Here is a 53,387-nt window from a genome sequence, read left to right on the forward strand (position 1 = left end):
TCGCTTTTTACAAACTATTGATATTTAGAATTTATATATTTAATTAATATATTTTTTTCTTAAAAGATAAAATTTCTCATATAAAGTTATATCCTATAAAAATATTATATAATCAGGCAAAAATTTAAATAATACAAAAAATAATAAGGAGTAATCTTGGCTAAAGAAGCTGGAGTAGTAAAATTTATTAGTGGCAAGGCGGTCGCTATCGATCAAAACGGAAATGAGAGAGAGCTAAAAGTAGGTGACATCCTTTATATGGGAGAGAGTATCAAGACAAGTGATGCCGCTGATAAAATAACAATTGTTTCAAATAATGGAAAAGAGATTACGATCGTAGGCAATGATACACTTGCTTTAAATCAAAGTACTATAGGCGCGGAAGGCTTGGCAGATGTTAGTGATTTGCAAAATGCTATTTTAAATGGCGGAGATCTAACAAAACTTGAAGAGACTGCTGCTGGTGGAAACACTGCTGCTGGTGGTGGAGATGGTGTTAGCCTAAGTGACGCTAAATTTGCTGAGGGTGGCCACTATTCAAACATTAATGCAACATATAGAAATTTAAGTGATACAAACAGAGCTTTTGCATCATACGATAGCCCAATAAGCGGATACAATGGTGGAGATGATACTATAATCCCAAGCAATCCTCTTGTAACTTTTATAAGCGATCTTAATAACGATGGTACTTTAAGCAGGGTTGAGCATGCACGCGATACAAATTTAAATACATCAAAAGTTCTTATTACGATTCCAAATGATGGCACAGTAAGGGTCGGAGATATACTAAATATCACTATAACTAAGCCAGATGGTAATACTGAAAATAAAACAATTCCTATCACTCCAACTATCATAAGCAATGGTTATCAGTTTGATGCTCCAATACAGACTGGTAAAATTTCAAAAGTTGATGCAACTATTACAAATTTTCAAGGAAATGTTAGTGGCAAAAGTGAAGATAGCGTAACTTCAAGTGGCTTTAGTGCTCCAGAGGTTAAATTTACAGAAGATAACAGCCCTGATAATAGTCTATTAACATATACTGAAAATGCTAAAGATGGTAAATTAAATGAAACTCCAGTACTTGTAACTGTAAAAGATGTGATTGTTGGAGATGTGCTTCACATGACTTTAACAAAGCCTGATGGTACAACCGAGGTTAAAAGTGTACCTATAGATCAAAACATAATAGACAATGGATATAAGATAGATAATATGCCAGTTGAACACGGTAAGCCTTCAAAAGTAGAAGCTTACGTAGCAGATAGCACAAACACGATGAGAAGTGCAACTGCAAGCGACTCTACTACTCTTGATGTAAAACCGACTTTGAAATTTACTGAAGATACAGACGATAATATCTATCTATATGATAATGAAAATAAGCAAGATAACGACTTTAGAAGCACGACAGTAGAAATAACTCTACCAAAAGATGTAGTTATTGGCGATAAGATCGTTATAACTTATACCGATCCACTAACTAAGCAAGATACAACAAAAGAAATTTCTCTTACACAAGAGATGATTGATAATCAAAAAGTAAATACCTCTCTTCCGATATTTCCAGATGTAAGAACATCAGCTAGTGTTCATGTGGTAGATAAAAACAATGTTCGAAAAAGTGAAGAGTCAGATCAAGATAGTGTAATGCCTATTGGTAGAAATTTAGAAATGACATTACCAGAAGAAAAGACTCTTCATGAAATTTCAAGACAAGAAAGTACTGATGACAATGAAGTAAATAAAACCACAGCAAGGATTACTCTGCCAAATAAAATTGATAATGGCGATAAGCTTACGCTAACTATTACTGGACCTGATCCTGATGATCCTGTAAATAATCCATCTAAAACTTATACAAGAGAATTTACTATACATATGGATAGTAAAGGTGCTGTGACTAGTGTAACAGAAAACGGAACTTCTAATGTTTTAACACCGATAAAATCAGGTGACAATCAATATACCATTGATGTTTCTGGTATACAGCTAAAGCATGGAGAAGATACGACTATTAAGGCCAAAGTTACAAATTTAAATCCAAATAGGCATACATCCATAAATGAGTCAGAAGTATCGGCTAGTTTAGAATATGTAAAAAAACCTGAAGTTATCTTTGGAGAGGCTAATGGCACTAGGAGTATGAGCAGAGAGCAAGCTATGAGTGATGGTGATCTTGATAGCACAACAGTCACTATAAAGCTTCCTAAAAATGCAGTAAGTGGAGATAAACTAACTGTAACTATAAAAGAGCCAAATGAAGCTACTGCTAGAGAAATAAAATACACTATTGGAAAAGATAATAATGGTAAGTTCTTTGTAAAAGATAGCGATGGCAATAAAATAGATACAGAAATAGATGGTAGAAGCTTTAAAATTTCTGGCATTAAAACAGCGACTGGTCTAGAAACTAAAGTAACAGCTGAGATAAAAGATAAAGATGGTATTCAACATGCAGAAGATACAAGCACGGTTACTATCTCAAATATAAACGATATGGCGGTATATTTCAAAGAGGATACTGACCGTAACGTATCCTTAACGAGAGCGGAGAGCAAGGACGCGGATGGCGACCTACATAAAACGACAGTAGTAGTAAAAGTGCCAAATAACGTTATAGCTGGCGATGTGGTAACTGTAAAAATAGATAATGGCACTTCACCTAAAACTTATAAGGTTACAGGTAGAGACCCAAGCGGTAAAATCATGCTAGAAGATACTTCTACTCATGCTTCTATAACTGCAAGTGATAAAAATGAGATAGAAATTCCTGGCGTAGAGATCATTGCTGGCAAGACCATCAATGTAACTACTGAGACCACCGATGCAAGTGGCGGCAAGAAAGCCGAAGCTCAAAATCATAATACTCTTGAAAAGCTTCATGAAGACATGGAGATAACTTTTGAAAAAGATATCAATAATGATGGTATTTTGGGTAGTTCAGAGGCAACTGGAGCGACTACTATAGCAACTATCAAGCTTCCTTCAAATTTTGTTTTAGGTGATAAATTAATAGTAGAGTCACACAACGAAGACACGCCAAACAATAAAACGACCAAGACATATGAGATAGTAAAAGACAATAACGGCAAATTGATAGCCAAAAATGGCAGTGAAGAGCTTGATATTACCGATGATGCTGATAGCAATAAAGTGGTCAAATATACACTTGGCTTAACAGAAGATCATAAGACTATCATTAATGCCAAGGTTACTGATAATACTGGTGCTGATAAGGTTGAGACAAATAGCGATATCACACTTGATGCTCAAGGTAGCGGTTCTGGAACAGGCTTTAGGCTATTTATTGATGAAGATAAAGATAGAAATGGTGTTCTAAGTAGAGATGAGGCTATGAAGGATGGAAATTTAAATACCACTTCGGCAATACTTCAAATCCCAACCACTGTAAATAGCGGTGATATTATAAAAGTTAAGGTAAATGGTGGGGCAGAGAAAACTTATACCGTTGCTTCAAATGATGGTACAAACGTTACTATAAAAGATGCGGATGGCAGCATTGTTGCACTTGAGCCAGGAAATAAACTAAAAATTTCTGATGTTCATATAGATAAAGATCATCCAGCAGTGGTTGAAGCTACTATAAATGGAGTAACAAAGACAGCTAAAGCTACATTAGAATCAGTAGATACTAAAAATTTAAAGATTGAATTTGTTGAAGATAATGCAAGTAGAGACAATATAATAGACAGAGATGAAGCTATTTTGGACAATGATATAAAAAAGACAATTATAAGCGTTCAGGTGCCGCATAATGTCACAAATGGTGATAAGGTAGCAGTAACAATAAAAGAACCTCAAGCTAATGGTACAACAGGGTCTAGAACTATAACTTATACAGTTTCAAAAACTGCTAATGGTAAAATTTCATTAACAGATGATAGTGATACTACTCATACTCCACATGAACTAGAAAATAACACTATAAAAATTCCTGATGTTGCTATGCTCCCAGGTCGCGAAACTAGTGCAGTAGCTACTATAACAAATGGTGCTGAGACTACAACTAGTAGCGAAGCAAAAGCTAAACTTGCACCTTTAAGCGAAGCGGGATTAAGTGTAAGCATAGTTGCTGACAAAAATGACAATGGCATTATCTCAAGAGATGAGTCAGGTAGTAAAATTTCAAAGGTTTATGTTTCTATCCCAGGAAGTGTTGTAGCTGGTGATAAGATAGATGTTAAGATAACAAATCCTGATGGATCTACTGCGACTAATCATTACGAAGTTATAGGAAAAGACGTTAATGGTAAAACTACTTTAAAAAATATAGCAGATCCTATGCATCCGATTACACTAGGTAGGGATAATCCACTTGAACTTGATGCTACTATCGCAGTTGATAAAGAAACAAAAGCCGAGGTTACTCTAACTGACACATTTGGTGAGAGCAAAACAGTAAGCGATACAGCACATGCTGAAATAGATGCTATAAGAGGTATCATGTTTAATAAAGATATAAAAACCTCAGAAAGTGGCGAGAGATCTACTACGGTAAAAGTTTATCTTAATGAAGATGCTAGAGATGGAGATACAGTAGAGTTTAAATACACTGATCCAGACAACCACCATGCACTAACCAAGACTACAACATATACTCTATCGGCTGCAGATATAGCAAAAGGTACATTTGACCAAGAGCTTGATATCAATGCAAGATCAGCCTACGATCTAAATGTTAAAGCCTCACTTAAAACTTCAGATGGCTTAGAGTCTAAATCTTATGAGCCTTATAAACCACTTCATATAGGCGTTGAAAACTATACGGTTAAATTTGACGCAAGTAAAGATATGAAAGGTGGCGAAGGTCATGATACTTTGGTGTTTGATAAGCAAATAGTTGATCTTAGAGGCATTACTAATCTTAATTCAAAAGTAGAAAGCTTTGAAAATCTTGAGCTCAAAGGAGAAACAAAGATCAAATTTAATGCACAAAATATCCTTGATATCACTGATAATCCTGACACGGTGCTTAAGATAAAAGGTGGTGATGTTGATGCTAATGGCAATAAAATCACAAAAGTTGATCTAGTTCATAAATGGACCGAAGATCATTCATATGATACTGCTGGATTTAAAGGCTACTCAAGCATTGATCAAATAAATGGAAAAACTATCCATATCCAAATAGACGATAAAATCCACACCGATCTTTAATCCCCAAAATGAGTGCGTAAATTCGCACTCATTCCAAACTCAAACTCACATTATTTTTTAAGTCTTGTTTTACTAATATTTGCTCCTTAAAGGAGAAAATATGAAAAATTTAATAGCCGTTATTATAGTTATTGCTGCACTTGCTTTTGGTGCTTTTAAGTATATAAATTCATTTGTTGCACTTGATGAAAACGTAAATGCAAAGTGGTCACAGGTATTAAATCAATATAAAAGAAGAGCCGAGCTTGTACCAAATTTGGTTGAAACTGTAAAAGGCTACGCAGCTCATGAGCAAAAAATTTTTGAAGATGTGGCAAATGCTAGAAGCAAGAGCATGCAAGTAAGCGTTGATGCAAGTGGTCTTAGTGATGAAGCTAAGATGAAAGAATTTATGACAGCACAAAGCTCATTTGGTTTGGCACTTGGCAGGCTTATGGCAGTTAGTGAGAACTATCCGGAGCTAAAAGCAAATCAAAATTTCTTATCTCTTCAGAGTCAGCTTGAAGGTACGCAAAACCGCATAAGCGTAGCAATGCATGATTATATCGAAGCTGTAAAAGAGTATAACGTAGCCCTTAGAAGCTTTCCAAATAAATTTATAGCAAGTACTTTTTATCCTGAGCTAAAGCCAAAACAAAATTTTGAAATAAGTAACGAAGAGAAGATAAATCCAAAAGTTTCATTTGAGAAATGATGAAGAAAATTTTTGCTCTTTTATTTTTTACATTTTGCTTTTGTTTTGCCATAAATTTTAACGAGCAGATAAATGATGAGGCTCAAATTTTCTCTAAAAATGAGAAAGCTAAGCTTTTAAGTTTGGTGCAAAATTACGAGCAAAATAGTACGACGCAAATTGCTATCGTGACACTTAAATCACTAGAAAATAAAAGCATAGAAGAGATCTCTCTTGAGGTGGCTAGAGGCTACGAGCTGGGACAAAAACAAAGCAGTAATGGAGTGCTTTTAATAATCGCTCCAAACGAGAGAAAAGTACGTATAGAAGTTGGCTATGGGCTTGAAGGTGTGCTAACTGACGCTATATCAAGCCAGATCATAAATGATGTGATAGTGCCTAAATTTAAGCAAGGAGATATGGGCGGTGGCGTGATAGATGGCATAAGAGCCATCATAAAAGTGGCTAGTGGCGAAGAATTTGAAAGTGTGAGTGATGATGAAGAGATACCATTTGGAATAGTTGCCTTTTTTGCTGGCATGATCTCATGTTTTGTCTCTGGCTTTTTAGGTAAATTTTTTATGCGAATTGGCTTTAGTGCGTGTTTTGCAGGGCTTACATCTACGGTATTTGAGCAATTTTTTGGCGTACAAAATTACTTCATTGTCTTTGCTGTTGTGTTTGTAATATTTTTTATTATTTTAAAAAATGTCTTTAAAGAAAATACTCAAAGCAAAAATACACACAGTGACTTTAGGCGCGATAGATCAGACTCAAATAGCAGTGGCAGCGGACATTCAAGCAGTTCAAGAGGTGGTGGCTTTAGTGGCGGCGGAGGCGGTTTTGGCGGAGGTGGAGCAAGTGGCAGTTGGTAAAATTTCATCAAAGATTAGCTTGTAAAGCTCAAATCCTTTAAAATATATAAAAACTTAGGAGCAAAGATGCTAGCTGGCGAGCTGCTTAAAAGCCATTTTGCTAAATTTGATCTAGTGGCGGTGCTTAGTAAATTTTTAGAGCAAAGTCATTTTGATAAAGAAAAATTTGATCTGCTCAAACAAAATAACTTTAAAATTTTAGATAAAAATATAAAGCAAGAGATAGTTGGAACTGCAGGTTTTAAAGAGTTTTTTGATGAGAAATTTCAGAGCTTTTTATGCGAGCTTATGCAAAGTAAAGTTTTAATTGTTTCTGGCAAAGAGTATAAATTTAGCGAGCTTGAAATTTATACTTGTTTCGACGCAAATACCTATAAAAGGCAGTGTGAGGCAGGAGAGATTTACTTTCACAACTTTGGCTTTGACATATCTTTTAAAAGCGAGCCATCGCTTTATGGTGGCGTTTTAGTAAGAAGCCTAAAGCCCTTAAACGGGCAAAATTTTATCTTTGGGCCAAGAAAATGTGCCTTGCATATCTTAAATAGCAAAATGAGCAATTTAAACTTTGATCTAAAAGAGGCTGATTTTAGAAAGGATGAGATTACTCCTGCGCCACGTATTAGATCATTTGGCGATAAAAATCAGCAAAAAAATGATTGCCTTAGAGCATTTGCTGCTGAGTTTGAAAAAGCCTTAGAGTTTGATGAAAATTATAAAAAGAGATTAAATGCCTATAAAAAAGGGTGAGATTCATCTTTTTATCAGCTTTTGCGGTGAGAAATTTAGCCCAAAAATGCTAGATAAAAAAGATCGCAGAAGAGTAAAAAATACCCAAATTTAATAAAACAAAACTCATTTAAAATATCTCGCTACTTAAAATTTAAAGCAAAGATGCGAGGTAAAATCTGTCTTTCTCATAAAGAAAATATCGCAGTTTTAGCCATTTCAAAAGCAAAGATTGGAGTCGAAGATTTAAAAAAGAAATTTTAGCTCTAAAATCAATGAAGGATTTTAATAAATTTATCCTTGATGAAAATACAAGTGTGGCTTACGTGAGCGGCTTTGTAAAAGGGGCGCAAAGTGATGAGGTGCTAGAGCGCTACAACGCTTTTAGCCTAAATTTCGCTAGCTCACTAAATGAGAGCCTAACTCAGGCAAAAGAGCTAGCTCTAAAACTAAAAATAGCAGCGCTTGTGGTCGCGTTTTTACTGCTGTGGTTTTATTTTAGTGCGCTTATCTCGGCACTTGTGATGGGCGTCATCATCTTTGGCGTGCTTCTCACACTCTTTATCTTTGCCATTTTTGGCATAAATTTAAGCATTTTTGGCGTCTTTGGGCTCATCCTTGCAAGCGCTGTTGGGATTGATTACATGATATTTGCGCTAAATGAGAGCCTTGGCGAAAAAGAGCGAATTTATGGTATTTTTTGCGCATTTATCATGAGTTTTATCTCGTTTTTTACGCTATCTTTTAGCCAGACTGCCCCGCTCTTAGCGTATTTGGATTAAGTGTTAGCCTTTGCGTGCTGATATATGGGCTATGTGCTAGCGTTTTATCTTGTAAAAGAATTTATTTTAAAGTTACAAATGCAGTGTAAAATAGTATTTTAAGGCGTAGCTAGATTTTGTACTTGTGTTTCGCAAGTATTGACTAAAATGTTATAGAGAGTTTTATCTATATCAGCAATATTAATACATGGCATTCTATGCGCTTAATGAGTATAAAATTTTAGGCTCTTATTATGTTGGATAAATTAACTACGTTCGATCAATTTGCAAACTTAATAAAAATTAAAACCGTGTTACTTAAAAAGTTGTTATATAACATAACAGCAGGCAAAGCATATATTTCATTTGATATTCCAAAAAAAAGTGGTGGATATAGAACAATCCATGCTCCTAAAAAAGAATTAAAAAAAATCCAAAAATCTATAGTTTTTAAAATTTTAGATCACATAAGAGAAACAGAAAAGGATAAACATATAAAAACAAATATTTCGCATGCATTTGAGAAAGGAAAAAGTATTATTACGAATGCAAAAATTCATAGAAATAAAAAATTTATTCTAAATATTGATCTTAAAGATTTTTTTGACAGTTTTCATTTTGGAAGAGTTGCTGGCTACTTTGAAAAAAACAGAGAATTAAAATTCTCTAGAGAAACTTCTATTTTATTAGCAAAAATATTTTGCTGTGATGGTAAATTACCGCAAGGCGCTCCGAGTTCTCCTATAATTTCAAATTTGATCTGTAATATTTTTGATATGAGGATACTTAAGCTAGCTAAAAAATTTAAGCTTGACTATACAAGATATGCTGATGATTTGAGTTTTTCTACGAATGATAAAAATTTTATAAAATTCTATGATGATTTTATGACTAAACTTAACAATGAAGTAAAAAGAGCGGGTTTTAATATTAATGATAAAAAAACGAGACTTTTATATAAAGACTCTAGACAAGAAGTAACTGGTCTTATTGTAAATAAAAAGATTAGTATAAAAAGGGAATATGTAAAAAGTACGAGAGCCATGGCAAACACACTATATAGCAATGGATCTTTTCATATTAATGAAAAAGAGGCTACTTTAAACCAGCTTGAGGGTAGGTTTAACTTTATAGATCAAATAGATAGATATAATAATAAAATTCAAAAAGTAAATAAAAATAATAAATTAAATTCTAGAGAAAAGGAATATCAAAAATTTCTTTTTTATAAATATTTTTATGCAAATAATAAGCCATTGATTTTAACAGAAGGAAAAACAGATATTCTTTATATTAAAGCAGCTCTTAAAAATTTATATAGTGACTATCCAAAACTTATTGAAAAAGTTAATAATAAATTTAATTTTAAAATATCTTTTTTAGAAAGGAGCTCGCGACTTGAATATTTTTTTGGTATCACAAAAGATGGTGCGGATAGTTTAAAGAATATCTACAATTACTATTCTGGAAAGGATGGTAAATTGAATCTTCTTAATTTTTTTGAAAAAAAAGAAATTAAATCATGCAAGCCAGTGATTTTGTTTTATGATAATGAACTACAGAAAATAGATGGAAAAGAAAAACCGCTATTGAAATTTATTAACAATGCTCCAAAAGAAGATCGAGATAATTTTAAAAAAATAATACAAAAAAATTTATATAACAAGCTTTTGGGTAATCTTTATTTGGCAACTATACCGATTGTAGATACCAATAAACAAGAGGCTGAAATAGAAGATCTTCTAAATAAAGAGGTATTAGAACATAAAATAAATAACAGAAGCTTTTCAAAGGATCCTAAAAACGGGAATGAATATGGAAAAAATGAACTTTCAAAATATGTTTTTAAAAATTATAGTAATATAAATTTCCAAAATTTTAAAAAATTACTCGATACTCTACAAAATATAATTGAAGAATATGAAATAAAAATATAAAAATATATTTTAAGCAAAAAATATCTCGCTTTTTAGGCGAAGTAGGCATAGATAGGCGCTCAGGACGCTCTGCTCTCTAACGTAGTTGCGCTCGCCTTTTAAAAGAAGTCTCTCAACCTCGATATTGCCGTTTCTATCGCCAGCTGCGACATATACCGTGCCAACTGGCTTGCTAGCTGTGCCCCCACCAGGTCCTGCGATACCGCTAATGGCAAGCGCAAAGTCCGCATTTGTCGTGCTTAGAGTGCCTTTTACCATCGCTTTTACGCAAGGCTCGCTCACAGCTCCGTAAGTATCTAAAATTTCATCCTCAACGCCCAGCCACTCATGCTTTATGTGATTTGCATAAGTCACTAGCGAGCCATCAAAGCTAGCCGAGATACCTCCATATCTTGCAAATTTCGCCGCCGCAAGCCCAGCCGTGCAAGACTCGGCAAATGAAATTTTAAGCCCTTTTTGCATAAGTTTGTTTGCCACGAAGGCAATCACATCTTTTTGTGGGATAAATTTTTGTGAAAATAGTGTTTTTACCCCTTGCAAAAAGCTCTCAATCTGGCCAAATTTATTACTTTTTGCTCTTACTAGTATTAAATTTGGTAGGATCTGCGCAAGGGTTATATCGACTTCGTAAGTTTTAGCAAGTGGCAGCATAAGGATCCTCGCGCTATCTGCGTCGATGTCTATTAGATGAAAGTAGCTAAAATCAGGTTCATACTCTATCAAAAACTCGCCTAGTTCTTCATTTGGATTGGCTTTTATGAGATTTATCTGAGCGTTATTTAGCTTGACCAAAAAGCTATTTTTTGAGTAGTCTAAGCTGTCTTTAAGCGCAAGAGTCATGCTATCTTTTAGCTCGAGTGAGCCCCCAGTTAGAGTCGCTATGATCTTTGCCGCGATGGCAAAATTTTCGTCAGAGCCAAAAATGCTTACAAAGTCGTAATCTTTTGATAAATTTTCGATGATAAAAGGTAGCTCTTTGCTATTTTTTGGAGCAAAACTTACCACTCCAAGCTCGCCAAAATGATCCTCGTAACTTTGAAAAATGTAGTTTAGAAATTCTCTATTTATCTCAAGATCTTCGCCTATTATCAAGATACTTTGTCTCATTTTTAAGCTCCTTTTTTTACCTCATTATACTATTTTTCAGTGTGATTTAACCAGCACAGGTGTAAAATTAGCAAATTTTAAAATCAAGGTAAAAAATGGACTACAAAGAGACACTTTTACTCCCAGAGACAAATTTTCCGATGCGCGGAAATCTCCCACAAAATGAACCACAAAGACTAAAATCATGGTACGAAGAGCGCAAGGTTTACGAAAAAATGAAGAAAAACCGCCAAAATGCGGTTAAAAGTTTCAACATCCACGACGGCCCTCCGTATGCAAACGGTCACCTACACATCGGCCACGCGTTAAATAAAATTTTAAAAGATATCATTACAAAAACGCACTATTTTTACGGCGAAAACGTCCGCTACGTGCCAGGCTGGGACTGTCACGGCTTGCCTATCGAGCAGCAAGTCGAAGTAAAGCTTGGCGATAAGAAAAAAGAGCTTAGCAAGGTCGAGATCAGGGAGCTTTGCAGGCAGCACGCGAGAGAATTTATAGACATTCAAAGAAATGAATTTAAAAGCCTTGGCATCATCGGCGACTTTGAAAATCCATACATGACGATGAAATTTGAGTTTGAGGCTGACATCTACAAAGCGCTTTGCGAGATCGCTAAAAAGGGGCTTTTAGTAGAGAGAAGCAAGCCAGTTTATTGGAGCTGGGCGGCTAGATCGGCGCTAGCTGAAGCCGAGGTTGAGTACGAGGAGAAAGAGGACTATTCTATTTACGTAGCATTTGAGCTTGATAGCGACGCACTAGAAAAGCTTAGCGTAAAAGAGGCGAGCGCTGTCATATGGACGACCACACCTTGGACGCTACCAGCAAATCAAGCTATAAGCCTAAATCCAGATGAAATTTACGTGCTAACAGCTGAAAATTTGATCTTTGCAAAGCCACTACTTGAAAGCGTCGTGCAAAGCGGACTAAGCAAGGGCGAGGTCAAAAAAGAGTTTAAATCAAGCCTGCTTGAAAACACTCACGCGGTAAATCCACTAAACGGCAGAAAGTCTCAATTTTTACTAGGCGATCACGTTATGATGGACGGCGGCACTGGACTTGTTCATACAGCTCCAGGTCACGGCGAGGATGACTACTACGTATGTTTGAAATATGGCTTTAGTGAAATTTTAATGCCAGTTGATGATAGTGGTTGCTATGATGAGAGCTTGAAGCACCACGGACTATTTAGAAGCGACGTGGTAGATGAGTTTGTCGGTATGCATATCTTTAAAGCAAATGAGAAAATTTTAGAGCTACTTGGCAAAAAATTACTTAGCGTCTCTAAATTTAGACACTCTTATCCATTTTGCTGGAGAACGCATAAGCCTGTTATTTATAGAGCTACAAAGCAGTGGTTTATAGCTATGGACGAGGCTAAACTAGGTGGCAAAACGCTTAGACAAACAGCACGCGAGGAGCTTGAAAAGGTTAAATTTTACCCAAGCGTGGGCATAAAAAGAATAGGCTCGATGATAGAAAATCGCCCAGACTGGTGTATCTCTCGCCAGCGTGACTGGGGTGTGCCGATCGCGTTTTTCAGAGATAAAGCGACAAAAGAAGTTATATTTGATAGTGAAATTTTAGACCACATCGTGGCTATCTTTAGAGAAAAAGGCGCTGATGCGTGGTGGGCGCTAAGCATAGACGAGCTTTTACCAAAAGGCTCAAAATACAAGGCTGAAAATTTAGAAAAAGTTATGGACATCCTTGACGTTTGGTTTGATAGCGGCTCGACATGGCATGCGGTCTTACAAAGCGACAACTACGACGCTGGCAAATACCCCGCAAGCATGTATCTAGAGGGCTCAGATCAGCATAGAGGCTGGTTTCAAAGCTCGCTTCTAGTAAGCACAGCTATAAATTCTCACGCACCTTATGAGAGCATCCTAACTCACGGCTTTACTGTCGATGCTAAGGGCGAAAAGATGAGCAAGAGCAAGGGCAACGTCATCGCTCCACAAGACGTGGCGAAAACTCACGGCGTGGAAATTTTACGCCTTTGGGTTGGCATGAGTGATTACTCAAGCGATCTAAAAATCAGCGAAGATATATTAAAACAAATAAGCGAGCAATACCGCAAAATCCGCAACACTATACGCTTTTTACTAGCAAACGTAAATGACCTTGAGAGCTTAAATACAGAGTTTAACATCCTTGATAAATGGATATTAGCACGCGCTAAAAAGGTCTTTGACGAGGCGAGTGCTTGCTTTAGAAATTACGACTTTTCAAAGGGCTTTAACATCCTTTTAAATTTCCTATCAGCCGATCTTAGCGGCGTATATCTTGACGTTTGCAAAGATAGACTCTACTGCGACGCAAAAGACGCTCCAAGAAGAAGATCAGCTCAAAGCGCGATGGCGATCATCACAAAGGCACTTTTGCCACTCATCGCTCCAACGCTTACTTACACCGTAGATGAGGTTATGGACTACGCTCCAAAGATCGTCAAAGGCGAGGCAAAAGACGCGTTTGACCTAGTCTATGAGCCAATCAAATTTGACCTTAGTTTTGAGGATGAGCTGCTTTTTGCCAGCAGGGAGAAATTTAACGAGATCGTGGATGTTCTTAAGAAGGATAAAAAGATAAAATCAACTCTAGAGCTAAGCCTAGAGACCACAAACCACAACATCACAAGCTACGACGAGCGCGAAGTGGCCGATCTTTATATGGTAAGCTCAGTTAGAGCTTATGATGATAGCGAGCCACTAGCTGAGTTTGAGCTGGAGGGCGATAAATTTAAGATCATAGCAAGCAACCTTCACAAATGCCCAAGATGCTGGAAATTTAACGCTAGCAAAGAAGATGCGCTATGCCCAAGATGCGAAGAGGTCATAAGTGCTAAGTGAGCCAGTAAGCGCAACTATCATAGTCGCAACGATCGCTGCGGTGGTCGTTGTTAGCTTGTTTGGCATATTTTTGGTTAATAAATTTAAAGGATAAAAATAGTGGTAACTTTAAAAGAAGCTTTAAAATTTTCAGCTGAAGAGATAAAAAATTTAAGAGCCGAGCTTGAGGCAAAGATCATAAAAGAAAAAGAGCTTGGCGCTTATGTTGAGCAGCTAGCAAATTTAGAGATCGCAAAACTAGGCGAGGGCGTGCCTATCGCTATAAAAGACAACATCCAAGTAAAAGGCTGGAACGTCACGTGCGCTTCTAAAATTTTACAAGGCTACGTAGCACCTTATAACGCAACTGTTATCGAGAAGCTACTTGGCAAAAATTTAGCTCCATTTGGCCGCACAAATATGGATGAATTTGCGATGGGAAGCACGACTGAGAGCTCATTTTACGGCAAAACACTAAACCCACTAAATCACGCTCACGTCCCAGGTGGCAGTAGCGGTGGCTCGGCAGCAGCAGTCGCAGCTGGCCTTGCAATAGCCGCACTTGGTAGTGATACTGGTGGCTCGATCCGCCAGCCAGCGGCATTTTGTGGATGTGTAGGTTTTAAGCCAACCTACGGCAGAGTGAGTAGATATGGCCTTGGTGCCTACTCAAGCAGCCTTGATCAGATAGGGCCGATCGCTCAAAACGTAGAAGACGCAGCCATTTTATATGACGCGATCGCTGGACACGACTCAAAAGATAGCACGAGTGCAGATGTACCGTTTATTAGCGTTAGCGATAAGATAGATGGCAACAAAAAACTAAAAATTTGTGTCATCAAAAACTACGTAGAAAACGCAAGCGAGCAGACAAAAGCTGCTTTAAATTTAGCTATAGAGAAGCTAAAATCACACGGCCACAGCGTAGCTTACACAAATTTTGAAGACTCAAAATATGACGTCGCAGCCTACTACATCATTGCAACCGCAGAGGCAAGCGCAAATTTAAGCCGCTACGATGGCGTAAGATATGGCAGACGCGCAGATGCTAGAAATTTAAAAGAGCTATATATAAACTCACGCTCTGAGGGCTTTGGTGAAGAAGTAAAAAGAAGAATTTTGCTTGGTACCTTTGTGCTAAGTAGCGGATACTATGATGCTTACTATATCAAAGCGCAAAAAGCAAGAGCGCATATAAAAGCTCAATACGAGAGAATTTTAGAAGAAAACGACCTTATATTTATGCCAGTAGCTCCGAGTACAGCCTATAAATTTGGAGCACACAGCGATCCACTTCAAGCATATCTAAGCGATATTTACACTATCAGCGTAAATTTAGCAGGCCTACCAGCTATCTCTGTGCCAGTTGGCAAAGATGATCTAAATCTAAATATAAGCGCACAGCTAATCGCAAAAGCATGGGATGAACAGACCTTGATAAATGGTGCCAAGAGCCTAGAAAATTTAATAAAAGGATAAAAATATGAAGATAGTAAAGAGAGCTTTAACATTTGAGGATGTGCTTCTTGTACCGCAATACTCTGAAATTTTGCCAAAGCAAGTTGATGTAAAAACCAGGATCAGCAAAAATGTAACGCTAAATATCCCGATCGTCTCTGCTGCGATGGATACGGTGACTGAGCATAGAACTGCTATTATGATGGCAAGGCTCGGCGGTATCGGCGTCATCCACAAAAATATGGACGTCGAAAGCCAAGCAAAAGAGGTCAAACGCGTCAAAAAAAGCGAAAGTGGCGTCATCATCGATCCTATCTTTATAAATCCAGAAGCAACCGTGGCTGAAGCTCTAAGCCTTATGTCAGATCTTCATATTTCAGGCGTTCCAGTCATCGACAAAGACCGTAAACTAATAGGAATTTTAACAAACCGCGATTTGAGATTTGAGACAAATATGAGCACTTTGGTAAAAGACCGCATGACAAAGGCACCGCTTATCACTGCACCAAAGGGCTGCACGCTTGATGATGCGGAGAAAATTTTCTCTCAAAATAGAGTTGAAAAACTACCTATCGTCGATAAAGACGGCAAGCTTGACGGTCTTATCACTATAAAAGATCTAAAAAAACGTAAAGAGTATCCAAATGCAAACAAAGACAGCTACGGCAGACTTCGTGTAGCAGCGGCTATTGGTGTGGGTCAGATTGACCGCGCTAAAGCACTTGTCGATGCTGGTGTAGATGTCATTGTCATCGACTCAGCTCACGGCCACTCAAAGGGCATTATCGACACTTTAAGAGAGGTAAAAGCAAATTTTAATGTCGATGTCGTAGCTGGCAATATCGCAAATCCAGCGGCCGTAAAAGACCTAGCAGAAGCAGGAGCGGACGGCATAAAAGTGGGCATTGGACCTGGATCAATATGTACCACAAGGATCGTTGCTGGCGTTGGCGTGCCTCAAATTTCAGCTATCGATGACTGCGCAAGCGAGGCAGCAAAATACGGCATCCCAGTTATTGCAGATGGTGGCTTAAAATACTCAGGCGACGTAGCAAAAGCCCTTGCAGCAGGCGCAGCTTGCGTCATGGCTGGTAGCTTGCTTGCAGGTTGCGAGGAGAGCCCAGGCGAGCTTATAACATTCCAAGGTCGCCAGTACAAAGTATATCGTGGCATGGGATCGATCGGCGCTATGACAAAGGGCAGTTCAGACCGCTACTTCCAAGAGGGTACCGCTCAAGACAAGCTTGTACCTGAAGGTATCGAGGGTCGTGTGCCATTTGCTGGAAGCATAAAAGATGTGATACATCAGCTAATAGGCGGCCTAAGAAGCGCTATGGGCTATGTTGGCGCAAAAGATATCCCAACTCTTCAAGAAAGAGCTGAATTTGTCGAGATAACAAGCGCAGGACTTAAAGAGAGCCACGTTCACGACGTAGTTATCACTCACGAGGCACCAAACTACAAAGTTAATTAGTGTTAAATCTACAAACTAAAACTATTAAATTTAACGAGCCACTCTATCTTGAGAGTGGCCGTATACTATCAAATTTCAAGCTTATTTATGAGACTTATGGCACGTTAAACGCTGATAAAAGCAACGTTATCGTGATCTGCCACGCTCTAACTGGCTCGCACCACGCAGCTGGCACTTACGCAGGCGATGAAAAAGCTGGCTGGTGGGACGGGTTAATAGGCAGCAAAAAGGCGGTCGATACAGATAAATTTTACGTTATTTGCGTAAATATACTGGGTTCATGCTTTGGCTCGACTTCGCCACTAAGTGTAGATAGAAGCAGTGGTAAAGAGTATAGGCTAAATTTCCCAGTCCTTGCCATAAGCGACGTAGTAAAGGCGCAAATGAGGTTATTTAGCGAGCTAGGCATCACAAGAGCAAGAGCCGTGATAGGTGGCAGTCTTGGCGGTATGCAAGCACTTTGCTACGCTATTGAGTTTCCAGAATTTGCACAAGATATCATCATGCTTGCAAGCACCTATCAGACTAAGCCTTGGGCGATAGCTTTTAACAAAATAGCCATCGAAGCCATTTTAAACGATGAAAATTTCAAAAACGGCGAATACGATGCGGAATTTATAAGAAAAAATGGTCTAAAAGGTATGGCTTACGGCAGGATGGCAGGGCATATCAGCTTCTTAAGCCCTGATAGTATGGATGAGAAATTTGGACGAAACTACGTCGAGACTGACGGCCTTTACGAGCTTTCTGGGCGCTTTCAGGTGGATCGCTACATGGAGTACAACGGCTACAACTTCCCAAAGAGGTTTGATCCACTAAGCTACCTATATATCGTAAAAATGATGAACATCTTTGACTGCACAAGGCACTATGACAACCTAAAAGACGCCCTTGCGCCGATCAAAGCAAATTTACACTTAATCGCTTTCAAAGGCGATCTACTCTTTCCTCCAGGCTGTATGAGAGAAATTTACGACGCACTTTGCGAGATGGGCAGAGGCGCAAAGACAAATTTTGTAGAGATAGATAGCAACTACGGCCACGACGCCTTTTTGGTCGAGATAGAAAAATTTGATGGATATATAAAAAATATATTAAAAGGATAGAAAATGGAGCAAAAAGAGCAAAGCTTTGAAGAAAAATTAGCCCTAGCAGATAAAATTTTAAACGATCTAAATAAAGATGATGTGAGCTTAGAAAATAGCATAAAGCTGCACGAACAAGGCAAAAAGCTCTTAAATGAAGCAAGAGAAATTTTAGAAAATGCAAAACTTAGCATAAAGCAGGTGGATGATGAGTAGAATTTGTGCTCTTCAGCTACCAACGCAGCCTTTAAGTGAGGCAAGGCTTGATTATTACCTAAAAATTTGTGCTGACGAAAACGCAAGGCTGGTTGTGCTTGGTGAATATGTGCTAAATAGCTTTTTTAAAGAGCTCATTAGCATGCCAAAAAGCCTTATAAAAGAGCAAAGCGAGCGCAAAAAAGAGGCTCTTTTTGCAATGGCAAAAAAGTATGATCTAAATATCGTTGCACCCATTGTAAATCTAAAAGGCAAGGAAATTTTTAAAAGTCTAGCTAAATTTACCTCAACACAAGTAAAGCTATATGATCAGCAAATTCTAATGCCTTACGCTCACTGGAACGAGGCGAAATTCTTTAATAACACAAGCGATGAGCTAAATTTGCCTGTCTTTACATATGATAAATTTAAGGTCGGCGTCATGTTTGGCTATGAGGCGCACTTTGATGTGTGCTGGGCGTATATGAGCGCTAAGAAGGTCGATATCGTGCTCGTGCCAACGGCTTGTACATTTTTCTCGCAGGTGCGCTGGGAGGAGCTTTTAAAGGTTAGAGCTTTTACAAATAATGTCTACGTGCTGCGCGTAAACCGCGTAGGAAGCCACAAGAGCGATGATACGCAGTGGAGCTTTTACGGCGATTCGATGCTTATTAATCCGTTTGGTGAAGTTAAAAATAGGCTCGGCAAGAACGAAGAGATGATGATCGATGAGCTTAACAAAAAGGAGCTTAGCGAGGCTAGAAGCATCTGGGGCTTTATGCAGATAGAGGCTAAATTTAAAAGATGAAGCGCTGTGCCTAGGTAGAAAAGAGCAAATTTAGCAAAAGTTATCGCGATTACGAGTTGGGTAATGTGACATCACGACTACGAGAATGAGCGCTCTTTAAAGGAATTTTGGAGTGAAATTTGAAACGAAGCGAGATTGAAAAATATATAAAAGAGAAATTTGACGTTTTGGGCGAGCAAATTTTCCCAAAATATCCAAATTTTAGCGCCTTTCGCCATAAGAAAAATGAGAAGTGGTTTGCACTGCTTATGGATATAAGTGCAAGCAAGCTAGGTCTTGAAAGTGACGAGATAATAGAAGTTTTAAATCTAAAATGCAGCCCTGATCTAGCCATGGTGCTAGTTGATGAAGAGCAAATTTTTAAAGCATATCACATGAATAAAAAGCACTGGATAAGTGTAAATTTAAACTCCAAAATCTCACAAAAAGCCGTTTTTGATCTGATAGATGAAAGCTTTGAGCTAAGCAAATAAAAGCCATTTTCAGCCTTAAATTTAGTAGTTTTTGTTAAAATCACGAAAAACTTAAGGATAAAATTTGCAAGAGCTAAACAACGAGATCAGAAAAGTCCATTTCATAGGCATCGGCGGCATCGGCATCTCAGCCATCGCTAGATTTTTACGCGAAAAGGGCCACAAGATAAGCGGCAGCGACATCAAAGAGAGCAAAACGACGCTAGAGCTAAAAGATGAAGGCATCGAAGTCATCACGCCACACTGTAAAGAGGCGATAAAAGACCAAGACTTCGTGGTCTATTCAGCTGCGATAAAAGAGGATAATATCGAGCTAGTGGAGGCCAGACGAAAGGGCATAAAGTGCTTTTCTAGAAAGGAAATTTTGCCTTATGTGCTTGAGGATAAGTGCGTTTTTGCAGTAGCTGGCGCGCACGGTAAGAGTACGACCTCTGCGATGTTAGCAAGCCTCATTGAGGGTTCAGTGATTATTGGTGCTATCTCAAAACAGTTTGGCTCAAATATGCGCTATGCTAAAAGCGATAACGTCGTATTTGAGGCGGATGAGAGCGACTCAAGCTTTCTAAACTCAAACCCATATCTAGCCATCGTCACCAACGCAGAGCCAGAGCACATGGAGCACTATGACTATGATCTAGCTAAATTTTACGCAGCCTATAAGGGCTTTTTGGAGCGCGCGAAAGTTAGGGTGATAAACGCTGAGGACGAGTTTTTGAGCACGCTTAAGCTTGATGCGATCAGACTCTTTCCAAGCACTGACATCACCGAGCTTACGATGGTTGTAAGAGACTATCAGCCATACACCAGCTTTAACCTTAAAAATTTAGGCAAATTTGAAGCCTTTGGCATGGGTGAGCACATCGCTATAGACGCATCTTTGGCAATTTTAGCTGCGATGCACGAGACGCCGCTAAAAGACATCAGAGAAAATTTACTAAATTTTAAAGGTATCAAAAAGCGTTTTGACATACTTAGCGCAAACAAAAATTTCGTCCTAATCGACGACTACGCGCACCATCCAACCGAGATAAAAGCGACGCTAAAATCAGTCTTTGAATACGCCAAAATTTTAGGCATAAACAGCGTCACAGCGATATTTCAGCCACACCGCTACACAAGGCTTAGTACAAATTTAGCCGGCTTTAAAGAGTGTTTTAAAGGTGTTGATGAGCTTGTTATCTTGCCAGTTTATGCAGCCGGTGAAAATCCGATCGAGGTTGATATGAAGAGCGAATTTAGCGAGTATAACCCGATCTTTACAGATAAGGTCGAGCGAGTCGAGGACGGCATCGAATTTACAGATGAATTTGGCGTAAAAAACCGCCTAAGTGACGGCATCGTAGTTGGTTTTGGAGCGGGCGATATCAGCGTGCAGCTAAGAGGCGGCTACTAATGGATCTAAGTAGCTTCAAGCACCAAGATGAAAATGAAATTTTAAAAGAGATAAAAGAAAAAGAGCTAAGCGAGGATGAAATTTCTAGCCTTATAAATTTAGGTAAAAAAGATATCTTGATCGCGCTTGCAAGAGAGCAAAAGCTAAGTAGTGCTCAGATAAAAGAGATGTTGCCAAATGCCCCGTATATGGCTGTTTGTTTGCTAGTTGAAAAACAAGATATCAGTGAGGTTAGGGCAGAAATTTTAGAAAAGATTGAGCCTCATGCTGAGCTTTACAAAGAGCTTATCGCAAAATATAAAGGCGTGAAATGGTAAGAAATTTAATCCTAATCGCTGGCTTTATTGTACTTTTTGGAGCGATCTGGGCGATAAAAGATGAAAAAATCAGCAAAGGCATAAAAGCGCTCGTTAGCGCGGTGCTTGTAGCGATCCTTGCTTGTGTCTATTTTTACGAAGAGAATTTATCAAAGAACGAGGACGCCATCTCAAAGCTAGTTAGTGATTTTGAGCAGGGCAAAACACTAAAATGTGGCGACTATAATGTGAGCAATAAAAAATTTAACTACGAATTTGGCACGGCATCATTTTTACCAAAACGAGAATTTAACGAATTTTCAGGCGTGATTGTGCCTATAAAGAGTTGCGAACAATGACTCAGGATATATTTGCAAAGCTTGATCTAAACGAGTATTTGGATAAATTTCACTCCTTTTTAGCAAGGCAAAAACCGCTATTTTTACAAGGCGACAGCAAAATTCACTTTGAAAACATAAACGAACTTTCCAAGTATGATTTCAAGGCACCAGACGAGATAAAAAATTTAGATGACGCACTTATGAGACTTAGCAAGCAAGCGGTGCTTCACATCAGTGAAATCTACGAGTTTGCAAAGATCATTAAGTATTTCTCATATCTAAAAAAGCAAAAATTTGAAGGCAGACTTGGCGAGTGGATCGCAAAGGTAGAAATTCCTGAAGTGATGATTACTTTGGCAAATAGTTTTGATGAGAATGGTGAGTTTAGTGACAGCGTAGATGAGAGATTTTATGCGATAAAGCAGGCGTTTAGCGAGAAAAAACGCCAGATCGACGCTGAGCTTAAAAAACTCATCTACTCAAAGCATATCACGCCCTATCTAGTTGATACCCAGACGCACTACATCAACTCGCAAGAGGCACTTTTGGTGCGTGGCGGCTTTAATCACGCCTTAAAAGGCACCGTGATCGCTAGAAGCTCAGGCGGCTACTTCTATGTCGCTCCTACAAGTACTGAGCGCCTAAAAAAGGAGCAAAGCGAGCTACTTGATAGAAAAGAGGAGATCATTTTTGAATACTGCAAGAAATTTAGCCTGCAGATGAGCAAGAGTCTGCTTTTTTTAAAATTTATAAATAACGCTTTTGATCAGTTTGACGCATATCAAGCTCGTGTAAATTTGGCTAGGTCACGTGATTATGAGTTTGTTTTGCCAAATAGCTCGCATGTCATAAAGCTTGAGAAATTTGCTCACCCAGCGCTTAAAAATCCAAAGAGCGTGAGTGTGGATTTTAGCAAAAAGGTGCTTTTAATAACCGGCGTAAATGCTGGCGGTAAATCGATGCTCTTAAAATCAATCATCTCAGCCACGCTACTTGCAAAGTATCTGCTACCTATGCGTATCGACGCAAACCGCTCAACTATCGGCTCTTTTAAAGAATTTGACGCGATCATAGAAGATCCGCAAAGCGTGAAAAACGACATCTCGACCTTTGCTGGCAGGATGGTGCATTTTGCAAAGCTTTTTACTAAAAGATCAATCATCATCGGCATCGACGAGATCGAGCTTGGCACCGACTTTGAAGAGGCTGCTAGCTTGTATGGCGTCATGATAGAGCGCCTCATCACTCAAGATATCAAAATGATCATCACAACCCACCACAAACGCCTTGCGATGTTGCTAGCTAAAAACCCCGAGGTTGAGCTAGTGGCAGCACTTTACGACGAGGCGGCTCAAAGGCCTAAATTTGAGTTTTTAAAAGGCACGATCGGCAAGTCTTATGCCTTTGAAACGGCGGCAAGATACGGCATATCTCAAAATTTAGTGGCTCAGGCTAAGAAAATTTACGGCGAAGATAAAGAGAATTTAAACGAGATCATCACAAAGACGCTAAATTTACAAACCAAGCTTGATGAGGGGATAAAAGAGGTCACGGCAAAAGAGGAGCGGCTGGAGCGTTTGCTCGAGGAGCAAAAAGAGCTAAAAGAGAAAAATGAGATCAAGCTAAATGCGACTATTTCACGTCTGGAAAAAGAGTATTATGAAGCGATAAATGCGGCAAAAGCGGTTATAAATTTCAAGGATATGAAAGACAAACAAAGAGCGCTAAATGTGGCAAATGAGAAAAAAGCTGCCATCGTTAAGCCTAAAAAAACTGAGCGCGAGAGCCTAAAAGTAGGCGATATAGTGAAGTATGAAAATATAAAAGGCACAGTTCTAAGCATCTCTAAAAATGACGCGATGATCGAGTCAAATGGCATAAATTTACGTGTACCGCTTGAGCTTTTAAGAAAAAATGGCAACGAAGTAGTCTTGCCTAAAAAAGGTGGCGTGAGTTTAAGTGTCGATAAGCCAAAAACTGCCTCACTCTCGCTTGATCTGCACGGCATGAGAGCTGACGAGGCGATAGCAAAGCTTGATAAATTTATCTCAGATAGTCTTGTTATGGGATTTGATGAGGTTAGCGTATTTCACGGCATCGGCACTGGCAAGCTCGCCTTTGCTGTTAAAAATTTCTTAAAAGAGCATCCAAGTGTGAAAGAATTTTTTGACGCACCAGCAAATCAGGGTGGATATGGAGCTAAAATAGTCAGGCTTTAACTTTTTTCCAAAAGTTAAAATTTATTTTAAGGTTGATATAATCAGTGTAATTACACAAAACAAGGGAAGTAACTTTTGAGTAACAAGGACGAGCAAACGGGTAAAAATCTAAATATCACTAAAACGATTATAGGTTTGGTGTTTGTTTTGGGAAGTATTTTTTTAGTCGAAAACCTGGCAGTTTTTTATTTTAAATTTAATAATGCTTCTGCTGAAAATGGTTTTAATCTTCGAAAGAAAGTTGATTATTTGACATATCAATATGTTGATTATTTCAAAAATGTCAGCAAATATGATGTCGCAAATTTTCAATCTTACATTAACGATAGCGCTATGGGTGATGTCCTTTTATTAAAGGATGATAATAAAAATGGATACAAGGTCGTAGCGTCTTCAGATAAAAGAATAATAAATCAAGAATTTAACGATAAAAGCTGTGGAAATATCTTTGCTCATAATTTCCAAAAAGATTATTTTTGGTCAAAAATTTTGCCAGAAAACGCCGCTCAAGTTTGTATGTTTGTGCCAGTTGGAGAGTATATATTAGGCTTTAAAGGAAAGGTTGATCAGCGTATTACTGGCACGCATGATGAGTACTTTTTTAAGTGGCTTTTAAACAATATGGCTTTAACATTCATCTTAAGCTTCGTTGGTGCAATAGTTGCTTTATCTACTTGTATATGGTATGCGGTCAAATACATAAAAGAAAAAAATAACTATAACGCATTAAAAACAGATGCTAAAAAACAGATAGAAGAGCTTGGAGAAAAGCTTTATATCGATCCAATGACCGGACTTTTAAATAAAACAGCATTGGTGCGTGATATTAATAGCTATGAAAATCCTAAAGTAGTGCTTATAGATATTGACGATTTTGGCAAGATGAATGACTTTTACGGTAAATTTGCATGTGATCAGATTTTGGTCAAAATGGCTGATTTGATCAGTGAATTTGCCAAAAATGAGAATATGAAAGCTTACTGCATAGAAGCAGATAGGTTTGCTCTGGTAGAAGATAGCGATAGCTTTATCGATAGATATGAAGATATGGTTGAAGATTTGATAGAAATTTTTAAAGGTCGTATGCTAAATATAGTCGATGAAGATGGTAGGGAGATAGAAGGTATCGAGATACATAGTACAATAGGCTTTGCCCTTGATAGTGATCAAACACTAAGAAAAGCAACAATAGCATTAAAAACAGCAAAAGAGCAAGATAAAGACTATGTTTGCTATTTTAAAGGGCTAAATCAAAAAGAGGAATACGCAACTCAAATAGAACGCTCTAAACTGATACAATACGCCACTATAAATAACAATATTGTTCCTTATTTTCAGCCGATAGTTAATGACCAAAAGGTACCTGTAAAATACGAATGCTTGATAAGACTTTTAGATAGAGGCGATGTTATATCACCAAATGTCTTTTTGGATATCTCAAAGCGTATTAAGCGTTATGCTGATCTTGAGAAACAACTCATTGTAAAGTGTTTTAAACAACTTGTAGAGGATAAGAATTTAGTACTTTCTATAAATTTAAGCAGTAGAGATATGATCGATGGTGATGTTAGCTCACTTGTTTTAAATTTATTAAACAAGCATAATGTTGCTGGTAGAGTAGTATTTGAGATCGTTGAAGATGAAGAGCTTAAAAATTTAGAGAGAGTTTCAAATTTTATCGAGCGTGTAAAAAGTATGGGCGCAAAGATCGCTATTGATGATTTTGGCTCAGGATATTCAAATTTTTCTTACATTATAAAGATCAAGCCTGACTATGTGAAGATCGACGGCTCTATTATAAAAGATATAGACATAAATAAAGATTCACACTCCATCGCAAGTGCGATCGTGGCATTTGCAAAAGACCTTGGTATAAAAACTATTGCTGAATATGTGCATTCAAAAGAGATATTTGAAATCTGTAAAGAGATCGGCGTAGATGAGTTCCAGGGCTTTTATTTTGGTGCACCAGAGCGTGCTGGCTCATAAGGTACTTAGTGGTAATTAGCTTTTTAAAAGAGCTTTTAAGCTTTCGCTCTATCACACCTAATAATGCTGGAAGCTTAGAATTTATCGCTAGATTTTTGCCTGATTTTGAGGCAAAATTTATAGAAAAAAACGGCACCAAAAATCTCATACTCTCTAAAATTTATGGTGATGGCGAGCATCTAGCTTTTGCTGGACACGTTGATGTCGTGCCTCCAGGTGAGGGCTGGGATAGTGAGCCATTTACTCCACTAGAAAAAGATGGCTACATCTACGCAAGAGGCGCACAGGATATGAAAAGTGGCGTGGCTGCTTTTGTTTGCGCTGCTAAATACGCAAAATTTGATGGGAAGCTAAGCCTCATATTAACAAGCGACGAAGAGGGCGATGGCACATATGGAACGCCTTTGGCACTTGAATATTTACACGAAATAAATGATTTGCCAAAATTTTGCGTAGTGGCTGAGCCAACTTGCGATAAAGAATTTGGCGATAGCATAAAAGTTGGCAGACGTGGCTCAATAAATGGCAAGATCGTGATAAAGGGCGTTCAAGGGCACGTGGCGTATCCTGAAAAGTGCATAAATCCGGTAAATTTAATAGCTCCACTTTTAAGTAAGATAGCTGATCACGATATGGACGCTGGAAGTGAGTTTTTTAGCCCAAGTAAGATCGTGGTAACTGATATTAGAGGCGGCATGCAAGTTTGCAACGTCACGCCGAGCGAGCTTAGCATAATGTTTAATGTGAGAAACTCAAATTTAACCGACGTAAATGACGTTGAGAGCTATCTTAGAGAGGTCTTAAAAGGGCTTGATTACGAGCTTAGTATAAAGCAAAGCTCAAAGAGATTTTTAACAAACAAAGATAGCAAAATCGTAAAAAATTTAATAGCTTCTGTCAAAAAGATTACCGGAGTCACGCCGGTTCTAAATACAAAGGGCGGCACGAGCGATGCAAGGCACTTTGCTGAATTTGGTGTAGATGCGATAGAATTTGGCGTCATAAACGACCTCATACACGCCAAAAACGAGCGAGTTAGCGCCCACGAAGTAAATAAACTTTATGAAATTTTTAAAGATTTGATAGAAAAATTTTAATCCATAAATTTCATTATCCTTAAACCAAAAAGTTATTAAGTGTCTGAAAAATACTTTCAAAAGCTATTTTGATTGATATTTCTTGTCAAAGAATTTTAAAAATAAGAAATTTTTTATTTGGCAATATTGCTATTATCCGTTACAATGCATGAAATAGCTGGGTTTTGGCAATTTCAAGTAAAACCTAATGGAATGCTCTTTTTAATGAGCATAAGGTAGAAGTTATAAATACATTTGTGGGCGAGAAATATATCCAGTATAATCCTGGCTTTAAAGATGGTATGGATATCATTTCTAATTTGTAAAAAAGTAAAATTTCAAATAAATAAAAAAATGCAAGTAAAACGAAAAATATACAAAACTTTTCAATACGAGAAAATGAGACATGTCTTGCGAGCTAGATTGTTCTTTTTAGTCGTGGCAATCGTGATTTTGACAATCGAAATTTTTATCGCAGTTTTTGTCAAAGGTGGCTTTGTGCGTCATTATTTGGGTGATGTACTAGTTACGGTGATGCTTTACGCATTTGAACGAGCTATATTTAAAACTGCACCAAAAATTTTAGCATTTGAAATATTTATTTTCTCGCTATTTATAGAAATTTTACAATACTTTAAAGTACTTGAAATTTTAGATATTCATAATTTAATAATACGCATAGTCTTTGGCGGGACATTTGATGTTAGCGACATCGTATGTTATGCGTTGGGCTGCTTGCTGGCTTATTTGATTGATGTCATTTGCTTTCTGCAAAAGTATAAAAGTCCAAAGATATAGTGATAAATTACAACTTTATTTTTAAGTATAAAGCAGGAACTAATCATCTTAAAAGCTCCAGCAAAATTTATCTATCTATTTTAGCTCACCCCAGTTTTTGGCGATATTTAGCGATGTTTTAAGTGGTACATTTAGCGTGTAAATTTCCTCCATCGTCTTTTGTGTCGCTTCGCCAAATTCCTGTGCAAATTCGTCTTTTACTTCAAAGATTAGCTCGTCATGTATCTGCAACAGCATTTTTGCGTTTTCATCTAAATTTGCTCTAACTTTTACCATCGCCATCTTGACTAGATCTGCCGCAGAGCCTTGAAAGACCGTATTTACCGCCTCGCGCTCAAACATAGCTATTTGCATAGGTGTAGCACTTTTAAAGTCAAAGTAGCGCCTTCTGCCAAGTAGCGTCTGCACAAAGCCGTCGTTTTTGGCTGAAATTTTTATCCCTTCTAAAAACTCTTTGATCGTCTCAAAAGCCTTAAAATAGCGCTCTATATACTCTTTTGCCTCGGCTCTTGTGATATTTACTTGATTTGCCAGCTTGCTTGAGCCCATGCCGTAAATGAGGCCAAAATTTATACTTTTTGCCACGGCTCTATTTTGCCCATCGCTACTACCAAATATGCTAATAGCCGTCCTTGCGTGGATATCCTCGTCGTTTTTAAACGCTTCAAGCAGCGCAGGATCTTGACTAAAGTGAGCTAGCAGTCTAAGCTCGATCTGGCTGTAGTCAAGCCCCACAAAGCTATACCCCTCGCGCGCCTCAAAGCACTCTCTAACATCCTTTGCGAGGCTACCGCGAGCAGGGATGTTTTGTAAATTTGGATTTTTACTTGATAGCCTGCCAGTACTTGTGCCAGTTTGTAAAAAGCTCGTGTAAATTCGCGAGCCCTCATCCTTTTTCGCAAGCGCTAAAAGCGGCTCGCAGTAGGTGCTTTGTAGTTTATATAGCTCCCTGTAGGCTAAAATTTTCTCAATCACTGGGTGGGCGTCTATGAGCTCAGCGAGCACGCTTTCATCGGTGCTATATCCTGTTTTAGTTTTCTTTTTGGTTGGAAGCTTCAAGTGCTCAAAAAGTATGACACCAAGCTGTTTTACTGAGTTTATGTTGAAATTTTCGCCGCTTAGCTCATAAATTTCACTTGTTAGTGCCTTTAGTTTTGTGTCGTTTTCAAGGATGAGCTTTTGCATTTTGGCTTCATTTATCTTGATGCCGTTTTGCTCCATGTCAAAGAGTGTGAGGATAAAAGGAAACTCGTGCGTATCGGCAAGGGCTAGTAAATTTTTATCAAGCGTGTTTTGAAAAGTTTTATAAAATTTAAGCGTTATCCAAGCGTCCTCACTCGCGTATTTGGCGGCATTTTCTAGCGGCACATCGCCAAAAGTTTGCCCCTTTTTGACCATATCTTCAAATTTTATCGTGTCGTAGTCATAAAGTCTCTTTGCCAGTGCGTCCATGCCGACACTCGAGTTTGGATCGCTAAGCCATGCAAGTATCATCGTGTCTTTAAAATTTGCTGGGGGATTAAGGCCAAGGTTGTTTTTCACGATCTCAAAGTCATATTTTAAATTTTGTCCGATTACGCAACCTTTGTAAATTTGACCTATCGCCCAAGTTGCAAATTTTAGGCTGATTTGTTGTGGTACACCAAGGTAGTTGTGAGCTATCGGCACGTAGTAGGCGTCCTCGTCGTTAAAGCAAAAGCTAAAGCCAACGATCTTTGCACTTTTGCTATCAACGCCGGTCGTTTCCGTGTCAAATGCGACGATAGTTTCAGGCGTGATGTCAGTAAGTAGCTTTTCAATATTTGCTTCATCAAGTAGTAAATTTGCTCTAAAGCCAAGCTTAAATTCAGCATTTTCCTCTTTTTGCAAGCTCTTAAGAAGCCTATTTAGATCGTACTCTTTTAAAATTTCTGAGATATTTATCAAAGGATTTTGCTCTGGAAATTTAGAGTGCTCAAGATCAAACGAGCTAACTGCGTCATCAAATAAAGTGGCTAGCTTTTTGCTCAAAAATGCTTCGTCTTTTGCGGCGGCAAGCATATTTTTAGTGCGCTCATTTCTAATAAGGGCTAAATTTTCATAAATTCCCTCTAAGCTTCCGTACTCAGCCAAAAGCTTCTTAGCTCCCACTGCGCCGATGCCTTTTACACCTGGGATGTTATCCGAGCTATCGCCTGCGATGGCTAAAAAGTCCCTCACCTGTGCTGGATAAACTCCGTACTTTTCAAAGCAGCTTGCACTATCATGATCAATCTTGCTTTGTGGGCTGTAGATGCTCACTTTGCCGTCCTCTATGAGCTGGTAAAGGTCTTTATCGTGGGTGACTATTCGCACAAATATATCTTTATCCTTGCAAAATTTAACCGCGCTTGCGATGATGTCATCGGCCTCGTAGCCCTCGCGGCTAAGGCTGTAAAGTCCCATTTTTTCTATCATATCTATGCAAACTGGAAGCTGTTCTTTTAGTTGAGCTGGCGGCTCGTTTCTGTTTGCTTTGTAATCACCTAAAATTTCGTGACGTAAGGTCTTGCCTTTGCTATCAAGAGCAAAGATGAGATAGTCGCTTTGGTATTCATCCTTGAGGCTTGCTATAAAATTTGCAAAGCCACTAATCATACCGCTTGGCTTGCCCTCACGGTTTTTAAGTCCGCTCATAGCGTAGTAGAGCCTAAAAAAGAAACCAAAAGTGTCAATAATCGTAAGTGTTTTCATTTTTATCCTTTGTGTAATTTTATGAAATTTAGGCAAAAAATAGGCTGATTTATAAAAATTTTTGATATTATGGCGGACATTACAAATAAAAAATCACAAAAACAAAAAAGCTTTGAGGTCATGAAAAAAATAGTTTTTTTACGTATCAATCCAAATGCAGTAGGTGGTGCCGAACGCTATTTAAGAAGGCTTACCAAAGCCCTAAAAGACGTAGGTATAGACACATCTATACGCTCATATTTAGGAGAGGCTAGGATCTCGTCATGGAAAAAGGCTTTGAGATTTAATGCACAGGTAAAACGCCAGAAACAAAGCGATGAGGTATATTTTAGCTTGGAGCGAGTGAGCTGCGCAGATATTTATAGAGCAGGGGACGGCGTGCATAAAATTTATCGTGCCACAAAGCCATTTTGGTGGGTTAATCCTCTAAATTTTGTCTATCCATATCTAGAAAAACGTTGCTTTAAAAATTCTAAAAAGATAATCGCAAATTCAAACTACATAAAAGAGCAAATTATTTCAGCTTACGGTATCGATGAGTCAAAGATCGTTACTATCTACAACGGTATAAATTTGCCACAAAAGGTAGAAAAAGGAGAAGCAAAACTTAGCGTATGCGAAGAATTTGGACTTGATTACAATTTACCAATTGTGCTTTTTGTCGGAAACGGCTTTAAAAGAAAAGGAGCAAAGGACTTTTTGCTTCTTGTCTCAAAGCTAAAAACGCCAGTAAATGCACTAATAGTAGGCAAAGATAAAAATTTAAATTCATATAAGAAGCTAGCAAAAAAGCTAAAGATAAATGCATTTTTCACAGGTGAGCAAAAAATGACTGCAAAATTTTATGAGGCAAGCGATATTTTTATATTTCCAACGCACTACGAACCATTTTCAAATGTCGTCCTAGAGGCACTTAGTTTTAAAAATATTGTATTTACAACCGCTCAAAACGGAGCAGCTGAAATTTTAGAAAATCGTTTTGTCATGCGTGAACCAAGCGACGAGAGCATACTGGAGCTAGTAGAGCAGGTGCTTAATGACAATGAGATGATGAGAGAGCTGCAAGAGAAGTCATTTTTGCTTTCGCAAAAATTTAGTATAGAAGAAAATGCAAGCAAAACTCTTAAAATCATAAACGAAGTGCTAAATTTGGAGCAAAAGTGAGAGTGTTTATAGAGCTTCCGACTTGGCTTGGAGATGCTGTGATGGCGAGTGCAGCGATAGAAAATTTAAGTAAAAATGCTACAAATATTGTATTTTTTGGCTCTTATGTGGCCTGTGAGCTTTATAAATCACATCCAAAGTGTGAAAAAGTAGTAATTGATGATAGTAAAAAACAAAGCTCAAGATATCTAAGCCTTATAAAAGCAGCTAGAAAGCTTGGAAAATTTGATATCGCTATTAGTTTTAGAAGCTCGTTTGCTAGTAAATTTTTGCTATTTTTTCTAAAAGCAACGCAAAAATTTTGCTTTAAAAAGAGTGGCGAGAGCTTGCATCAGGTGCAGAAATATCTAAAATTTGTACAGCAAAGCCTAAATTTAAAAGAAATTTCAAACGAACTAAAAATTTATTATGAAGCTAAAAAAAGCGAGCAAAAGCTCCTCGTACTAAATCCAGGTGCTAGCTATGGAAGTGCCAAAAGGTGGTATCCACACTATTTTGCAGAGGTTGCACTTCATTTTAAAGACGAATTTAATGTGAAGATCACTGGCTCAAAAGCAGAGCTTGAAATTTGCAATGAAATCGAGCAAATACTCTTACAAAATGGCATGAAATGTGAAAATTTGGCCGGAAAAACAAGCATAAAAGAGCTTTGCGAGGTAATAGGCTCTATAAAAAATGGCATCTTTTTGACAAATGATAGCGGACCGATGCATATCGCAGCTGCCTATAAAGTGCCACTTGTGGCTCTTTTTGGACCGACTAAATTTAAAGAGACTAGCCCATGGCAAGATGAAAGTGCAAAGATAGTGCATTTAAATTTAGAGTGTATGCCATGCATGAAGCGAGTGTGTCCCATAAAAACACATGCCTGTATGAAGGAGCTTACGCCAAAAATAGTCATCACTGAAATAGAGCTATTAAGAAAGAAATTAAATTTTTGAAATTCTAAAAATATTAAATATATACATACAAAATTAAAAATTTTAGTTTTTATTTAATTACATTTTTACTAAACATTTGACATTGGTTATCAATATAGCTATAATCACGCAAAAATTTTTACTAAGAAGGTATTATGGAGCTAATTAAACATCACATTGATCATGTAATTATTGCGATTTTAGGCATTATGAGTTTTTTTGTACTTTGGTATACGATTGAGCGTATTATTTTTTATTCACGTGTTGATATAAAAGGTTACAAAGGTATCGAAGCGCTTGAAGAGGCACTAACCAAAAATTTAACCACACTTTACATTATCTACTCAAATGCGCCATATGTAGGACTTCTTGGTACAGTTGCTGGAATTATGATCACATTTTATGATATGGGTATGGCAGGCGGAATCGATACTAAAAGCATAATGGTCGGCCTCTCTCTTGCGCTAAAAGCAACTGCTTTTGGACTACTCGTGGCGATACCAACTTTAATGATTTACAATGGTTTTGTCAGAAAAGTAGATGTGATGCTAAATAGATATAAGGCTGAAAATGCGTCTAAATAAAAAAGATGGGTTAAATATTGTCCCATTTATTGATATTATGCTTGTTTTGCTTGCTATCGTGCTTAGCATTTCGACTTTTATTGCTCAAGGCAAGATAGCTATTGATCTTCCAAGTGCAAACAGTGCTGAGCAAAGCAAAGAGGACGATAAAAAGGTAAGCGTAGTAATTGATAAGGATAATAAATTTTTTATAGATGATGTAGAAATTTCTGAGAATGAACTCAAAGATAAGCTAAATGCGGTTGATATAAAGACATTGATCGAACTAAAAAGCGATAAAAATTCGAAATTTGATAGCTTTGTCAAAGTAATTGATATATTAAAAGAGAAGGGCCACGAAAATTTTGCAATCCAAACAATCTCTGAATAAAATTTCAAATTATAGCGGCTTAGCTGTTTCACTTATAGTGCATGGAGCAGCAGTATATTTTTTGCTTTCACATAATTTTCATGAGATAAAAATAGGTGAGCAAAAACCAATAAAAATAGCTCTTAATTCATTTACTCCAGTGCCGCAAGTCTCAGCACCTCAAATAGCGGAGCAAATGCTTATCCCAGAGCCAACTCCACCAGCTCCACCACCACCGCCAGAGCTACCAAAACCTGAACCAAAGCCAGAACCAAAACCTGAACCTAAAAAGGTGGAGAAACCAAAGCGTGAAATAAAAAAAGTAGAGCCTAAAAAAGAGAAAAAAATAGAGCCCAAGCCTGAACCGGTAATTGCTCAGCCAGTGCAGCCTATTGTACCGCCAGCTAGTGTAAATACAAATTTACCAGCCAATAACAAGTCTATCGCTGCAGCTCCAGTTCAAAATGTAACACCTGAGCTAAATTTATCAAATTCGCAAGGCGATGAAGATTTTACGAAGGTTATAATCGCAGTTAAGAGGCATAAAAGTTACCCAAATAATGCTAGACGTATGAAACATCAAGGAGTTGTAGAAGTTAGGTTTTTACTCAAGCAAGACGGCAGCATAGATGAACTTAAAGTTAGTAAAAGCTCTGGTTTTGAGTCGCTTGATAATGGTGCTTTAGAAAACATTCAAAGAGCAAGTTCTGAGTTTCCAAAGCCTAAACAAGATCGTTACCTTCGATTCCCTATTTCGTATACATTAAAATAAATTACAAGCTTACTTAAGCTCGTAATTTATTATCTGCTTTGTAGAATTTCTTTTATATTTCAAGTCAAAATAGAAAAACATAGCTTATTTTATTTAAAAAAAGTGTGTATTTTAAACTTGCTTTAAATATTAAACATGTATAATCTGACTTTCTTTAACGGGTGGTTGGATAGCTCAGTCGGTAGAGCAGCAGACTGAAAATCTGCGTGTCGGCAGTTCGATTCTGCCTCTAACCACCATTTCCTTACTAATCCCTATTTTATCGATATTTCAAAGCTTTAAGGTTTGGCCGGGTGCCATCTTGGGTGCCATTTATTAGTCCGTTTTCTACCAAAAAGAAAAACTAATACACGGCGAAATAGAAGATAAAAATAAAAATTTTAAAAATATTTTTTGTTAAAATCAAACATTTCAAAAAGCTTAACATTTTCAATAATGTTTTTATAGCCTAGTTATAGCAAACGCCAAATTATTACACAGATCCTAACTTTTTATTTTGGTACATAGACAATATGGTAAAAACTAACAACTTTTTTCGCTTGGGCGAGGATACTTTTTGTCTGACATGCAGACAAAAACCTCGTTAGGGGTTGCCCCTAAAACCCCATTTAGGCATTTAAAATTTTAGCGTTAAGATATTATTTTTTATTATTTTATAAAAAAATTTAATACTACTGGAATAAGACGCTAATGTATTATAAAGATTGAATCTTGGAGTAATATTACTTGTATGGTTATTTGTGTGCAAAATGGTCTTGCAAATAAAATATAAGACCATTATAGGAAATCAATTTCGGCAGTTTTCTGAGGAATTTTGTTTTCTGTCTTTTGTGATATTTGATATTGTGACTGAGATTTTTGATTATATTGATTTATGATGTTTCGGCGTCTTGCGACAATTTCATCAATGCCTCGCTCTGTTTTTGCATAAAGGCTCCTAAGTCCTGCAACTCGTATTCGAATGTTTTTAATTCCTGAGATAATGGACTCAACTTGTTTGACAATACATTGCACACTTGTAACAATTGACATAAAAGTTCCATTTTCTCGCTCTCTTGCCTCTCTTTTTCTTCTAATTCTATTAATAATGTTTGCTCTAATAGTGTCATTATCTATCCTTTTATCAAAAATTGTGATTTTATTTTTTAGTTGTCGCCATTTATATATTTTTCTATATAACGATTCATCCCTTTGTTCTCTTTTTCTAAAGACGATATCTCTATTTTTGTTTTTATCAACTATGTTGTTATAACTATTATTATCACCAATAGTATCAATGATATGATTTTGAAAGCCTTTGTTTTGTTTAGGTTCTCTTTCAGCTTGACTTTTAAGCCATCGATCTCTTTTTTGAACTTGTTTAATACAAGCTGCTTTGAGTCTATCAAGCTCTTTTTCTCGCTTTGATACGACTCTTGCATCATTTTCATTTCTTGATAAATCTCTTGTATCTTTAAATTCTGCTGCTCTTGCATCTGCTTTACTTCTGAGTTGCTCCATTGCCTCAATGCTTGTAAATTTTTCATTAAACATATCTCCTTTAAATCTTCTTGCCTTCTTTGAATTTGGAAGCTTTACACTAACATAGTCTTCTCCAACCCTAGTTATTTCTATATTGCTGTCGTTAAATGCTTTTAATATGTCGCTCCTGCAAGTAAATTCTTGATTTATGAACTTATCTATTAATATTCTTTCAAACTCAATATAGTCTTTGATTAGGCTAAGCTCTTTTCTTTGGCCTTGAAGTATATGGCTCTTAGCTGGGTCTTTTGGGTCTGAGAAGTTATATCTTAAATTTGTATAGTTTTGCCAACTGTCTATTAATGGCATATCTGCTTTGTGATAATACGGATTAAATGCTAGACCACTTTTCAAGTCTATTTTTGGAATAACAAAATTTAGTTCCAGCCTTCCTTTGTCTATATGCTCAACCCAAAGAATATTGAATCTTTCTCTGTACATACCAAACAGTATTCTTTCAAATTCGCGTATTAACTCTTTTTTTACATTTTGATCAATATTGTCTTCTTCAAACGACAAACATCCAATACAAGTTTTTTGTCTATTCTCAATATTATTTATAATCTGTCTAGTAACATGCTCATTTCCTTTTATGACATAGGCTGTTTTGTCGGCAACTCTACTGTTTAGTAGATAGTCTATGCCTGATTCACCACCACCGCTATTGGTTTTAAAAAACTTAATAAGCATGCTACTTAGTCTTGCTTAACAATCCATCCAGGTCATTATCAATAGATATTATGTGTTTTAAGACAATTTGATCTATACTTTTGTTTAAATTAACATACCTTGCAATCTGATTTAAATTGTTGCCTATCTTTGATATTTTTACCATCATAGCTCTATCAAATTTATGAATGGGTGGCTTAGAACTAGATACGGCATTTCTTATATAGCTAGAGACAGTAATGCCTGCTATTGCAGCACTTAATTCAATATTGTTCTTTTGATCTTCACTGAAACGTACTGATATCTTACAGGTATGGTTTGGTTGTATCATAACACTATCTCTTTACCTCAATAGCGTGGTACTCAAACCATTCATCTAGCTTGGTTCTATCGTATCTTATGATCTTATTTATTTTAGAAAACGGTATTAAGCCTCTCATGCGATATTTTGCTTGAGTATTTATGCTTATTCCATACTCTTGTACAACATCCTTCGGCGTTAGCCAACGATTTTGTTTTATAGGATTATTCATATGATATCCTTGTTATCTTTTCGGACATCATAGTAAAAATCAAAAATTTAAAAGCACAAAGAATGACCAAATTTTTTCAAATTTTTGCGCTTTTATCAGACTTTGATTAAAATATTTTTCTCAAACTCTAAGTTATTTTCCTCAAAAGTGTAATCTATTGCATTATTTAAAGCTACTATATATGTATTTCGTTTAATTTCTTGAGATATTTTTAAATTTCTAAATTCTGATATTTTCTTAAGTATTCCGTTTATAATTGTTATATATTTCTCATAATTTTTAGAAAAGCAGTCTTGGTATTTTTCATCGTGATTACCAAATGGAAAATTTTGCTTCCTCAGTGTATCAACTGCATCAAAGAAATCTTTAAAATATTGATTCTTGGAATATAGAATACTGTTAAGCTTTGTTACTATATATAAAAACGTGTGCCATGCCAATTCTTTAATAAAAATATCTTGATTTGTAAAATATGGCGATAATTTCAATATTTCGATGTCTCCACCAAACATACCCTTAACTTTTTCCATGTTTTCTACCGTTTGGCACGGATCAATAGTACAGTAAGAATCATCCTCTTCAAAGCATATAAACTGTGCTGAACCAAGGTCGTCTAATTTGTCTTTATCAACTTTTTCTACGACTATAAAATTTTTAAAAATATCTATTATTTGAAGTTGTGCATTGTTAATGACTTCATATACATAAAAAGCACTTATAAAAAATTTTTCGTTAATAAAAAATTCGCATATATGCAGTATTAAGTTTGATGTTAACTGCGAAAAAGCATTCTTAGGATCCTAAGTAAAATTTATAACATTATCAAAATTCATAGTCTTCCTTTATGCTCTCTAATAGCTCAAGAGCCTTACAGCTATTTATATAGGTATCGTAAGTTACGTAATTTTTATATGTAACACCATCTCTTTTATGAGTTAAATGATCTTTAATAATGTCACTATTTGCGCCAAGTTCTTCGAGTGCCGAACCGCTTATATGCCTAGTGCCGTGCAACTTAAAATCATGAAAACCAACGAATTTATCAAGTTTCATCTTTTGTCTATCTGTATTTTTAATAGACTCGCCGGTTTTTGGACTTGCAAATACTAAGCCGCATCTATCGGCCGGTATTTGCATCATAGCTTCTTTTACGAGCAAAGGAAGCGGCTTTTTGTAGTCGTTTCCGTTTTTTGTATCTATTAGGTAGTATACGTTATTTTCTAGATCGACATTTTCCCATTTTAGGCTGGCTACTTCTCCTTTTCGCCTACCATACAAACAAAATAAGAAAAATCCTCTCCAAAACGGATCGTCCTTATAGAGCTCCAAAATAGCCGTTTTTAGCTTATAAAATTTACCGACCGCATCTTTTACTATCGTTTTTCTAGTCGTTTTAGCTATTTTAGTTAGCAGAGCGCAAGGATTTACCACTATCAGCTGATTGCGAAGCGCTATGTCAAACATCTCGCCTAAAATTCGCCTTGTATTATCGTATGCTGTGCGCTTTGATAATACCTGCACTTTTCCTATTGTTTTATTAAATTTCCCATCGTGCATTAGATTATGGATAACATTGTCTATTTGGGCAGCTATGACGTCTACTACGATCTCTTTGCCGATACTGTCTTGCAAATAGGTCTCATAAAAAGCGATGTCGCTAACGACGGACTTTTTGTTGATATCTTTTTTGCCTTTCCACAGCTCGAACAAATCATTTACCTTAGTGGTATCTTTAAACTTCAGCCCCTTTACCTGCTTAGTTACGCCATCTAGCCACTTGACGAGTTCTTTTTTGGCTTCGTTTTTGTATTCTCTCTTGCTCCAACCACTACGAATTTCAAGCGTAAGTACTTTTGTAAAGTACTTGCTTGCTATAACCTTTCTTAGTAAAAAACGTTTGGTTTTTCTTTATGCATGAACAAGCAAGTTTCAACCTTTTTATAATCGCTCTTTACTATGGCCATCTCTCACCCCATAAATCCAAACGGCAAGGCAAACATATCATCATCTAGCTTCATAGCCGTATCTCCAGCATAAAAAACTATGCCCTTGTCAAATTTACTTTGCAAATTCTCTTTTAGATGGTAGATATGTTTAAAGTCATCTTTGCTGATTGTTTTTGAGGACTTGACCTCTATGGCTATGAGTTTACCTGATATCTCAAGTATAAAGTCTATCTCTTTTTGATCGCTCGTTCTATAATAATATATATTTGCTCTTTTTTTGCTACTTGTATTTGCCTTTAGTAGTTCATCAAATACAAACGTCTCATATATGGCACCTTTATATGAAGAATTTGCAAGCTCTTGCGCTGAAGAAATTTGAAGTAAGTGCGTTAGCACCCCAGTATCTGTAGCAAAAATTTTAGGTGTTTTTATGAGCCTTTTTAGAGCGTTGTTAAAGTATGGCTGAAGCTTTTGGATCTGATAGGTATGCTCAAGCACGCTAAAATAGCTATCAAAGGTCTTGTTATCAAGCCCAGACTCTAAACATAGCTCGTTTTTGTTAAAGATGTTGCCGCTTCTTAGCATACATAGGCGGTACATAGTGATAAATTTATCCATATTTCTGATGTTGCCTATCTCTTTGGCGTCTGATTCTATATATGTTCTTATATATGAGCTAAACCAGAGATATTTTGATTTCTCTGAGCTTATCTTTGTGATCTCTGGGTAGCCGCCGTTTATGATCTTCTCAGATAAGCCGTCGTTGTCATATTTTCTAAACACCAGATGGCCTATATCGCTACTTAAAATATCTATCAAATTTTCATCACTATGACTTAACTCTTTTTGAGAAAGCGGATAGAGTTCCACTATGCCTATCCTACCAGCAAGTGAGTCTGATATATCTTTAAAGCCTTTTAAATTTGCAGAGCCAGTTAGTATAAACTGACCGTTTGTTCTATCTTTATCTATGAATTCTTTTATGGCTAGAAGCAGTATAGGCACTCTTTGTATCTCATCTATCACGATAGGCTTCTTGCAGTGCTCTATAAAGCCTTTAGGGTCGTTTCTTGCGGATTCATAGATATTTATATCATCAAGTGTTATGTAATTTGGTATATCTAAATTTAAAGCAAGGGTTGATTTGCCAACCTGCCTAGCTCCGCTTATCAAAAGCACAGGAAAGCTTTTCATATACTCTTTTATCTCATCAGCTATGGCTCGTTTGATATACATAGTATTTTATCCTTAAATATTTAGGAGTATAATACTACAATATATATAAATTTACAAGGATGGTTTGGTTAAGTTCGTCACATTGTTAAAAAAGATCAATCCTGTTCTAAGATTTCACAAAGCAGCCAACCAAACGGCTGTTTATTGATAAGCCAAGCCGTAGTCTCCTCCTCTTGGATAGATGGTTTTCCTTTGCCCTTCATGATTTTTATCCTTCTCGCGCCATCTACCGTAACGGCTCTTGCGCCACTATGTTTACCGACCCTCAATAAAAATTGATTGCCTGCAAGTTTAAAATTCTCATATTTTTCAATAAATTTATCAGATAGAGCTTCTCGAGTAAATTCGTCCGTTTCATAGCTAAACTGAGAGGCAAATATTGGCAAATAGTGAGAGTTGCAAGCTTTTATTAGCTCTTCTATACCAAATTTATTATTTTTTATCGTAAATGTTGTTTTAAACTCGCTTTTTGAGTTGATCGCCTCGTATCTTACCGGTATGCCTTTGCTTTCATTTTGGTCTCTTGAGACTCTGTTTCTTTTTATATTTGTAGCAACAGAAGCAAAAGTATGTGACTCTATCACCTCGCTATCAGCCACTAAAAAATCACTAAAATACTCTTTTGTATCATAACTTTTGCTCTTTTTATAAAGCATTTCACCAAAGGCCGTAGCTATAGCACCCTTTAGTGAGCTTCCTGGGATTATGGCTTTTTTAAAATTTGGAGATGTAAACGTCTTTTCGACAACTAGTTGGTTTATAACTTTTTTGCCGCCACCTTCTCTCTGAACGACTTTGCCTATTTTGTCGTTATAATCTTCTGCAACGTTTTTTAGCGCCTGTATTTTATGATAAGACACTTTTCTTGCCAAAGAGCTTTTCTCTTTTATAAATTTCTGCAGCTTCAATATACCATCGCCGGTAGTGTCTGAGGCTATTTTCATAAATTCATCTTTAGCCTTATCATCAAGTCTTTTAAAAAACTCAAATTCATCAAAAACATACATATAGTATTTATCGTCCACGCCTTTGTCTATGACGTAATTCATCGGCTCATAGGCCTCTCCAGTACCTATATGTATCGGGCTTATAGGCTTTAGTTTGATTTTATAGTTTTTAGTTTCATCACGCATTTTTTATCTCCGTAGCTATTAGTATGCTATATCCTTGGTGTACCGTATTTGCGTTTGTAGAGTGTCCGCTTATGGCCTTTCCTATATACTTTTTTTCGCAAATTTCATCAAATACCACCACGCTACCACTATCAGCCATTAGGATCGGACTTTTAAAGGGATTTACGCTTGCAAGCGCTCCGCCGTGTTTGCCAAATCTCGTAAAAGGCTCATAGTAAAATTCTTTTAAGTTTTCATCGTCTATTACGACCGGACTAAGCGTCATAAAAGCATTTGAGCTCTTTTTTACGGATATTTTTTCAAATGCGCTATACTCAAACGCTCCTTTACCTATGCTAGCTCTCTTGCCGTAGCCGCTTTTAGATATAAGCCTAAACGCCCCTTCTAGCTCTTTTAGCTCAAATTTATCATCTAACAAAAAGTAGATATCTTGCTTACTAAATTTCATCTCCATTAAAGCATAAGGCGCAAATTTACCGCTGTCATCTGTTGTAAATGTGAGATAATTTATGGAATTTTTGATCGTAGCTGTCTTTTTAAGCTCGTAGCTGATCTCGTAGCTTGTTTTAGCATTTTTGAAATTTCCGCTTTGCAGATCCTCCATACTAAGCCAAATTTTCTTTCTATTTTCTTTTTTTAGCTCCAAATTTTCGCCCAAAAGATGACTTGGAATGCAGGGCTTTGACACATATCCGCTAGCAAAACCATCAGATACTATCAAAAATGGCTTTTTGTCGTAGTCACTTAGTAACTCATTTAGCCTATCTTCCCCGAGCACATATCTGATCGCCCAGCAAATTTGTCCAAACAAAGTATCGCCCTTTAGTGGCGTTGTAAAATTTGACTTGGGTGTTATGGTAGTTTTATAAAGCGTCATTATTCCCACCTTAAATTTTCAAATTCAACCCTTCCGTAACCTCTTGAGCCGCTACCGCCTAGATAGTCGTTTTGTATTAGCTTGAGTCCGCTCTCAACCATCTCTTTTAGCTCGTTTTCGTTGTCGTTATAAGGCTCTTTTTCATCAAAAACTTTTAGTCTGATAACAAGGTCAAATTTCACTCCAGCTGGCACACGCTCAATCTGGCGAGGATGCTCGGCAGTTCCGCTTTCCCTATTGATCACGTTTTCATATTTTGCTTCGCTTAGTTTTAGCCCTTCGCTCTCTTTAGACAACAAACAATCCCCAACGCTTATTCTAGTAATACCAAATTTATTCTCTTTATCGCCAAAAATCTTTAGTAAATTTTGTGCCGCTTTTTTATCTGGCTCTGGTACTTTTTCTAAAATTTTAGAGTTAAAGACCTCTCCTTCGCCATATCCAACCAGCCTATTATTCCACTCTAGCAAGCTCCTCATTTTGCCTTTTAGCGAGCTTCCAGGGATGTAAGGCTTATTTGTGTTTATATCTTTTATCACCTGCGAGTCTATGCCGCCTATCTTCATAGTATCATCACCGCCACCTATATGAAGTCCGCTTAAAAGCTCTATTTGTCCCTTTAAAGTTAAAATTTTCATATTCTCTCCTTATTTTTTAGCAAAGCCTATAACGGCCTCAAAAAAGAGTTTAAACACCCTTAGATCATCTTTTGTCTTTACTTGAGCCACACATTTATTTATCATCTCGACAAATTCATCGCTTGAACATTTTCTTGACTTAGAGTAAGCCGCTTTTGAATTTAGCATCTTTACAAATGGCAAAACTTCGCTGAAGTCTTCACTATTTGACTTTTGCTCTAGCTCGATTATATAGTCATAAAATGCTCTTATCTGAGTAGCTTTTGTTCTAGCAGAGACTAGATCAGCGACGCTCTTTGCTGTTTCGTCAAACAAATTTGGATTTTTCTTGTAGTCCAAAACTATCGGCGGTAAAAAGTCAGCTTGCGGTTTATTGCCGGCATTATAGTTGCCACCGCCACTTCTATTGTATCCACTCATCGTTCTCTCCTTTTATATATGTATTCACAAATAGCCATTTTACTCTCCTTTGGATTGTTTTCTATCACATTATTTAGCATAAGAAGTAGCTCATTCATATCACCATCCCCTTGCTTACCCTGCATATTTCTAGTGAAGCTATAACTTAGCTTTGACTTCCAAATTGTATTTCTTACGTCCTCGCATACATTTTTACTCATCTCGCAAAGCTCAAGCAGCCTATACAAAAACGCTGTATTATCTATATTAAATTTCACAAAATCATTTAAAATTTTACTTCTGACGCTTAAGTAGCTATCCCATTTAGCGGTTTCGCCAAAGATAGTGATCGCATCTTTGCCGTCCATCTCTTTTGAGCTCTCCAGCCATTTTTCACTAGTTTGAGCTAGAAAGCTTATCGGCGTAGATGGTTTTGCTAAGATGATGCCAAAAGATATGCTTAAGCCTTTTGTCTTTATAAATTTCATAAATTCTTGCCTTACAAAAAGTGCAAGCTCTATCATTTGATCATAGCTTCCTACTATCAGTAGATCATCGCCGCCGGCAAAAACCGTATAGCTATTTTCAAATTTTTCTTTCATCTTTCGTGGCACGTATAGAGAGAAAAAGTTATTTATCCCCTTTGAAAATGTGTCGAAATTTGCAAAACTTTGTGTCACGTCGCTATTTTTTATGAAATTTCCCATATTATCCACGTCGGCTTTTATCACAGCGATCGCATTATCACCGCGAGATTTTTTAGCCAGATATTCAAAGTCCACTATCTCACCCACCTCTTTTGCGACATATGATCTTATATTTTCCGTTATCTCAAGATCCACATCCATAAAGTCTATGCCTATAGCTTTGCTATTTATCTTTTTGCTATCGCTAGATAGCCTCTCGCCAAGACGCACAAAGGCACTGCAAATTTCGCATTTGTCCTTATCGTGAGCTATCTTTCTTATGTTGCAAATTCTGCAAAGAGTTTGATTTGTTATGCCCTTATCATATGAAAGCACGGGCTCTTGCTCTTTTAAATTTAGCTTTTTAAATTTCTCTAGCTCTACGGCTTTGCTGATCTTATCCCTTAGCTCTTTATATCGCTGTGACTCCGCAAAGTCCACCCTCTCGCACTCCACGCAAGATAGACCAACACCACTAACGCCAAAGAAATTTTTTATAAAATAAGCATTTACAACGCCTTTTATCTCTTTAAAAATAGCTTCGTCGAATTTTGGCGATAGTATCTCAAATTTACCAGCCGTGCATGACAAGATACATTTTTCATCTATGCTAAATTTTTGGCAGATAAATTTAGACAAAACCACCATGAAAAGCTCGCAAAATGCAGACTTTGCCCTTAGTACTTTGGCTGCGTTTTTCGAGCCTAGATTATCAAATATAAATTTTTGTATCCCGTAAAAATCCCCGCCGATCAAAAACATCTTGTCTTGCAATATCTCATCTATATCTTTTGATCCTTGCTCCAAAGCAGCAAACTCATCGCTAAAATAACTGCTAAATTTGCTCATTCATATCCTCCGTTTTTATTTTTCCTAATCCAAAAACAGTTTGCTTTCCTGCGCCTATTATCTCGCCTAGCTTTAGCAGCTCCATGCACTCTTTGCTAACGCCTTTTATCTCCAAGGAGCCTACTAATCCGCCAAAATTCATAGTAGTATTTTGCCTATTACTACGCCTAGTTAGCTCCACGTATTTTAGATCCTTTTTGGTTATCTCACCTTTTACTTCAAACGGCAACGCCTCATGGTCTTGTCCAAAGAGGCCAAGCCTTCTTTGGTAGATGGAGTTTAGTATCTCTTTTAGACTTATATTGTCATTTTTTAAAAAAACATTATCTTTTTTTATCCTTAGCGGTGTTACAAATTTGACCTTAACATCGCCACCATCGCTATCAAAGCTAAATTCTCTCACGTACTCTTTAGGCAGGCTTATTTTATCCTCCACCAAACACACCTCATCATTTACAAACATATCAAATTTATCATACCTGACCCTATCTTTACCAAGACCATATCTCTTTAGCATCATATACGCCGCAGAGGCTATATACGGTAGTTTTTCGCACGCACTTTCTAGCAAAACTATGCCAAAGTCATACACTTTAGCCCCTAGCTCAAAGTCCAGCCTATATCTGTGGTAGCTATTTTTCTTCTCATAAAAGTCGTAGTATAAACAGCTCTCACTTGCAAAGCACTCGTCGCACTTATGGGCGTGATTTATACAGCTTACGCTTTTTAGTGCATACCCAAAGGCTCCTCGCACCTGCGAGCCGATAAAAAATGGCAGCTTTTGTGACGGTTCAAATTTCACTCTAAGCTCGGCGTACCTCATCAAAACTCCTTATCTTCACATAGTCTAAAACCATACCCACCATGCTCTTTTTTAGGCCATTTTTTCTATTTGTTTTAAGTTTGGGGATAAATTTATTAAGATCTGGTAGTTTTATCAGCACTCTAAGACTATCTCTTCTCACCCTTATATAGCGAGAAAAGGTCAAAATCATATTAGTTTCGTTATTCACTTCAACGCTCGATTTTAAAATTGTCTTATTATATATGAATTAAAGGCAAATGTTTATAATTTTTAAATTTTTGTTTAAAAATTATTATTTTTGTATATTTTGCGCACCTTTATCACTCTTGGCTTTAGCTTAAATTTCCATCTTTTTGGCTAAAATTTCAAAAATTTGTGATTTTAAAGCTATTTAAGATAGGTTCTTTTACTTATTATTGTTAAATTTGACCCGTTCTAGGGGATTGAAACATCATTTTCTGCCCTTTGACTACTATGTTATAGTAGCCTCTAATTTAAATAAATTTGACCCGATTTAGGGGATTGAAACTTTAATAAGCCCCTCTTTATTTCTTACTATCATAATGCATTTAAACAAATTTGACCCGATCAAGGGGATTGAAACAGTTTTGTGATCCAGCTTTCTGCACCACTGTCGTTCACATTTAAATAAATTTGACCCGATCAAGGGGACTAATGAAATTTGGTAAAGTATATGTGGTGGCTTATATTGTTATTTGTAAAAATAAATGAGTGGTGCTTATATGCGTTTATTGGATAAATTTAGATAAGAATAGATTGGCTTAGGCTTATGAAGGACTACAATAATGATAGATTTTTGCGATTTGCGTAGATAAATAAAAGCTACGAAAACGAGCCCCGCAAGATAAACCAAAAGAGAAATTTCTACGCCACCAAGATCGCCTCGGATTCTACGCTTCATATCAACCAAATAGGTGTCTATCTAGGCCTTAGCAAAAATAAATTTACCATAAAGCAATACGGCAAAATTTATAAAGAATTTCCCATCTCTAAAATTTCCCGCATCATCGTTGATAGCGAGCATATCTCACTATCTTCTGCAGTGATATGGCGCTGCGCAAGAGAAAAGATCCACATCGATTTCATAGACAAGCACTACGTCCCATACGCTACCTTACTAGCCTACAATAGCACCTCTACACAGACAGCACACAAACAAGCCATGCTCCTCAACACACCAGCCCAGCTATATCTCGCCACCTCTTTTGTTGAGGCAAAGATAAGAAACCAAACCAACTATCTAAAATACCTAAACAAATACCATAAATTTCTAACTCCAAACATCCTAAAACTAGAAAATATCCTGGCTAGAAAGCTAAAATACGTCAAAAATACAAACGAGCTCATGGGATTTGAGGGCTCGGCTACTGCTATTTACTGGGACGGCATAAAGAGCATACTACCGCTAGAATTTGAAAAGCGCATAACATTTGGCGCCAAAGATATCGTAAATTCCTCACTAAATTACGCCTACGCCATACTTTACTCCAAGGTTCAAGAGTGCCTATATCTAGCAGGCCTTAGCCTACATATCTCATTTTTACATGCGCTTGACAGCACAAAGCCGACCCTAGTCTTTGACATGATAGAGCAGTTTAGTACATTTATGGTAGATAGAGTCATCGTCTCGATGTTAAACAAAGACGAACCCATCTCACTAAACAAAGAGGGGCTTCTCACCGACGCTTCTAAAAAGCTAATAGCGCAAAATATGAAAGAAAAACTCGGCAGCTACACTATGTGGAAAAAAGAGTCTTGCAAATGCGAAAACATAATCATGCAAGAGTGCTACGAACTAGCTCGCTTCGTAAACGGCGAGAGCAAAAGCTATAGACCTTTTGTAGGGAAATTCTAATGAAATTTGTAATAGCCTACGATATACAAAGCGATAAAAATCGCAAAAAGCTCTCAGACATCCTTGAAGGCATCGGCTACCGCGTAAATTTTAGCGTCTTTGAGTGTGAGCTCAATGAAGCCAAGCTCAAAAAACTGATAAAGTCCGCCAAAGCTTTGCTAAATATCAAAACAGATAGCTTGAGATTTTACAGACTATGCGAAAACTGCGTGGGAAAAAGCTTTGAGCTATGCGATAAAAAAGGTATCTTTGAGACGCAAGAACTCTTTGTCTAGCTTATGTCGTTCTTAAATTTCTTTTGGATTTTTGATTTGCGAACTTTTTTAGCTGAAATTTGACCCTTTTTAGCTAAAATCTTGCGAAATAGGTTCGCAAATCTAGTTTTTTCAAAATATCTCTCATACATTTGCGAACTTTTAGTTATGCCTAAGTTTAGGATAGCCTATTTTAGGACCTTGCGAAACTTATATACCGCTTAAAGTTCGCAAACCTATAAAATTTGAAATTTTTAAAAGAGATTTGCGAACTTTTTTAAGATGACAAATGCCTAAATTTAGGGGTTCTTTCACTTATCATTGTTAATTTTATGGAGTTAGTATTTTTAAATACCTATACATTTGCGAACTTTTTTGAGCTTTTCACGAATTTTAGGTATCTTTAAAGCCAGTTTCTTAAATAATTTTGCTAATTTTTCCTTTGCAAAAATAGTCTTTTAGGCATTTAAACAAATTTGACCCGCTCTAGGGGATTGAAACGCAATGATCCACTCCATAGTGTCTCCTTTTAATAAAGTTATTTAAACAAATTTGACCCGATCAAGGGGATTGAAACTTTATACCAAAGACAAACATTTCATTTGCTTTTATGTATTTAAACAAATTTGACCCGACTTAGGGGATTGAAACTAACTTATAATATCTCCGGTAAAAGCTATACTAAAAGATTTAAACAAATTTGACCCGATCAAGGGGATTGAAACACTCGTTTGCCTTGTGCTGCTAAGCCTTTCTTAGCATTTAAACAAATTTGACCCGATCAAGGGGACTAATGAAAATGGTAAAGCGTAGGCGCTTTATGTTGTTATTTATAAAAATGAGTAGCGTTTATATGCTTTTGTTGAGTAAATTTAGATAAGAAGATGTGAGATGATAGGTTTTTTGTGATTTGCGTATATAAATAAAAAGCTACTTCAAATTAGCCATGAACCAAAATTCATGGCTTACATAGGCCAACTATTTGGAAGTTGGCTTCATGCGAAATGTGCCCTTAGTCGTTTGGACCTTGGTGTAGCCACCAAAGCTTTGACCCACCTTTTGGTGAGCACGAGTAGATGAGTAAGACCTGCTTGAAGACGATGAAGAAGACTTTGAATAAGAACGTGAATAGCATTTTGCCATTTTAACCCCTTTGTGTTGAATTGTTTTGTTTTGTTGAGTGAATTATAAAGTGGTGTGTGGACATATTGTGTATAATTCTTAATAACTTTAGAATATAAAGGATAAAGCAATGGATGCTCAGACTAGGATACTATGGCTACTTAAAAAGCTAAACCGTGGCGAGATAATCGACACCGCACAAGACGAGCTATGGGTAAATGAAAAAGATGAAACTCCAAGGCTAAACTATAAAACCATACGACGAGACTTTGACGCGATAAAAAGTGTTTTTGGTGAGATAGAGATAAAGCGCACAGAGTCTGGCTGCTATCAAGCGATCAATACAAATTTACTTGATGATCTACTTGATGAGAGAAAGAGAAATGTCTTAAAGATAATCTACACGATGCTTGCCAAAAACTCTCAAAAATTTAACGAAACCAGCAATAAAACGGCTATATCTCAAACTATAAATGAATCATTGGGCGTTTATGACTTTGTCACAAGCCCGATCAAGACAGAGCTAGACAAAAGCGTCATAAAAACACTAGAAGATGCGATACGCTATAGAAAAAAGCTCGCGATTGAGTATACGCCTACAAGCAGATCCAATAGCAAAAAATTTAAAGAGGTGAAGCCATATAAAATTTTGCTAATCAATGAAAATTTATATCTGGCAAATAGCAACAACGAGTATGATTTTTCACTTTTTAGGATAGCTGGGATAGTAAATTTAGAGGTTATCAAGGGCGAAACATTTAATCACGACTATAACATAGATGATTTTATAAAAAACATCCAGACGCCGTTTGCTGTTTTTTCGCATGAGTGGAGAAGCTCGCTCATAGAGGTACTGCTCGAGATCAGCCCGCAAAAAGCCTTTTTGTTTGAGAGAAAAAACTTTTTTCAGTCGCAAAAGATAGTAGAGCACAAGCCAGACGGGGCGATAGTAGTTAGTTATCACTTTAGCGATCTTAAGGAGATAGAGTTTTTTATCATGGAGTTTTTGGGATACGTCAAAATTTTAGCCCCAGTGGAGCTAAAACAAAAGATCATAAAAAAGATAGAAGAAGGTAAAAATTTACTCTAGCTAAAATAATCCTTGAGGCATGCTTTTAACTAGTCTAAAACATGCTTCAAGTGACTTGTCGCCTATGCCCAGAGCTTTTAGTAAAGAGCTTAGCGAGTGATATAGTCCGCTATCTATCGCATCTTTGATGGCTTGAAATCTTATATTTTTTACGCCTAAGGCTTTGGTTTGCCTTTTTAGCTCGTTGATATCAAAATTTAGAGCAAAGTCATCGTATAAATCATCGCTTGCTTTCTCGTCAAATTCCCAAATTTCACACTCTATTTCTAAAGGCTCCAGAAATTCCATCATTAATTTTATAACTTCGTCTTTATCAAGGCCTCCATTTGCTGCGCCAAGAAGCGGAAATGCTATGTGATTAATATTCTTACTTACGTAAGTATTTGTAAATTTTTCAAGACCAGCTTTTATGTAGCTCATTTTTGACGGATCTTTCCAGTGCTTTTTGGTAGGGAAATTTAGCACCTGTCGCCCATCAGCTGCTTTATATAGCCATAGTTTGCCTATTTCTATTTTATTTGGGTTGCCCTCACTGCAAAGCTCAACATATCGCGAGAACATTTCAGGATAGCGCAATCTAAATTCATACGCTATGCCAGCGCCCATTACGCCTACGCAGTTGATAGTGTTTACGATGGTGTCCGCTTTAGTGTTAAATATATTTCCACTTTTTAGTGTTACCATTTTTATCCTTAGAAAAATTTAGCTGAATTAACTATGACGTTGATATTATACATTTTAAGATCGCCAGCTAGCTGCTCTTCTATAGCTTTTTTACTAGCTTGATCTTTAACATATATAGAGCGTATGTAACGGCTATAAACTACATCATTGATCAAAATTTTTGCCATCATTTTTTGTTTGATATCATTGTTTGCAATGCCATTGTTGCACCATCTTGGAGAAAAGACATCATCAAAATTTATAAAATTTGGATCTTGCAAGTCGGGCAAATATCTGCTAAATCTAGCTTCATCCGCAGATGCATTGCGATTTGAGATCAAAAAGCCATCTTGGTGATCTTTGATAACCCGAACGTCAAGTCCTAGAATGATAACGCGAGCATTGTTTCTATTTCTATAGAGCATGGCATTGCGTGGATTAAAATAAAAAGGAACATAGTCGTGAATTTTATGTCCATATATGAACTCAATCTTTTCGCGCCTTGCATTTACCTCTTGGTTGCTGATATCCGCTTGTTTGTAGGCGTTGTAGTGATTTTGCAAGCCATGTAGTAAAATATTTTTTAAGTTGTTAGAGTCTGTCATATGAAAAATTTCGCTCATGCCATCTAAGAAAGTTTGGTTGCTCATTATAACCTCCGTTATTTTTTCGGAGATTATAAGGGGCATTATAGACATATAGTGTCTAAAAATATTAAATTATAGGCTTTCTTGTATATTTATAAAATTCTGATATTTGTCAAATAGCTTTTTTATCTCTTGTTTGATATGGCTAAATTCCTCTTCGCTTATATTGCCATGTGCGAAGTCATTGCGCAGGTCATCTAACTGCTTGTGATATTTGCTCAGTTCGTTGTTTGAACCAAATTTTGTGTTTATAACATCCCTAATCTCTTTTATTTCTTCTTTTGAAAGTTCAAGATACTTTAAATTTTTCATAGTCCTGCCAACAAAGTCGTCATCACTCTCATTCGCCCTAGTTTTTAACGACTGAATAAAGAAATTGCTTATCAGATAATTTTTCCTAACGCCCTTAGTAGAGCATTCATCTAAAATTTTCTTAAAAACAACAGGGATATTTCTTTCAAAAACTCCAACTATATAGCTATTTACACTTTCAAACAATAGCACCAATGACTGCAGCAAATAGCCCTTTTCAAACATATCTTTAGCTAGTTTATACCTAAAAACATAGGCACTATCACTCCAGTCGCATATTTTACTTAGCCCGTCTTTTAAATTCTTAGCTCTTGATATAAGCGCGATATCATCTATCTTATCAAGCTCCTTGATCAGCTCACCATGCGAGCTTTTCAGCTTTGCGATATTTAAGCTTAGTATATTATTTGAAAAATCATTTAAAGCATTTACTAGCGGCTCAAATTTCTTTGTCTTTATGTGCTGCGCTAGAGTATAGTTTTGTGAAAAGGACGCGATCACAAAGGCGATGTTGGCGATATCTAGGTATTGCCTCAGATCTATTATCTCATATAGTTTAAATTTTTCTATCTCTTTTGCAAATAAAATTTGATCTATTTGGGAGACGTTTGAGAAGTTTTGTATGAGCAGATCGACTAGTGCCAGCAAAGGCAGATGACGAAAACCATGCGTCACGTCAAAAACGATCCTACCAACACCGCTTTTTACTAGATCATCTATCGCTCTTTCAAATATCTCAAACAAAGCCTCAAAATTTTTCTCATCTACTATCTTATAATCATCGTTAAAATTTATCTGAAAATCTGCATAGTGCGCCATTACCGCTTCGTTAAATCCCCTAGCATCTGTCGTATATATGGGTACTATGTTTTCAGCACCAAATTTATCTGCCAGCAACGGCAAAGTGTTAAAAAACTCTTGCGATTTATCAGCGCTCTCACCAGCGAAATAATACCTAGCACAACCTTCGGTTTTAATGTTTTCTTTTTGACCTTGTATTCCAAGGATGGTGATAACGGCTGTTTTGTTATTGATCTCTTCACTCTGGTGTGGATTTGCTTTTTTTACTATAGTGATCGGCATTCTATTCCCTTAAATTTAGCAACTTAACAACAGCGATTATCTCGTTTTGCAACTTGCGTTTTACTTAATAAGACAATGGCTAGATCCTACAGATACTCTCTAAATTTCTCGTGCTTAAATTTGCGCTTTATTATCGTTTTCCCGTCTATTACGAGTTCTTGCACCATGCGTTTAGTAGTAGCATAGATGGTCTTTATCCCGATATTTTTAGCGAAATTTATCATATTATACGTAGCGCCAAAGTCCCCTTGCACCAGCAATATATCGCCAGCTTCAGCCTCCAGCACCAACTCCTTTTTATATCTGTTTAAAACATATAGTATATTTTCATCAGATGGGCTAATATTTGACCACGCGTCATCGGCGATATTTATGATATTTTCGACGCCAAAGACCTTTAGAGCTTGACTTTTCTGCTCTTGTGTCAAGCCATGACTTATAAGCACAAACATTTTTTTCATTACTCTTCCTTTTTAAATTTTATCTATACAAAACAAGACAAGATACTATCTGGCTTTTTGGACACAATATGACAAAATAAAATATAAATAGCCTGAGAATTTATAGACTATGTCGCAAACCAGCCATTTTTGAAATGCAAGAGCTCTTTGTCTAGCTTATGTTGTTCTTAAATTTCTTTTGGATTTTTGATTTGCGAACTTTTTTAGCTGAAATTTGACCCTTTTTAGCTAAAATCTCGCGAAATAGGTTCGCAAACCTATAAAATTTGAAATTTTTAAAAGAGATTTGCGAACTTTTTTAAGATGACAAATGCCTAAATTTAGGGGTTCTTTCACTTATCATTGTTAATTTTATGGAGTTAGTATTTTTAAATACCTATACAT

General features: G+C 36.8%; 47 protein-coding genes and 1 tRNA gene. 29 read left to right on the forward strand and 19 right to left on the reverse strand.

Annotated features, from left to right (window positions below; all coding sequences use genetic code 11):
- Nucleotides 1-156 precede the first annotated feature (156 nt).
- The 6 genes from F3G75_RS08110 (at nt 157) to F3G75_RS08135 (ending at nt 10,159) form a co-directional block, all read left to right on the forward strand.
- On the forward strand, nt 157-5,187 hold the full coding sequence (locus tag F3G75_RS08110) for a retention module-containing protein (RefSeq protein WP_149717185.1): 5,031 nt from the start codon (nt 157-159) through the stop codon (nt 5,185-5,187).
- Between the two features lie 100 nt (nt 5,188-5,287).
- The gene (locus F3G75_RS08115) at nt 5,288-5,881 is read left to right on the forward strand and encodes a LemA family protein (protein WP_149717186.1); all 594 of its coding nucleotides are present in this window, start codon (nt 5,288-5,290) and stop codon (nt 5,879-5,881) included.
- Nucleotides 5,881-6,735 carry a TPM domain-containing protein gene (locus F3G75_RS08120; protein ID WP_188115406.1) on the forward strand — a complete coding sequence of 285 codons (855 nt, stop codon included), beginning with the start codon at nt 5,881-5,883 and terminating at the stop codon, nt 6,733-6,735. Before F3G75_RS08115 ends, F3G75_RS08120 begins: the two co-directional genes overlap by 1 nt.
- A 66-nt stretch (nt 6,736-6,801) precedes the next feature.
- The gene (locus F3G75_RS08125) at nt 6,802-7,482 is read left to right on the forward strand and encodes an ABC transporter substrate-binding protein (protein WP_149717188.1); all 681 of its coding nucleotides are present in this window, start codon (nt 6,802-6,804) and stop codon (nt 7,480-7,482) included.
- Between the two features lie 254 nt (nt 7,483-7,736).
- Nucleotides 7,737-8,243 (forward strand): hypothetical protein, encoded by a 507-nt coding sequence (locus tag F3G75_RS08130; RefSeq protein ID WP_188115407.1) that lies wholly within the window; start codon nt 7,737-7,739, stop codon nt 8,241-8,243.
- A gap of 233 nt (nt 8,244-8,476) precedes the next feature.
- Nucleotides 8,477-10,159 (forward strand): retron Ec67 family RNA-directed DNA polymerase/endonuclease, encoded by a 1,683-nt coding sequence (locus F3G75_RS08135; protein ID WP_087576640.1) that lies wholly within the window; start codon nt 8,477-8,479, stop codon nt 10,157-10,159.
- Between the two features lie 9 nt (nt 10,160-10,168).
- On the opposite strand, the gene F3G75_RS08140 is transcribed toward F3G75_RS08135, so the two are convergent.
- Complete coding sequence (locus F3G75_RS08140) at nt 10,169-11,266, reverse strand: CinA family protein (RefSeq protein WP_087576641.1); 1,098 nt, start codon at nt 11,264-11,266, stop codon at nt 10,169-10,171.
- Nucleotides 11,267-11,361: 95 nt separating this feature from the next.
- On the opposite strand from F3G75_RS08140, the gene ileS reads away from it, so the two are divergent.
- The 14 genes from ileS to F3G75_RS08210 all read left to right on the forward strand — a co-directional run bounded on the left by ileS (nt 11,362) and on the right by F3G75_RS08210 (nt 27,702).
- Complete coding sequence (ileS, locus tag F3G75_RS08145) at nt 11,362-14,118, forward strand: isoleucine--tRNA ligase (RefSeq protein ID WP_149717189.1); 2,757 nt, start codon at nt 11,362-11,364, stop codon at nt 14,116-14,118.
- Between the two features lie 99 nt (nt 14,119-14,217).
- A complete protein-coding gene (gene gatA, locus F3G75_RS08150) occupies nt 14,218-15,576 on the forward strand; it encodes an Asp-tRNA(Asn)/Glu-tRNA(Gln) amidotransferase subunit GatA (protein WP_149717190.1) in 1,359 nt (452 codons plus the stop codon).
- Nucleotides 15,577-15,580: 4 nt separating this feature from the next.
- Nucleotides 15,581-17,029, forward strand: a complete 1,449-nt coding sequence (gene guaB / locus F3G75_RS08155; RefSeq protein ID WP_149717191.1) for an IMP dehydrogenase — start codon at nt 15,581-15,583, stop codon at nt 17,027-17,029.
- Nucleotides 17,029-18,135 carry a homoserine O-acetyltransferase MetX gene (gene metX, locus F3G75_RS08160; protein WP_149717192.1) on the forward strand — a complete coding sequence of 369 codons (1,107 nt, stop codon included), beginning with the start codon at nt 17,029-17,031 and terminating at the stop codon, nt 18,133-18,135. The genes guaB and metX overlap by 1 nt, the downstream gene beginning before the upstream one ends.
- Nucleotides 18,136-18,138: 3 nt before the next feature.
- Nucleotides 18,139-18,330, forward strand: a complete 192-nt coding sequence (gene xseB, locus F3G75_RS08165) for an exodeoxyribonuclease VII small subunit (protein ID WP_004317712.1) — start codon at nt 18,139-18,141, stop codon at nt 18,328-18,330.
- Nucleotides 18,323-19,117 carry a carbon-nitrogen hydrolase family protein gene (locus tag F3G75_RS08170; RefSeq protein WP_149717193.1) on the forward strand — a complete coding sequence of 265 codons (795 nt, stop codon included), beginning with the start codon at nt 18,323-18,325 and terminating at the stop codon, nt 19,115-19,117. The genes xseB and F3G75_RS08170 overlap by 8 nt, the downstream gene beginning before the upstream one ends.
- Nucleotides 19,118-19,236: 119 nt before the next feature.
- The gene (locus F3G75_RS08175; protein ID WP_149717194.1) at nt 19,237-19,590 is read left to right on the forward strand and encodes an MmcQ/YjbR family DNA-binding protein; all 354 of its coding nucleotides are present in this window, start codon (nt 19,237-19,239) and stop codon (nt 19,588-19,590) included.
- A gap of 85 nt (nt 19,591-19,675) precedes the next feature.
- Entirely contained in the window at nt 19,676-20,983 is a 1,308-nt protein-coding gene (gene murC / locus F3G75_RS08180; protein ID WP_149717224.1) for a UDP-N-acetylmuramate--L-alanine ligase, read from the forward strand.
- Complete coding sequence (locus tag F3G75_RS08185) at nt 20,983-21,300, forward strand: hypothetical protein (RefSeq protein ID WP_149717195.1); 318 nt, start codon at nt 20,983-20,985, stop codon at nt 21,298-21,300. Before murC ends, F3G75_RS08185 begins: the two co-directional genes overlap by 1 nt.
- The gene (locus tag F3G75_RS08190) at nt 21,294-21,638 is read left to right on the forward strand and encodes a hypothetical protein (RefSeq protein ID WP_149717196.1); all 345 of its coding nucleotides are present in this window, start codon (nt 21,294-21,296) and stop codon (nt 21,636-21,638) included. Before F3G75_RS08185 ends, F3G75_RS08190 begins: the two co-directional genes overlap by 7 nt.
- The gene (locus F3G75_RS08195; RefSeq protein ID WP_149717197.1) at nt 21,635-23,839 is read left to right on the forward strand and encodes an endonuclease MutS2; all 2,205 of its coding nucleotides are present in this window, start codon (nt 21,635-21,637) and stop codon (nt 23,837-23,839) included. Before F3G75_RS08190 ends, F3G75_RS08195 begins: the two co-directional genes overlap by 4 nt.
- A 75-nt stretch (nt 23,840-23,914) precedes the next feature.
- The gene (locus F3G75_RS08200) at nt 23,915-25,828 is read left to right on the forward strand and encodes an EAL domain-containing protein (protein ID WP_149717198.1); all 1,914 of its coding nucleotides are present in this window, start codon (nt 23,915-23,917) and stop codon (nt 25,826-25,828) included.
- 8 nt (nt 25,829-25,836) lie between these two features.
- Nucleotides 25,837-26,925 (forward strand): succinyl-diaminopimelate desuccinylase, encoded by a 1,089-nt coding sequence (gene dapE, locus F3G75_RS08205; RefSeq protein ID WP_149717199.1) that lies wholly within the window; start codon nt 25,837-25,839, stop codon nt 26,923-26,925.
- Between the two features lie 378 nt (nt 26,926-27,303).
- On the forward strand, nt 27,304-27,702 hold the full coding sequence (locus tag F3G75_RS08210; protein ID WP_149717200.1) for a ribosomal maturation YjgA family protein: 399 nt from the start codon (nt 27,304-27,306) through the stop codon (nt 27,700-27,702).
- 75 nt (nt 27,703-27,777) lie between these two features.
- On the opposite strand, the gene polA is transcribed toward F3G75_RS08210, so the two are convergent.
- Nucleotides 27,778-30,414, reverse strand: a complete 2,637-nt coding sequence (polA, locus tag F3G75_RS08215; protein ID WP_149717201.1) for a DNA polymerase I — start codon at nt 30,412-30,414, stop codon at nt 27,778-27,780.
- 120 nt (nt 30,415-30,534) lie between these two features.
- Between polA and F3G75_RS08220 the strand changes: the two genes are divergently transcribed.
- The 6 genes from F3G75_RS08220 (at nt 30,535) to F3G75_RS08245 (ending at nt 34,442) form a co-directional block, all read left to right on the forward strand.
- Entirely contained in the window at nt 30,535-31,578 is a 1,044-nt protein-coding gene (locus F3G75_RS08220) for a glycosyltransferase family 4 protein (protein ID WP_149717202.1), read from the forward strand.
- Nucleotides 31,575-32,519, forward strand: coding sequence for a lipopolysaccharide heptosyltransferase II (waaF, locus tag F3G75_RS08225; RefSeq protein ID WP_149717203.1), 945 nt, complete (start codon nt 31,575-31,577; stop codon nt 32,517-32,519). Before F3G75_RS08220 ends, waaF begins: the two co-directional genes overlap by 4 nt.
- A 134-nt stretch (nt 32,520-32,653) precedes the next feature.
- Nucleotides 32,654-33,082, forward strand: coding sequence for a TonB-system energizer ExbB (gene exbB / locus F3G75_RS08230; RefSeq protein ID WP_149717204.1), 429 nt, complete (start codon nt 32,654-32,656; stop codon nt 33,080-33,082).
- Complete coding sequence (exbD, locus tag F3G75_RS08235; protein WP_072593836.1) at nt 33,069-33,452, forward strand: TonB system transport protein ExbD; 384 nt, start codon at nt 33,069-33,071, stop codon at nt 33,450-33,452. The genes exbB and exbD overlap by 14 nt, the downstream gene beginning before the upstream one ends.
- Nucleotides 33,453-33,489: 37 nt before the next feature.
- Nucleotides 33,490-34,203: an energy transducer TonB gene (locus F3G75_RS08240; protein ID WP_188115411.1), complete on the forward strand. Its 714-nt coding sequence runs from the start codon at nt 33,490-33,492 to the stop codon at nt 34,201-34,203.
- Nucleotides 34,204-34,366: 163 nt separating this feature from the next.
- A tRNA-Phe gene (locus tag F3G75_RS08245) sits at nt 34,367-34,442 on the forward strand.
- A 538-nt stretch (nt 34,443-34,980) separates the two neighbouring features.
- Here F3G75_RS08245 and F3G75_RS08250 read toward each other — a convergent pair.
- The 13 genes from F3G75_RS08250 to F3G75_RS08310 all read right to left on the reverse strand — a co-directional run bounded on the left by F3G75_RS08250 (nt 34,981) and on the right by F3G75_RS08310 (nt 45,703).
- Nucleotides 34,981-36,414, reverse strand: coding sequence for a relaxase family protein (locus tag F3G75_RS08250; RefSeq protein ID WP_149717206.1), 1,434 nt, complete (start codon nt 36,412-36,414; stop codon nt 34,981-34,983).
- 1 nt (nt 36,415) lies between these two features.
- A complete protein-coding gene (locus F3G75_RS09340; protein ID WP_188115408.1) occupies nt 36,416-36,724 on the reverse strand; it encodes a plasmid mobilization protein in 309 nt (102 codons plus the stop codon).
- Nucleotides 36,725-36,728: 4 nt separating this feature from the next.
- The gene (locus tag F3G75_RS08260) at nt 36,729-36,926 is read right to left on the reverse strand and encodes a helix-turn-helix domain-containing protein (protein ID WP_084041712.1); all 198 of its coding nucleotides are present in this window, start codon (nt 36,924-36,926) and stop codon (nt 36,729-36,731) included.
- 95 nt (nt 36,927-37,021) lie between these two features.
- Nucleotides 37,022-37,456, reverse strand: a complete 435-nt coding sequence (locus F3G75_RS08265; RefSeq protein WP_149717207.1) for a hypothetical protein — start codon at nt 37,454-37,456, stop codon at nt 37,022-37,024.
- A 292-nt stretch (nt 37,457-37,748) separates the two neighbouring features.
- Nucleotides 37,749-38,636: a tyrosine-type recombinase/integrase gene (locus F3G75_RS08270; protein WP_149717208.1), complete on the reverse strand. Its 888-nt coding sequence runs from the start codon at nt 38,634-38,636 to the stop codon at nt 37,749-37,751.
- A gap of 257 nt (nt 38,637-38,893) precedes the next feature.
- Nucleotides 38,894-40,108 carry an ATP-binding protein gene (locus F3G75_RS08275; protein WP_149717209.1) on the reverse strand — a complete coding sequence of 405 codons (1,215 nt, stop codon included), beginning with the start codon at nt 40,106-40,108 and terminating at the stop codon, nt 38,894-38,896.
- 95 nt (nt 40,109-40,203) lie between these two features.
- A complete protein-coding gene (locus F3G75_RS08280; protein WP_149717210.1) occupies nt 40,204-41,241 on the reverse strand; it encodes an RAMP superfamily CRISPR-associated protein in 1,038 nt (345 codons plus the stop codon).
- Nucleotides 41,234-42,118 carry a type III-A CRISPR-associated RAMP protein Csm4 gene (gene csm4 / locus F3G75_RS08285; protein WP_149717211.1) on the reverse strand — a complete coding sequence of 295 codons (885 nt, stop codon included), beginning with the start codon at nt 42,116-42,118 and terminating at the stop codon, nt 41,234-41,236. The genes F3G75_RS08280 and csm4 overlap by 8 nt, the downstream gene beginning before the upstream one ends.
- On the reverse strand, nt 42,118-42,756 hold the full coding sequence (gene csm3, locus F3G75_RS08290; RefSeq protein WP_149717212.1) for a type III-A CRISPR-associated RAMP protein Csm3: 639 nt from the start codon (nt 42,754-42,756) through the stop codon (nt 42,118-42,120). Before csm3 ends, csm4 begins: the two co-directional genes overlap by 1 nt.
- 9 nt (nt 42,757-42,765) lie before the next feature.
- On the reverse strand, nt 42,766-43,176 hold the full coding sequence (csm2, locus tag F3G75_RS08295) for a type III-A CRISPR-associated protein Csm2 (RefSeq protein ID WP_103641905.1): 411 nt from the start codon (nt 43,174-43,176) through the stop codon (nt 42,766-42,768).
- Entirely contained in the window at nt 43,173-44,690 is a 1,518-nt protein-coding gene (gene cas10, locus F3G75_RS08300; RefSeq protein ID WP_149717213.1) for a type III-A CRISPR-associated protein Cas10/Csm1, read from the reverse strand. The genes csm2 and cas10 overlap by 4 nt, the downstream gene beginning before the upstream one ends.
- A complete protein-coding gene (gene cas6, locus F3G75_RS08305; protein ID WP_149717214.1) occupies nt 44,677-45,513 on the reverse strand; it encodes a CRISPR system precrRNA processing endoribonuclease RAMP protein Cas6 in 837 nt (278 codons plus the stop codon). Before cas6 ends, cas10 begins: the two co-directional genes overlap by 14 nt.
- Nucleotides 45,494-45,703: a hypothetical protein gene (locus F3G75_RS08310; RefSeq protein ID WP_149717215.1), complete on the reverse strand. Its 210-nt coding sequence runs from the start codon at nt 45,701-45,703 to the stop codon at nt 45,494-45,496. The genes cas6 and F3G75_RS08310 overlap by 20 nt, the downstream gene beginning before the upstream one ends.
- A gap of 714 nt (nt 45,704-46,417) precedes the next feature.
- Between F3G75_RS08310 and cas1 the strand changes: the two genes are divergently transcribed.
- The 3 genes from cas1 to F3G75_RS08325 all read left to right on the forward strand — a co-directional run bounded on the left by cas1 (nt 46,418) and on the right by F3G75_RS08325 (nt 49,837).
- Nucleotides 46,418-47,371 carry a CRISPR-associated endonuclease Cas1 gene (cas1, locus tag F3G75_RS08315; RefSeq protein ID WP_223154457.1) on the forward strand — a complete coding sequence of 318 codons (954 nt, stop codon included), beginning with the start codon at nt 46,418-46,420 and terminating at the stop codon, nt 47,369-47,371.
- Nucleotides 47,371-47,646, forward strand: a complete 276-nt coding sequence (gene cas2 / locus F3G75_RS08320) for a CRISPR-associated endonuclease Cas2 (protein ID WP_149717217.1) — start codon at nt 47,371-47,373, stop codon at nt 47,644-47,646. The genes cas1 and cas2 overlap by 1 nt, the downstream gene beginning before the upstream one ends.
- A gap of 1,231 nt (nt 47,647-48,877) precedes the next feature.
- A complete protein-coding gene (locus tag F3G75_RS08325; RefSeq protein WP_149717218.1) occupies nt 48,878-49,837 on the forward strand; it encodes a helix-turn-helix transcriptional regulator in 960 nt (319 codons plus the stop codon).
- On the opposite strand, the gene F3G75_RS08330 is transcribed toward F3G75_RS08325, so the two are convergent.
- The 4 genes from F3G75_RS08330 to csx20 form a co-directional block, all read right to left on the reverse strand.
- On the reverse strand, nt 49,838-50,521 hold the full coding sequence (locus tag F3G75_RS08330; RefSeq protein ID WP_149717219.1) for a macro domain-containing protein: 684 nt from the start codon (nt 50,519-50,521) through the stop codon (nt 49,838-49,840).
- Nucleotides 50,522-50,529: 8 nt separating this feature from the next.
- The gene (locus F3G75_RS08335) at nt 50,530-51,150 is read right to left on the reverse strand and encodes a DUF4433 domain-containing protein (protein WP_188115409.1); all 621 of its coding nucleotides are present in this window, start codon (nt 51,148-51,150) and stop codon (nt 50,530-50,532) included.
- 69 nt (nt 51,151-51,219) lie between these two features.
- Nucleotides 51,220-52,542 (reverse strand): CRISPR-associated DxTHG motif protein, encoded by a 1,323-nt coding sequence (locus F3G75_RS08340; protein WP_149717221.1) that lies wholly within the window; start codon nt 52,540-52,542, stop codon nt 51,220-51,222.
- A gap of 86 nt (nt 52,543-52,628) precedes the next feature.
- Nucleotides 52,629-53,003 carry a CRISPR-associated protein Csx20 gene (csx20, locus tag F3G75_RS08345; protein WP_149717222.1) on the reverse strand — a complete coding sequence of 125 codons (375 nt, stop codon included), beginning with the start codon at nt 53,001-53,003 and terminating at the stop codon, nt 52,629-52,631.
- Nucleotides 53,004-53,387: the final 384 nt, after the last annotated feature.

The organism is Campylobacter concisus, from assembly GCF_902460705.1.
GTDB lineage: Bacteria > Campylobacterota > Campylobacteria > Campylobacterales > Campylobacteraceae > Campylobacter_A > Campylobacter_A concisus_Z.

What these genes read in the sequence shown, in the direction of transcription:
- F3G75_RS08190 (WP_149717196.1), top strand. Translation starts at nt 21,294, where the DNA reads ATGGTAAGAAATTTAATCCTAATCGCTGGCTTTATTGTACTTTTTGGA.
- F3G75_RS08250 (WP_149717206.1), bottom strand. Translation starts at nt 36,414, where the DNA reads ATGCTTATTAAGTTTTTTAAAACCAATAGCGGTGGTGGTGAATCAGGC.
- csm3 (WP_149717212.1), bottom strand. Translation starts at nt 42,756, where the DNA reads ATGAAAATTTTAACTTTAAAGGGACAAATAGAGCTTTTAAGCGGACTT.
- exbB (WP_149717204.1), top strand. Translation starts at nt 32,654, where the DNA reads ATGGAGCTAATTAAACATCACATTGATCATGTAATTATTGCGATTTTA.
- F3G75_RS08170 (WP_149717193.1), top strand. Translation starts at nt 18,323, where the DNA reads ATGAGTAGAATTTGTGCTCTTCAGCTACCAACGCAGCCTTTAAGTGAG.
- F3G75_RS09340 (WP_188115408.1), bottom strand. Translation starts at nt 36,724, where the DNA reads ATGATACAACCAAACCATACCTGTAAGATATCAGTACGTTTCAGTGAA.
- F3G75_RS08120 (WP_188115406.1), top strand. Translation starts at nt 5,881, where the DNA reads ATGAAGAAAATTTTTGCTCTTTTATTTTTTACATTTTGCTTTTGTTTT.
- F3G75_RS08260 (WP_084041712.1), bottom strand. Translation starts at nt 36,926, where the DNA reads ATGAATAATCCTATAAAACAAAATCGTTGGCTAACGCCGAAGGATGTT.
- F3G75_RS08340 (WP_149717221.1), bottom strand. Translation starts at nt 52,542, where the DNA reads ATGCCGATCACTATAGTAAAAAAAGCAAATCCACACCAGAGTGAAGAG.
- F3G75_RS08325 (WP_149717218.1), top strand. Translation starts at nt 48,878, where the DNA reads ATGGATGCTCAGACTAGGATACTATGGCTACTTAAAAAGCTAAACCGT.
- F3G75_RS08335 (WP_188115409.1), bottom strand. Translation starts at nt 51,150, where the DNA reads ATGAGCAACCAAACTTTCTTAGATGGCATGAGCGAAATTTTTCATATG.
- F3G75_RS08115 (WP_149717186.1), top strand. Translation starts at nt 5,288, where the DNA reads ATGAAAAATTTAATAGCCGTTATTATAGTTATTGCTGCACTTGCTTTT.
- F3G75_RS08130 (WP_188115407.1), top strand. Translation starts at nt 7,737, where the DNA reads ATGAAGGATTTTAATAAATTTATCCTTGATGAAAATACAAGTGTGGCT.
- F3G75_RS08265 (WP_149717207.1), bottom strand. Translation starts at nt 37,456, where the DNA reads ATGGAAAAAGTTAAGGGTATGTTTGGTGGAGACATCGAAATATTGAAA.
- polA (WP_149717201.1), bottom strand. Translation starts at nt 30,414, where the DNA reads ATGAAAACACTTACGATTATTGACACTTTTGGTTTCTTTTTTAGGCTC.
- F3G75_RS08280 (WP_149717210.1), bottom strand. Translation starts at nt 41,241, where the DNA reads ATGCGTGATGAAACTAAAAACTATAAAATCAAACTAAAGCCTATAAGC.
- xseB (WP_004317712.1), top strand. Translation starts at nt 18,139, where the DNA reads ATGGAGCAAAAAGAGCAAAGCTTTGAAGAAAAATTAGCCCTAGCAGAT.
- cas2 (WP_149717217.1), top strand. Translation starts at nt 47,371, where the DNA reads ATGAAATTTGTAATAGCCTACGATATACAAAGCGATAAAAATCGCAAA.
- csm2 (WP_103641905.1), bottom strand. Translation starts at nt 43,176, where the DNA reads ATGAGTGGATACAATAGAAGTGGCGGTGGCAACTATAATGCCGGCAAT.
- F3G75_RS08220 (WP_149717202.1), top strand. Translation starts at nt 30,535, where the DNA reads ATGAAAAAAATAGTTTTTTTACGTATCAATCCAAATGCAGTAGGTGGT.
- F3G75_RS08275 (WP_149717209.1), bottom strand. Translation starts at nt 40,108, where the DNA reads ATGTATATCAAACGAGCCATAGCTGATGAGATAAAAGAGTATATGAAA.
- guaB (WP_149717191.1), top strand. Translation starts at nt 15,581, where the DNA reads ATGAAGATAGTAAAGAGAGCTTTAACATTTGAGGATGTGCTTCTTGTA.
- csm4 (WP_149717211.1), bottom strand. Translation starts at nt 42,118, where the DNA reads ATGACGCTTTATAAAACTACCATAACACCCAAGTCAAATTTTACAACG.
- F3G75_RS08195 (WP_149717197.1), top strand. Translation starts at nt 21,635, where the DNA reads ATGACTCAGGATATATTTGCAAAGCTTGATCTAAACGAGTATTTGGAT.
- ileS (WP_149717189.1), top strand. Translation starts at nt 11,362, where the DNA reads ATGGACTACAAAGAGACACTTTTACTCCCAGAGACAAATTTTCCGATG.
- F3G75_RS08125 (WP_149717188.1), top strand. Translation starts at nt 6,802, where the DNA reads ATGCTAGCTGGCGAGCTGCTTAAAAGCCATTTTGCTAAATTTGATCTA.
- exbD (WP_072593836.1), top strand. Translation starts at nt 33,069, where the DNA reads ATGCGTCTAAATAAAAAAGATGGGTTAAATATTGTCCCATTTATTGAT.
- csx20 (WP_149717222.1), bottom strand. Translation starts at nt 53,003, where the DNA reads ATGAAAAAAATGTTTGTGCTTATAAGTCATGGCTTGACACAAGAGCAG.
- F3G75_RS08330 (WP_149717219.1), bottom strand. Translation starts at nt 50,521, where the DNA reads ATGGTAACACTAAAAAGTGGAAATATATTTAACACTAAAGCGGACACC.
- F3G75_RS08185 (WP_149717195.1), top strand. Translation starts at nt 20,983, where the DNA reads ATGGATCTAAGTAGCTTCAAGCACCAAGATGAAAATGAAATTTTAAAA.
- F3G75_RS08210 (WP_149717200.1), top strand. Translation starts at nt 27,304, where the DNA reads ATGAGACATGTCTTGCGAGCTAGATTGTTCTTTTTAGTCGTGGCAATC.
- cas6 (WP_149717214.1), bottom strand. Translation starts at nt 45,513, where the DNA reads ATGAGGTACGCCGAGCTTAGAGTGAAATTTGAACCGTCACAAAAGCTG.
- cas10 (WP_149717213.1), bottom strand. Translation starts at nt 44,690, where the DNA reads ATGAGCAAATTTAGCAGTTATTTTAGCGATGAGTTTGCTGCTTTGGAG.
- F3G75_RS08135 (WP_087576640.1), top strand. Translation starts at nt 8,477, where the DNA reads ATGTTGGATAAATTAACTACGTTCGATCAATTTGCAAACTTAATAAAA.
- F3G75_RS08140 (WP_087576641.1), bottom strand. Translation starts at nt 11,266, where the DNA reads ATGAGACAAAGTATCTTGATAATAGGCGAAGATCTTGAGATAAATAGA.